The organism is Pseudomonas sp. AOB-7, from assembly GCF_003696305.1.
In the GTDB taxonomy this organism is placed as follows: domain Bacteria; phylum Pseudomonadota; class Gammaproteobacteria; order Pseudomonadales; family Pseudomonadaceae; genus Aquipseudomonas.
This window is the reverse complement of the sequence record NZ_RFFK01000001.1, coordinates 832,994-889,408: the sequence shown is the minus strand read 5'-3', so window position 1 is coordinate 889,408 and position 56,415 is coordinate 832,994. Positions and strand designations below refer to the sequence as shown.

General features: G+C 67.8%; 49 protein-coding genes and 1 other RNA gene (2 of these 50 only partly in view). 14 read left to right on the top strand and 36 right to left on the bottom strand.

The window, feature by feature from the left end; translation table 11 throughout:
• The 5 genes from EA796_RS04290 to ribBA all read right to left on the bottom strand — a co-directional run.
• On the bottom strand, positions 1–556 hold the 5' portion of the coding sequence (locus tag EA796_RS04290) for an ABC transporter ATP-binding protein (protein ID WP_122107639.1). It extends 593 nt beyond the left edge of the window; the window shows 556 of its 1,149 coding nt (coding positions 1–556); the start codon lies at positions 554–556; its stop codon lies off the left edge, out of view.
• Positions 557–573: 17 nt separating this feature from the next.
• A complete protein-coding gene (locus EA796_RS04285) occupies positions 574–1,383 on the bottom strand; it encodes an ABC transporter permease (RefSeq protein ID WP_122107638.1) in 810 nt (269 codons plus the stop codon).
• A gap of 3 nt (positions 1,384–1,386) precedes the next feature.
• Positions 1,387–2,328, bottom strand: a complete 942-nt coding sequence (locus EA796_RS04280) for an ABC transporter permease (protein ID WP_122107637.1) — start codon at positions 2,326–2,328, stop codon at positions 1,387–1,389.
• Positions 2,313–3,338 (bottom strand): polyamine ABC transporter substrate-binding protein, encoded by a 1,026-nt coding sequence (locus tag EA796_RS04275; RefSeq protein ID WP_122107636.1) that lies wholly within the window; start codon positions 3,336–3,338, stop codon positions 2,313–2,315. Before EA796_RS04275 ends, EA796_RS04280 begins: the two co-directional genes overlap by 16 nt.
• A 353-nt stretch (positions 3,339–3,691) precedes the next feature.
• Positions 3,692–4,801 carry a bifunctional 3,4-dihydroxy-2-butanone-4-phosphate synthase/GTP cyclohydrolase II gene (gene ribBA, locus EA796_RS04270; RefSeq protein ID WP_122107635.1) on the bottom strand — a complete coding sequence of 370 codons (1,110 nt, stop codon included), beginning with the start codon at positions 4,799–4,801 and terminating at the stop codon, positions 3,692–3,694.
• Between the two features lie 79 nt (positions 4,802–4,880).
• On the opposite strand from ribBA, the gene EA796_RS04265 reads away from it, so the two are divergent.
• Entirely contained in the window at positions 4,881–5,168 is a 288-nt protein-coding gene (locus EA796_RS04265) for a DUF1330 domain-containing protein (RefSeq protein WP_021445956.1), read from the top strand.
• A gap of 89 nt (positions 5,169–5,257) precedes the next feature.
• Here the strand turns inward: EA796_RS04265 and EA796_RS04260 are convergent, their stop codons facing one another.
• The 8 genes from EA796_RS04260 to EA796_RS04225 all read right to left on the bottom strand — a co-directional run bounded on the left by EA796_RS04260 (position 5,258) and on the right by EA796_RS04225 (position 12,050).
• Positions 5,258–5,821: an NUDIX hydrolase gene (locus tag EA796_RS04260; RefSeq protein WP_021445955.1), complete on the bottom strand. Its 564-nt coding sequence runs from the start codon at positions 5,819–5,821 to the stop codon at positions 5,258–5,260.
• A gap of 4 nt (positions 5,822–5,825) precedes the next feature.
• Entirely contained in the window at positions 5,826–6,578 is a 753-nt protein-coding gene (locus EA796_RS04255) for a GntR family transcriptional regulator (protein ID WP_021445954.1), read from the bottom strand.
• A 95-nt stretch (positions 6,579–6,673) separates the two neighbouring features.
• The gene (locus EA796_RS04250) at positions 6,674–7,063 is read right to left on the bottom strand and encodes a carboxymuconolactone decarboxylase family protein (protein WP_122107634.1); all 390 of its coding nucleotides are present in this window, start codon (positions 7,061–7,063) and stop codon (positions 6,674–6,676) included.
• An 18-nt stretch (positions 7,064–7,081) separates the two neighbouring features.
• Positions 7,082–8,521 carry an NAD-dependent succinate-semialdehyde dehydrogenase gene (locus tag EA796_RS04245; protein WP_122107633.1) on the bottom strand — a complete coding sequence of 480 codons (1,440 nt, stop codon included), beginning with the start codon at positions 8,519–8,521 and terminating at the stop codon, positions 7,082–7,084.
• 101 nt (positions 8,522–8,622) lie between these two features.
• Positions 8,623–9,108 (bottom strand): flavin reductase family protein, encoded by a 486-nt coding sequence (locus tag EA796_RS04240; protein ID WP_021445951.1) that lies wholly within the window; start codon positions 9,106–9,108, stop codon positions 8,623–8,625.
• 12 nt (positions 9,109–9,120) lie between these two features.
• On the bottom strand, positions 9,121–10,602 hold the full coding sequence (locus tag EA796_RS04235) for an aldehyde dehydrogenase (protein ID WP_122107632.1): 1,482 nt from the start codon (positions 10,600–10,602) through the stop codon (positions 9,121–9,123).
• Positions 10,599–11,432, bottom strand: a complete 834-nt coding sequence (locus EA796_RS04230; protein WP_021445949.1) for an alpha/beta fold hydrolase — start codon at positions 11,430–11,432, stop codon at positions 10,599–10,601. The genes EA796_RS04235 and EA796_RS04230 overlap by 4 nt, the downstream gene beginning before the upstream one ends.
• Positions 11,433–11,459: 27 nt before the next feature.
• The gene (locus EA796_RS04225) at positions 11,460–12,050 is read right to left on the bottom strand and encodes an amino acid synthesis family protein (RefSeq protein ID WP_021445948.1); all 591 of its coding nucleotides are present in this window, start codon (positions 12,048–12,050) and stop codon (positions 11,460–11,462) included.
• Positions 12,051–12,353: 303 nt separating this feature from the next.
• Here EA796_RS04225 and EA796_RS04220 point away from each other — a divergent pair, with 303 nt between their 5' ends.
• Positions 12,354–13,934 carry a BCCT family transporter gene (locus EA796_RS04220; protein ID WP_021445947.1) on the top strand — a complete coding sequence of 527 codons (1,581 nt, stop codon included), beginning with the start codon at positions 12,354–12,356 and terminating at the stop codon, positions 13,932–13,934.
• Positions 13,935–14,227: 293 nt separating this feature from the next.
• Here EA796_RS04220 and ssrA read toward each other — a convergent pair.
• Positions 14,228–14,584, bottom strand: a transfer-messenger RNA (tmRNA) gene (gene ssrA / locus EA796_RS04215).
• Positions 14,585–14,715: 131 nt separating this feature from the next.
• Here ssrA and EA796_RS04210 point away from each other — a divergent pair.
• On the top strand, positions 14,716–17,631 hold the full coding sequence (locus EA796_RS04210; protein ID WP_122107631.1) for an ATP-binding protein: 2,916 nt from the start codon (positions 14,716–14,718) through the stop codon (positions 17,629–17,631).
• Positions 17,632–17,689: 58 nt separating this feature from the next.
• On the opposite strand, the gene EA796_RS04205 is transcribed toward EA796_RS04210, so the two are convergent.
• The 3 genes from EA796_RS04205 to EA796_RS04195 all read right to left on the bottom strand — a co-directional run bounded on the left by EA796_RS04205 (position 17,690) and on the right by EA796_RS04195 (position 21,124).
• A complete protein-coding gene (locus EA796_RS04205; RefSeq protein WP_122107630.1) occupies positions 17,690–17,935 on the bottom strand; it encodes a hypothetical protein in 246 nt (81 codons plus the stop codon).
• Positions 17,936–18,009: 74 nt separating this feature from the next.
• The gene (locus tag EA796_RS04200; protein ID WP_021445944.1) at positions 18,010–19,230 is read right to left on the bottom strand and encodes an RtcB family protein; all 1,221 of its coding nucleotides are present in this window, start codon (positions 19,228–19,230) and stop codon (positions 18,010–18,012) included.
• Between the two features lie 49 nt (positions 19,231–19,279).
• Positions 19,280–21,124, bottom strand: a complete 1,845-nt coding sequence (locus tag EA796_RS04195; protein ID WP_122107629.1) for a DUF4105 domain-containing protein — start codon at positions 21,122–21,124, stop codon at positions 19,280–19,282.
• Between the two features lie 138 nt (positions 21,125–21,262).
• Here EA796_RS04195 and EA796_RS04190 point away from each other — a divergent pair, with 138 nt between their 5' ends.
• Positions 21,263–21,583: a TraR/DksA family transcriptional regulator gene (locus EA796_RS04190; protein WP_122107628.1), complete on the top strand. Its 321-nt coding sequence runs from the start codon at positions 21,263–21,265 to the stop codon at positions 21,581–21,583.
• On the opposite strand, the gene EA796_RS04185 is transcribed toward EA796_RS04190, so the two are convergent.
• The gene (locus EA796_RS04185) at positions 21,576–23,216 is read right to left on the bottom strand and encodes a cation:proton antiporter (protein WP_122107627.1); all 1,641 of its coding nucleotides are present in this window, start codon (positions 23,214–23,216) and stop codon (positions 21,576–21,578) included. The two genes, EA796_RS04190 and EA796_RS04185, sit on opposite strands and share 8 nt — an antisense overlap.
• Positions 23,217–23,361: 145 nt before the next feature.
• On the opposite strand from EA796_RS04185, the gene EA796_RS04180 reads away from it, so the two are divergent.
• The 7 genes from EA796_RS04180 to EA796_RS04150 all read left to right on the top strand — a co-directional run bounded on the left by EA796_RS04180 (position 23,362) and on the right by EA796_RS04150 (position 29,871).
• Positions 23,362–25,851 (top strand): Lon protease family protein, encoded by a 2,490-nt coding sequence (locus EA796_RS04180; protein ID WP_122107626.1) that lies wholly within the window; start codon positions 23,362–23,364, stop codon positions 25,849–25,851.
• Positions 25,852–26,016: 165 nt separating this feature from the next.
• Complete coding sequence (locus EA796_RS04175) at positions 26,017–26,358, top strand: hypothetical protein (protein ID WP_021443601.1); 342 nt, start codon at positions 26,017–26,019, stop codon at positions 26,356–26,358.
• Positions 26,359–26,549: 191 nt separating this feature from the next.
• Positions 26,550–27,044: a TIGR00645 family protein gene (locus EA796_RS04170; protein WP_122107625.1), complete on the top strand. Its 495-nt coding sequence runs from the start codon at positions 26,550–26,552 to the stop codon at positions 27,042–27,044.
• A 140-nt stretch (positions 27,045–27,184) separates the two neighbouring features.
• A complete protein-coding gene (locus EA796_RS04165; protein WP_122107624.1) occupies positions 27,185–27,490 on the top strand; it encodes a DUF6482 family protein in 306 nt (101 codons plus the stop codon).
• Positions 27,491–27,494: 4 nt separating this feature from the next.
• The gene (locus EA796_RS04160) at positions 27,495–29,036 is read left to right on the top strand and encodes a cryptochrome/photolyase family protein (RefSeq protein WP_122107623.1); all 1,542 of its coding nucleotides are present in this window, start codon (positions 27,495–27,497) and stop codon (positions 29,034–29,036) included.
• On the top strand, positions 29,033–29,179 hold the full coding sequence (locus EA796_RS04155) for a DUF2256 domain-containing protein (protein WP_021442569.1): 147 nt from the start codon (positions 29,033–29,035) through the stop codon (positions 29,177–29,179). Before EA796_RS04160 ends, EA796_RS04155 begins: the two co-directional genes overlap by 4 nt.
• A gap of 62 nt (positions 29,180–29,241) precedes the next feature.
• Positions 29,242–29,871 (top strand): FKBP-type peptidyl-prolyl cis-trans isomerase, encoded by a 630-nt coding sequence (locus EA796_RS04150; RefSeq protein WP_021442570.1) that lies wholly within the window; start codon positions 29,242–29,244, stop codon positions 29,869–29,871.
• A 106-nt stretch (positions 29,872–29,977) separates the two neighbouring features.
• Here EA796_RS04150 and EA796_RS04145 read toward each other — a convergent pair whose 3' ends face one another.
• The 8 genes from EA796_RS04145 to EA796_RS04110 form a co-directional block, all read right to left on the bottom strand.
• The gene (locus EA796_RS04145; protein ID WP_122107622.1) at positions 29,978–30,205 is read right to left on the bottom strand and encodes a hypothetical protein; all 228 of its coding nucleotides are present in this window, start codon (positions 30,203–30,205) and stop codon (positions 29,978–29,980) included.
• Positions 30,206–30,341: 136 nt separating this feature from the next.
• Positions 30,342–33,401 carry a multidrug efflux RND transporter permease subunit gene (locus EA796_RS04140; protein WP_122107621.1) on the bottom strand — a complete coding sequence of 1,020 codons (3,060 nt, stop codon included), beginning with the start codon at positions 33,399–33,401 and terminating at the stop codon, positions 30,342–30,344.
• A gap of 101 nt (positions 33,402–33,502) precedes the next feature.
• Positions 33,503–34,636 carry an efflux RND transporter periplasmic adaptor subunit gene (locus EA796_RS04135; protein ID WP_021442573.1) on the bottom strand — a complete coding sequence of 378 codons (1,134 nt, stop codon included), beginning with the start codon at positions 34,634–34,636 and terminating at the stop codon, positions 33,503–33,505.
• Between the two features lie 141 nt (positions 34,637–34,777).
• On the bottom strand, positions 34,778–36,400 hold the full coding sequence (locus tag EA796_RS04130) for a methyl-accepting chemotaxis protein (protein WP_122107620.1): 1,623 nt from the start codon (positions 36,398–36,400) through the stop codon (positions 34,778–34,780).
• Positions 36,401–36,725: 325 nt separating this feature from the next.
• Positions 36,726–37,829, bottom strand: coding sequence for a DUF1513 domain-containing protein (locus tag EA796_RS04125; protein WP_122107619.1), 1,104 nt, complete (start codon positions 37,827–37,829; stop codon positions 36,726–36,728).
• A 2-nt stretch (positions 37,830–37,831) separates the two neighbouring features.
• Positions 37,832–38,893, bottom strand: coding sequence for an imelysin family protein (locus EA796_RS04120; RefSeq protein ID WP_122107618.1), 1,062 nt, complete (start codon positions 38,891–38,893; stop codon positions 37,832–37,834).
• 10 nt (positions 38,894–38,903) lie between these two features.
• Positions 38,904–40,316 (bottom strand): di-heme oxidoredictase family protein, encoded by a 1,413-nt coding sequence (locus EA796_RS04115; protein WP_122107617.1) that lies wholly within the window; start codon positions 40,314–40,316, stop codon positions 38,904–38,906.
• 230 nt (positions 40,317–40,546) lie between these two features.
• The gene (locus EA796_RS04110) at positions 40,547–41,884 is read right to left on the bottom strand and encodes an imelysin family protein (protein ID WP_122107616.1); all 1,338 of its coding nucleotides are present in this window, start codon (positions 41,882–41,884) and stop codon (positions 40,547–40,549) included.
• A gap of 189 nt (positions 41,885–42,073) precedes the next feature.
• Here EA796_RS04110 and EA796_RS04105 point away from each other — a divergent pair, with 189 nt between their 5' ends.
• Positions 42,074–42,646 (top strand): LemA family protein, encoded by a 573-nt coding sequence (locus EA796_RS04105; RefSeq protein ID WP_122107615.1) that lies wholly within the window; start codon positions 42,074–42,076, stop codon positions 42,644–42,646.
• 4 nt (positions 42,647–42,650) lie between these two features.
• Positions 42,651–43,553 (top strand): GIDE domain-containing protein, encoded by a 903-nt coding sequence (locus EA796_RS04100; RefSeq protein WP_021443759.1) that lies wholly within the window; start codon positions 42,651–42,653, stop codon positions 43,551–43,553.
• 42 nt (positions 43,554–43,595) lie between these two features.
• On the opposite strand, the gene EA796_RS04095 is transcribed toward EA796_RS04100, so the two are convergent.
• The 9 genes from EA796_RS04095 to EA796_RS04055 form a co-directional block, all read right to left on the bottom strand.
• A complete protein-coding gene (locus EA796_RS04095) occupies positions 43,596–45,662 on the bottom strand; it encodes a bifunctional diguanylate cyclase/phosphodiesterase (RefSeq protein WP_122107614.1) in 2,067 nt (688 codons plus the stop codon).
• Between the two features lie 237 nt (positions 45,663–45,899).
• Positions 45,900–46,481, bottom strand: coding sequence for a superoxide dismutase [Fe] (sodB, locus tag EA796_RS04090; protein ID WP_021443757.1), 582 nt, complete (start codon positions 46,479–46,481; stop codon positions 45,900–45,902).
• Positions 46,482–46,755: 274 nt separating this feature from the next.
• The gene (locus EA796_RS04085; protein ID WP_122107613.1) at positions 46,756–48,087 is read right to left on the bottom strand and encodes a DUF58 domain-containing protein; all 1,332 of its coding nucleotides are present in this window, start codon (positions 48,085–48,087) and stop codon (positions 46,756–46,758) included.
• The gene (locus EA796_RS04080) at positions 48,084–49,124 is read right to left on the bottom strand and encodes a MoxR family ATPase (RefSeq protein ID WP_122107612.1); all 1,041 of its coding nucleotides are present in this window, start codon (positions 49,122–49,124) and stop codon (positions 48,084–48,086) included. Before EA796_RS04080 ends, EA796_RS04085 begins: the two co-directional genes overlap by 4 nt.
• On the bottom strand, positions 49,121–50,302 hold the full coding sequence (locus tag EA796_RS04075; protein WP_122107611.1) for a DUF4350 domain-containing protein: 1,182 nt from the start codon (positions 50,300–50,302) through the stop codon (positions 49,121–49,123). Before EA796_RS04075 ends, EA796_RS04080 begins: the two co-directional genes overlap by 4 nt.
• Positions 50,299–51,876, bottom strand: coding sequence for a DUF4129 domain-containing protein (locus EA796_RS04070; RefSeq protein WP_122107610.1), 1,578 nt, complete (start codon positions 51,874–51,876; stop codon positions 50,299–50,301). Before EA796_RS04070 ends, EA796_RS04075 begins: the two co-directional genes overlap by 4 nt.
• Entirely contained in the window at positions 51,863–52,843 is a 981-nt protein-coding gene (locus EA796_RS04065; RefSeq protein WP_122107682.1) for a stage II sporulation protein M, read from the bottom strand. Before EA796_RS04065 ends, EA796_RS04070 begins: the two co-directional genes overlap by 14 nt.
• On the bottom strand, positions 52,840–53,565 hold the full coding sequence (locus EA796_RS04060; protein WP_122107609.1) for an RDD family protein: 726 nt from the start codon (positions 53,563–53,565) through the stop codon (positions 52,840–52,842). Before EA796_RS04060 ends, EA796_RS04065 begins: the two co-directional genes overlap by 4 nt.
• An 87-nt stretch (positions 53,566–53,652) precedes the next feature.
• Positions 53,653–54,411, bottom strand: coding sequence for a hypothetical protein (locus tag EA796_RS04055; RefSeq protein WP_122107608.1), 759 nt, complete (start codon positions 54,409–54,411; stop codon positions 53,653–53,655).
• A 180-nt stretch (positions 54,412–54,591) separates the two neighbouring features.
• Between EA796_RS04055 and sbcB the strand changes: the two genes are divergently transcribed.
• The gene (gene sbcB / locus EA796_RS04050; protein WP_122107607.1) at positions 54,592–56,025 is read left to right on the top strand and encodes an exodeoxyribonuclease I; all 1,434 of its coding nucleotides are present in this window, start codon (positions 54,592–54,594) and stop codon (positions 56,023–56,025) included.
• A gap of 259 nt (positions 56,026–56,284) precedes the next feature.
• Here the strand turns inward: sbcB and mvaT are convergent, their stop codons facing one another.
• Positions 56,285–56,415, bottom strand: the 3' end of a protein-coding gene (mvaT, locus tag EA796_RS04045) for a histone-like nucleoid-structuring protein MvaT (RefSeq protein WP_021442678.1). Its footprint extends 244 nt past the window's final position; only the last 131 of its 375 coding nucleotides appear in the window; the start codon falls outside the window, past its right edge; the stop codon is at positions 56,285–56,287.

The following is a 56,415-nucleotide window of genomic DNA, read 5'->3' as shown; positions in this document are numbered from 1 at the left end:
CGTCCTGCAGGTCCTCGCGCAGCTTCTTGTCGAGGGCGCCGAGCGGCTCGTCCATCAGCAGGATGCGCGGCTCGTAGACCAGCGCGCGGGCGATCGCCACACGCTGCTGCTGGCCGCCGGAGAGCTGCGCCGGGCGACGGTGGGCGAACTGTTCCAGTTGCACCAGCTTGAGCATGGCCTCGACCTGGCGCTCGCGTTCGCCGCGTGCCTGCTTGCGAATCTCCAGGGGGAAGCCGATGTTGTCGCGCACGTTCAGGTGCGGGAACAGCGAGTAGCGCTGGAACACCATGCCGATGTCGCGCTTGTGCGGCGGCACGTTGACCAGGGATTTGCCGGCGACCAGGATTTCCCCGCTGCTGGGCGTCTCGAAGCCGGCCAGCATCGACAGGGTGGTGCTCTTGCCCGAGCCGCTGGAGCCGAGGAAGGTGAGGAACTCGCCCTCCTGGATATCCAGGCTGATGTTGTCCACGGCGACGAAGTCGCCATAGTGCTTGTTCAGGTTGCGCAGGCTGACCAGGGGCGCCTGGCTCTGGTTGTCTTGGATCACGGCACTCATTGGCTTTTCCTCATGAATCAGGCGCGGGGTTCGTTGCGTCGACGCAGGGCGGCGGCGATCAGCATGATCAGCAGCGACAGGCCGATCAGCAGGGTCGAGGCCACCGCGATCACCGGTGTCAGGTCCTGGCGCAGGGTGGTCCACATCTTCACCGGCAGGGTCTGCAGGCTCGGGCTGGCCATCATCACGCTCAGCACCACCTCGTCCCAGGACACCAGGAAGGCGAATAGCGCGCCGGCCACCAGGCCGGGACGGATGGCCGGGAAGGTCACCTTGAGCACTGCCTGCAGGCGCGAGGCGCCGCAGATCACCGCGGCGTCCTCGATCGACTGGTCGAACAGTTTCAGCGAATTGATGATCGAGATGATGGTGAAGGGCAGCGCCACTATCACGTGGCTGACCACGAAGGCGAACAGCGTGCCGGTGTAGCCCAGCTTGAGGAACAGGGCATAGATGGCCACGGCGATGATCACCAGCGGCACTATCATCGGCAGGGTGAACAGCGCGTAGAGCAGCTCGCGGCCGGGGAACTTGCCGCGCACCAGGGCGAAGGCGCTGGGCAGGCCCAGGGCCACGGCGCAGGCGGTGGTCAGCAGGGCGACCTTGAAGCTGGTGTAGGCCGACTCCATCCACTGCGCGTTGGAGAAGAACTGCTCGTACCATTTCAGCGTCCAGCCCGGCGGCGGGAACACCAGCCACTGCGATGAGCCGAACGACAGCAGCACGATGAACAGGATCGGCAGCAGCAGGAAGGCCGCGATGGCCCCGGTGACGAGGTAGAGGCCGGCGCGCAGGCGCGGCCCCATGGCGTTGGGCGACAGCAGCATGGCTTACCTCGCGGTACTGGAAGCCACCGGCGATTCCGGTTGCAGCTTCAGATAGGCGTAGAACAGCAGCAGGGTGATGGCGATCAGCAGCGCGGCGGCGGCGCTGGCCAGGCCCCAGTTGAGGAAGGACTGCACCTGCTGGACGATGAACTCCGGCAGCATCATGTTCTGTGCGCCACCGAGCAGGGCCGGGGTGACGTAATAACCGAGCGACATGACGAACACCATCAGGCCGCCGGAGAACAGCCCCGGCCGGCACAGCGGCAGGAACACCCGGAAGAAGTTGCGCCAGGGGCTGGCGCCGCAGATCGAGCCGGCCTGCAGCACCATGGGGTCGATGGCGCTCATGGTCGCCTGCAGCGGCAGCACGATGAAGGGGATCATGATGTAGCTCATGCCGATCACCACCCCGGTCAGGTTGTGCACCAGCTCCAGCGGCTGATCGATCAGGCCCAGGGCCATCAGCGCCTTGTTGAGCACCCCGGAGGCCTGCAGCAGCACCAGCCAGGAGTAGGTGCGCGCCAGCAGGCTGGTCCACATCGACAGCAGCACGATGCTCAGCAGCCAGCGGCCCCAGCCGCGCGGCGTCAGGGTGATCGCCCAGGCCAGCGGGAAACCCAGCAGCAGGCTGATCAGGGTGACCAGGCCGGCGACGGCGAAGGTATTGAACAGTACGCGAGCATAGGCCGAGTTGGCGAACAGCTGCTCGTAGTTGCCCAGCCCCGGTTCCGGTTCCAGCACGCCGCGCAGCAGCAAGCCGATCAGCGGGGCGAGGAAGAACAGGCCGAGAAACAGCAGGGCGGGGATCAGCTTGGCGGCTCCGCGCCAGCGCGAAGGGCTGCGATTCATGACGGCGGCTCGGTTGGCGGCGAGGCCGCCGGCGCTGGATGCGCCGGCGCCTGCCTGGGCCGAAGGGACGGCCAGGGGCTTCACTTGACCAGCCATTCGTTCCACCGTGCGGCGATGGCCGGGCCATGCTCGGCCCAGTAGGCGAAGTCGAGGGTGATCTGATCTTCAGCGTAGGCGGTCGGCAGGTTGGGAGCCAGGTCGGCCTTGAGCTGGGCGACGCTGCCGGTGTTGACCGGGGCATAGGCGGTGAGGTTGGCGAAATCGGCCTGGCCCTTGGCGCTGGCCGCGTTGGCCAGGAACTGCATGGCCGCCTCCTTGTTCTTCGAGCCCTTGGGGATGACCAGGAAATCGGCCATCACCAGGTTCTGCTTCCAGCTCACCCCGACCGGCGCGCCGTCCTGCTGCAGGGCGTAGATGCGGCCGTTCCAGAACTGGCCGAGGCTCGCCTCGCCAGAGGCCAGCAGCTGCTGCGACTGGGCGCCGCCGCCCCACCAGACGATGTCCTTCTTGATGCTGTCGAGCTTCTTGAATGCGCGATCCAGATCCAGCGGGTAAAGCTGCTCGATGGCCACGCCGTCGGCCAGCAGCGCCAGTTCCAGCACGCCGGGGCTGGGCCATTTGTACAGGGCGCGCTTGCCCGGGTAGGCGGCGGTATCGAACAGCGCGCTCCAGTCCTGCGGCGCCTTGCCGCCGAGGCGGCCCTGGTTGTAGCCGAGCACGAAGGAGAAGTAGAAGGAGCCGACGCCGTGGTCGGAGACGAAACGCGGGTCGAGCTGCGTGCGGTCGATCACGCTGAAGTCGAGCGGTTCGAGCAGGCCTTCGCGGGCGGCGCGCAGGGCGAAGTCGGCTTCCACGTCGACCACGTCCCACTGCACGTTGCCGCTCTCGACCATGGCCTTGAGCTTGCCGTAGTCGGTCGGCCCGTCCTGCAGCACCTTGATGCCGGTCTTCTCGCTGAAGGGGGTGGCCCAGGCCGTCGTCTGCGCTTCCTGGGTGGTGCCGCCCCAGCTGACGAAGCTGAGGTTGTCGGCGGCGCTGGCCGCGCCTGCGCCGGCGACCATGAGTGCGGTGGCGAACACCGCGGTAGCAGTTTTCTTGAACACCATCTTGCTTGCCCTCGTTGTTGTGTTTGTACGCAAGCGGGCTTTGGCGGTGCCCGCCTTTCAGGGAGCAGTTGTGACTGGCCTGGCCGAGGCTGCTTAGGGCGGTTTCCCGGGGCGGGCAGCGTCGGCAAAATATCTCGGCCTACGGGATGTCATATTATGGTATTCCAAGCTTTGTGCAAGGCCCAATCGCGGCGATTTTCGCGGCGCGCGCGGCCGCATCGCCGGCGGCCTGCAGGGGCGGCGCCAGGCTGAACGGGTAAGTGCTTGAAATAGAAAAACAAGAGCGCGGGGCACGGGCGGCCCGGGGCGGGTCGGAGGACGGCGCCGGGGCGGCGCCATCCGTCAGCTCGTGGTCATCCCTGGAACGGGATGCTTTCCACCACTTCCAGGTCATAGCCCGTCAGACCGGCGTACTTGAGCGGCGGGCCGAGGTGGCGCAGCTTGCCCACGCCCAGATCCTGGAGGATCTGCGCGCCGGTGCCCACCTCGGAGTAGATGCGCGATTGCGAGCGGCTGAACTGTCGGCGCGGCTGGGTCAGTTGCGGCACGCGCTCAAGCAGCGCCTGCGACGACTCGTTATTGGCCAGCACCACCACCACCCCGTGGCCGGCCTCCGCCACTTTCTGCAGGGCCGCCCACAGCGTCCAGTTCTGCGGGCCGGTGTACTCGGCGCCGACCAGGTCGCGCAGCGGGTCGATCACGTGCACGCGCACCAGGGTCGGCTCGTCGCGGCGGATCTCGCCCATCACCATGGCCATGTGCACGCCGCCCTCGATGCGATCCTCGTAGGTCACCAGGCGGAAGGTGCCGTGCACCGTGGGCAGCTCGCGCTCGCCGATGCGACTGACGGTGTGCTCGGTGCTCAGGCGGTAGTGGATGAGATCGGCGATGGTACCGATCTTGATGCCGTGCTGCTCGGCGAACTTTTCCAGGTCGGGGCGGCGGGCCATGCTGCCGTCTTCGTTCATCACTTCGACTATCACCGCCGCCGGGCTCAGCCCGGCCAGACGCGCCAGGTCGCAGCCGGCCTCGGTGTGGCCGGCGCGGGTCAGCACGCCGCCCTCGCGGGCGCGCAGGGGGAAGATATGGCCCGGCTGGACCAGGTCGTCCGCGCAGGCACCGGGCGCCACCGCGGTGAGCACGGTGAGGCAGCGGTCGGCGGCGGAGATGCCGGTGGTCACCCCCTGCGCCGCCTCGATGGAGACGGTGAAGGCGGTGGCGAAGGCGCTGCCGTTGGCCGGCACCATCTGCTCCAAGCCCAGGCGCTGGCAATGTTCGTCGGTCAGGGTCAGGCAGATCAGGCCGCGCGCCTCGCGCGCCATGAAGTTGATCGCCGCGGGCGTGCATTTCTCGGCTGCCAGCAGCAGGTCGCCCTCGTTCTCGCGATCCTCGTCGTCGACCAGCAGCACCATCTTGCCTTGGCGGAAGTCTTCGATGATTTCTTCGATGGGGTTGAATGGCATGTCGGGGTCCCGGTGTGGATGTCGGTGAGGTTTAATGGTATACCATAATACCGTATTAACCGAAGCCTGGACGACCGCCATGAAGGCCTACTGGATTGCTCACGTCGATGTCACCGACCCCGCTCGATACGCCGAATACACCAGCCGCGCGCCGGCGGTGTTCGCCCAGTACGGCGGCCGGCTGCTGGCCCGCGGCGGCCGCAGCGAAGCGCTGGAGGGCAGGGCCACGCCGCAGCGCAGCGTGGTGATCGAGTTCGAGTCCTACGAACAGGCGCTGGCCTGCTACCGTTCCGCGCAGTACCAGGCGGCCTGTGCCCAGCGCGCCGGTGCCGCGCAGGCTGAAGTAATCATAGTCGAGGGAATCTAGGCCGGCCGTGGCCTTGCCGTAGCCCGGATGCAATCCAGGCTCCTGAGGTGCACCGTGCGCACCTATGATCAGGCGTCGAGGAAGGCGCCTTAGCGGATAAAGTGCACCTTGCCGCTGTCGTCGTTGCCCATGTAGATGCCGTAGACGCCGGCCTGGCGCTCGTCGATATAGCGCTCGAGGATCTGCCGGATGGCCGGGTAGTAGATGCTTTCCCAGGGAATCTCCTCGGGGGCGAAGAAGCGGTAGGCGAGGGTTTCCGGGCCGTGCTGGCCGCTGATCTCCAGGGCGATGGCGCGGAAGATGATGTACACCTCGCTGATCTTCGGCACGCTGAAGATGGAGTAGGGCGAGACGATCTCGGCGCGGATGCCGCTTTCCTCCCAGACCTCGCGCAGGGCGGCCTGCTCGGTGGTCTCGCCGTTCTCCATGAAGCCGGCCGGCAGCGTCCAGGTGCCCGGGCGCGGCGGGATGGCGCGCTGGCACAGCAGGTACTTGCCGTCCTGCTCGATGATACAGCCGGCGATGACCTTGGGATTCTCGTAGTGGATATAGCCGCAGGCCGCGCACACCAGCCGCTCGTGGGTATCCCCGTGCGGCTGCCGGCGGCTGAGGCCGGGATCGCCGCATTGCGGACAGAAGCGCGGGCTGGGCATGGCGTCAGCGTCCTATGCGCGGCTCTTGCAGCGCGATGGGAGTAACGAAGTCGCGCACCGCGCCCGGTTCGTCCTGCTTGGACTTGAGATAGTCCAGCGCCACCTTGGCCGCGGCGCGCACGTGGTCCACCGAGGCCTGATGCGCGGCCAGCGGGTCGCCGCTCTTGATCGCCTCGACCATGCGCTCCATCTCCTGGTTGCTGCTGCCGCGGCGGTTGCTTTGCGACACCGAGGTGGCACGCAGGTAGCTGATGCGCGCCTGCAGCTGGCGCAGCTGAGTCGCCGCGATCTGGTTGCCGGAGCCTTCCAGCAGCACGTCGTAGAAGCCCTGCACCGAATCGAGCACCTCCTGCAGATCGCCGCTTTCCAGCACCTTGCGGTTCTCCTCTAGGGCCTTTTCCAGGGCGCGGATGTCCTTGGGCTTGGCGTTGAGGGTGAACAGCTGGACGATCAGGCCTTCGAGCACGCAGCGCAGCTCGTAGATGTCGCGCGCGTCCTCCAGGGTGATGATGGCCACGCGCGGGCCCTTGGCCCCGGCGAACTCCACCAGGCCTTCGGACTCCAGGTGACGCAGCGCCTCGCGCACCGAGGTGCGGCTGACGCCCAGGCGCTCGCACAGGTCGCGTTCCACCAGCCGGTCGCCGGGCAGCAGTTGAAAGTTCATGATGGCGCCACGCAACTTGTCCAGCACGATTTCGCGCAGGGTGACGGGGTTGCGATTGACCTTGAAGCTGTCGTCGAGAGGCAAGCGTTTCATAGGGTCCGCTCTGGTTATGGCTGTCCGTAGGAAATAGCAAAAGAGCACCCGGTCGAGGAACCCGGTGCTCTTGGTCTAGCGCATGACGTCGATCCTCAGCCCTTGGCTTCGGCGTCGGCCTCGGCGAAGGCTTCGCGGGCGATGCGGAAGCTGTCGACCGCCGCCGGCACGCCGCAGTAGATGCCGACCTGCAGCAGAATCTCGCGAATCTGCTCGCGGCTGAGACCGTTACGCAGGGCGCCACGAATATGCAACTTCAGCTCGTGGGGCCGATTCAGCGCCGAAATCATGGCCAAGTTTATCATGCTGCGTTCTTGCAGCGACAAACCCTCGCGGCCCCAGACGTGGCCCCAGCAGTACTCGGTGACCAGTTCCTGCAGCGGCCGGCTGAAGTCGTCGGCGTTCTCGATCGACTTGTTGACATAGGCCTCGCCCAGCACCTGGGTGCGGATGGCCAGGCCCTTGTCGTATTTCGCGTTGCTCATGGGGGTTCTCCTTCGCGGTTACAGGCCGCCCATCAGGGTGTACTTGATCTCCAGATAGTCCTCGATGCCGTACTTCGAGCCTTCGCGGCCGAGGCCCGAGGACTTGATGCCGCCGAACGGCGCGACCTCGGTGGAGATCAGCCCTTCGTTGATGCCGACCATGCCGTATTCCAGCGCCTCGCTCATGCGCCAGGCGCGGCCGAGGTCGCGGGTGTAGCAGTAGGCGGCCAGGCCGTACTCGGTGTCGTTGGCCAGGCGCACGGCCTCGGCCTCGTCGCTGAAGCGGAACACCGCGGCCAGCGGGCCGAAGGTCTCCTCGCGGGCCACCTTCATCTCGTCGTGCACCCCGGCCAGCACGGTGGGCAGGAAGAAGCCGTGGCCCAGCGGATGGCGCTCGCCGCCGAGCACCAGGCGCGCGCCCTTGCCCAGGGCGTCCTGCACATGATCTTCGACCTTCTCCACGGCGCGCTGGTTGATCAGCGGGCCGAGCTTGACGCCCTCGACGAAGCCGTCACCGACGGGCAGTTCGGCGACGCGCTCGGCCAGGCGGGCGACGAACGCATCGTGGATGCCGTCCTGCACCAGGAAGCGGTTGACGCACACGCAGGTCTGCCCGGCGTTGCGGTACTTGGCGATCAGCGCGCCGTCCACCGCACGCTCCAGGTCGGCGTCGTCGAAGACGATAAAGGGCGCGTTGCCGCCCAGCTCCAGCGAGACCTTCTTCAGGGTGGCGGCCGACTGCGCCATCAGCAGCTTGCCGATCGGCGTGGAGCCGGTGAACGACAGCTTGCGCACCGCGGCGCTGGCGGTCAGTTCGCCGCCGATGGCCACGGCGTCGCCGGTGACCACGTTGAGGATGCCGGTGGGAATCCCCGCCTGCTCGGCCAGGGCCGCCAGGGCCAGGGCGGAGAAGGGGGTTTCCGGCGCCGGCTTGACGATGCACGGGCAGCCGGCGGCCAGGGCCGGGCCGACCTTGCGGGTGATCATCGCGGCGGGGAAGTTCCACGGGGTAATGGCGGCGACCACGCCGATCGGCTCCTTGCTCACCACGATGCGCGCATCGCCCTTGTGGCTGGGAATGGTGTCGCCATAGATGCGCTTGGCCTCCTCGGCGAACCACTCGATAAAGCTGGCGGCGTAGAGGATCTCGCCCTTCGCCTCGGCCAGCGGCTTGCCCTGTTCCAGGGTGAGCAGCTCGGCCAGCGCGTCGGCGTTGTCCAGAATCAGCGTGTGCCAGCGCTTGAGCAGGCCGCTGCGCTCCTTGGCGGTCAGCGCCCGCCAGGCCGGCCAGGCACGGTTGGCGGCGGCGATGGCCTGGCGGGTTTCGCTGGCGCCCATGTTCGGCACCGTGCCGATCTGCTGGCCGTTGGCCGGGTTGAAGATGGCCTGGGTCGAGCCGTCCTGGGCATCGAGCCAGTGCCCGTCGATATAGGCCTGTTGGCGCAGCAAAGCATTCATGGCGGCTCCCTTGAAAGGTGCGGGCAACGAGCGCTGCGGCTCGCTGCGACGGATGAAAAGGACCGCGACCGAGGGTGAGTGGGCGCGGTCGTAACTGAGGGTCAGGCGATGGAGGGCAGGGCGCCGAGCTTGCCGCGGTGATAGACCATGGGCGTCACCTCCTGCTCGGGCAGGATCAGGTTCTTCACCGCGCCGACGATGATGGCGTGGTCGCCGCCGTCGTACTCGCGCCACAGCTCGCATTCGATGATGGCGGTGGCCTTGGCCAGCAACGGGTTGCCCAGCGCGCTCAGGTGCCAGTCGATGCCCTTGGCCTTGTCCTTGCCCTTGCCGGCGAAGGCGTAGGCCTCGGCCTGCTGGTCGGCGCACAGCAGGTGGATGGCGAACTGCTTGCTGTCGCGCAGCACCGGGTAGGTGTCGGAGGCGTAGTTGGGGCAGAACAGCACCAGCGCCGGGTCGATGGACAGGGCGCTGAAGGCGCTGGCGGTGATGCCGACTATGTCGCCGCCGGCGTCCAGGGTGGTGACCACGGTGACGCCGGATGGGAAGGAGCCCATCACTTCTTTGTAGATGCCTGGTTCGATCATTTCGCAGGTCTCCTAGCGCATGACGAAGGGGTCGGGCATGGGCGCCTGCGAGAGGTTGATCCACACCGTTTTCAGCTCGGTGTAGGCCAGCACCGAATCGATGCCGCTCTCGCGGCCGTAGCCGCTGTTGTGGAAGCCGCCGATCGGCGCCATGGCCGAGACCGCGCGGTAGGTGTTGACCCAGATGATCCCCGAGCGCACGTCTCTCGCCATGCGGTGCGCGCGGCCGAGGTCGCGGGTCCAGATGCCGGCGGCGAGGCCGAACTGCGAGTCGTTGGCCAGCTCCAGGGCCTCGGCCTCGTCCTTGAAACGGATCACCGAGGCGACCGGGCCGAACACCTCTTCCTGCATGATCTTCATCGAGTGGCGGTCGCACTCGAACAGCGTCGGCTCGTAGTACCAGCCCTTGGCGTCGAGCTGCGGGCGCTTGCCGCCCAGGCGCAGGCGTGCGCCCTCGGCCAGGGCGTCGGCAACCAGGCCCTCGACCACGGCGAGCTGCTGCGCGGTGGCCATGGGGCCCATCTCGCTGGCGTCGTCCTGCGGGTTGCCGATGCGGATGCGCTTGGCCCGCTCGATCAGGCGCTCGACGAACTCGTCGTAGATCGCATCCTGCACCAGCAGGCGCGAGCCGGCCACGCAGCTCTGCCCGGAGGCGGCGTAGATGCCGGCCACGGCGCCGTTGATGGCGCTGTCCAGGTCGGCGTCGGCGAAGATAATGTTGGGCGACTTGCCGCCCAGCTCCAGCGACAGCTTGGCGAAGTTCTCCGCGCTGCTGCGCACCACGTGGCGGGCGGTGGCGGCGCCGCCGGTGAAGGCGATCTTGCGCACCAGCGGGTGGCGGGTCAGCGCCGCGCCGGTGCTCGGGCCGAAGCCGGTGACCACGTTGACCACGCCAGGCGGGAAGCCGGCCTCCAGCGCCAGGCGGGCCAGCTCGAGGATGGTCGCCGAGGCATGCTCGGAGGGTTTCAGGACGATGGTGTTGCCGGCCGCCAGAGCCGGCGCCAGCTTGATCGCGGTCAGGTACAGCGGGCTGTTCCAGGGGATGATCCCGGCCACCACGCCGATCGGCTCGTGCGCCGTGTAGGCGAACATCTCCGGCTTGTCGATCGGCAGGGTGCCGCCTTCGAGCTTGTCGGCCAGGCCTGCGGTGTAGTGGAAGAACTCCGGCAGGTAGCCGACCTGGCCGCGGGTCTCGCGGATCAGCTTGCCGTTGTCGCGGCTTTCCAGCTGGGCCAGGTGCTCCTTGTGTTCGGCGATCAGATCGCCCAGGCGGCGCAGCAGCTTGCCGCGCGCGGTGGCATTCAGCTTGCGCCAGGCCGGATTCTCGAAGGCGCGCTGGGCGGCCTGCACGGCGCGCTCGACGTCCTGCTCGTCGGCATCCGGCAGTTCGGCCCAGGGTTCGGCCAGGGCCGGGTTGAGGCTTTCAAAGGTCTTGCCGGACAGCGCATCGAGCCACTGGCCGTCGATGCACATGTGGAAACGGGCGAGTGTCATGCGACTATCCCCTCTGCTGGATTCCGTAGGGTCTGGGCCTGCTGCAGGAAGTTCAGCAGCACCTGGTTGACCAGGCGTGGCGATTCCACCGGCATCATATGCCGCTGCTCGGCGAGCACCGCCACCTGGGCGCCGGGAATGCGCTCGGCCAGTTGTCGGGCCATCTCCGGGGTCGAGCCCGGGTCCAGCTCTCCGGTGGCGATCAGGGTCGGCGCCTGGATGCTGCCCAGGTCGTCGACGCGGTACATGTCCTGGGTGGCGAACAGCTCGTAGGTGGTCAGGTAGCCCTGCGGGTCGTTGCCGGCCAGGGTCTGGCGGATCGCCGCAATCTGCGCCGGGTTGGCCGCCTGGTATTCGCGGCTGAACCAGCGCGACAGGGCTTCCTCGGCGTTGGCGTCCGGGCCGTGTTCGGCGGCCTGGCGGGTGCGCTCGATGACCCCTGCGCGCTGCGCGCTGCTGCGGTTGAACACGCTGTTGAGGATCACCAGGGCCGCGAGCTGCTGCGGCTGGTGCAGGGCGAAGGCCCGCGCCACCAGGCCGCCCATGGAGAAGCCGATGACGCTGGCGCGCTCGATCTGCAGGTGTTCGAGCAGCTCGCGCAGCTGCTCGGCATAGCCGGGCAGGCCGGTGCCCGGCTGCGGGCGCGGGCTGGCGCCGTGGCCGAGCATGTCGTAGGCGATGACCTGGAAATGCGGGGCCAGACCGACGATCTGGCCGCCCCACATTTCCTTGTTCAGGCCGACGCCGTGGATCAGCACCACGGGGTGACCTTGGCCGGTGGCCAGGTAGCTGGTGCCGGCGGGGGTGGATTTAGCGGTGAGCCGAATCATGGAAAGCTCCTGCGCGGGCCTTGAGGATCACTGCGCCTGTTCGGCGGCCAGCTCTTCCAGGTCGATGTAGCGGTTGCCGATGCGCGGATGCAGGCGGCCACCGTTGGCGGCGCCGAGCACCACCACGATCTCGTCGGCGCGCGGCGCGTCCTCGATCTGCATTTCCAGGGTGATGTAGTGCGAGCGCAGGCCCTCGTCGTCCTTGTGCATCATCGGGATCTGGATCGAGGTGCCGGGGCCGCCGCGCTTGTTGGTGAAGCTCAGGTAGCTCTTGGCGTTAACCGCCTGGCGGTAGTGATTGCCGAAGCGCAGGGTGTGGATCACCGCCGAGGCGTGCTCGATCTCGCCGTCGGCGCCGACCACCGCGGCCTTGCCGTAGGCCTCGATCTTCGCCGCGCCGCCGATAGCGGCAGTCAGGCGCTCGACCATCATGGCGCCGAGTTCGGAGCAGTGGGCCTTGATCTCCGGCTTGAGGTCCTCGACGAAACCGCGGCCGAGCCAGGGGTTCTTGATCACCACGGCCAGGCCGACCATGGTCACCGGCTTGTCACTGGCCTTGCCGCCTTCGATCAGGGTTTCTTCGATGTAGCTGACGATCTTGCGGATCTCGAAACTCATGGATGTGCTCCTGTGCGCTGTGGGTTCGGGTGCTGGCTGGCACCGCTCAGTTGGTATCATGGTATACCATAATACGAGATGCGCAAGTCAAGCCTTGCGCTTTTCCCACAATGCCCGTCGGACGGTGACTGGCGGGGGAAGACCATTGATCGGCGGCGTTTCAACAAGACATTGAAATGACGATTTGGTTGATGGTATACCGTAATACATCGCAAGACGATGCCGCCTGCCCGTCGCGCCTGCATGGCGCGGCCCGGCCCTTGCGACGTCCCATCGGTTCATTACAAAAACAAGGAGACGCCTGTGAGCGAACGTCCCAAGAACCACCTCGAACGCGTGTTCGCAGGTGTCAACCCGACCATGGCGATCGCCTCGATCACCATGGTCTTCGCTTTCGTCTTGTTCACCGTGACCAACGCCGAACTGGCCAACGGCATCTACACCGGCGCCAAGGCTTGGATTGAGGGTTCATTGGGCTGGTACTACGTGGCGGTGGTCAGCGCGGTGCTGTTCTTCACCTTCTGGGTCGGCTTCAGCCGCTTCGGCAATCTGCGCCTGGGCCAGGACGATGAACGCCCCGAGTTCAGCAACTTCTCCTGGTTCGCCATGCTGTTCAGCGCCGCGGTCGGCACCGGCCTGCTGTTCTGGAGCATCGCCGAGCCGCTGATGCACATGCAGGGCAACCCCTACATGGAGATGGCCGGGGTGGCCGCGGGCAGCGCCGAGGCCGCGCAGATCGCCCTGCGCATCACCATGTTCCACTGGGGCCTGCACGGCTGGTGCATCTATATAGTGGTGGGCCTGGTGCTGGCCTACTTCACCTACCGGCATAACCTGCCGCTGACCATCCGCTCGGCGCTGTATCCGCTGCTGGGCGAGCGTATCCACGGCCCGATCGGCCACGCGGTGGACCTGCTGGCGATCTTCAGCACCCTGTTCGGCACCGCCACCACCCTGGGCCTGGGCGTGTCGCAGATGAATGCCGGGCTGGGCTACATGTTCGGCTGGGAAATCTCTACCACCAACCAGCTGCTGCTGATCGCCGGCACCTCGCTGGTGGCGACCTTCTCCGCCGTCTCCGGCGTGCGTCGCGGCATTCTTTGGCTCAGCGAGTGGAACATCCGCCTGAGCAGCATCCTCTTCCTGTTCCTGCTGCTGGCCGGGCCGACCGTGTTCCTGCTGGGCCTTTACGCCACCAGCATCGGCGACTACCTGGCCCACTTCATCCCCATGGGGCTGTGGACCGACGCCAACCCCGAGCGCCAGTGGCAAGGCTGGTGGACCATCTTCTACTGGGGCTGGTGGCTGTCCTGGGGCCCGTTCGTCGGCATGTTCATCGCCCGCATCTCCCGTGGCCGCACCGTGCGCCAGGTAGTGGTGGGCGGGATGCTGGCCTCCACCCTCGGCGCCTTCCTGTGGATCGTGATCATGGGCGGCACCGGCGTGTACCTGCAGCTCAACGGTGTCGACCTGGCCAGCGTGGCCAACAGCGACCTGACCATGGTGCTGTACAAGACCATCGAAGGCCTCGGCGTAGAGTGGGCCATCCTGCCCATGGCCGGCCTGGCGACGCTGATGATCGTCAGCTGGTTCGTCACCTCGGCCGATTCGGCGACGCTGGTGATCTGCACCATCCTCTCGATGGGCGACCACAACCCGCCGCAGCGCTACCGCATCATCTGGGGTCTGGGCCTCGGCGCCCTGGCCGGCGTGCTGCTGCTGGCCGGCGGCCTGCAAGGCCTGCAGGCGGCGACCATCGCCGCCGCTCTGCCGTTCTCCCTGGTGCTGCTGCTGATCTGCTATTGCCTGGTCAAGGCGCTGCATCAGGAGGAGGCCGCGCTGCAGCAGGGCTCCGACCTGCGGGTAAGCGCCCGCACGTCCTGAGTACCCGACTCGGGCCTGTCCACATCCTGCGCGGTTGTGGACAGGCCGTTTTCAGCGCGCTGCCGCGTTCCCGAACGGTTGCGATTCAGGGCTCACGCCTTCAAGGCTGGACAACAAGGCCGCCACCCTGGGCGAGGCGAAGTCCTGTCCGCCTCTCAGGAAGTCAGTCATCGTCAAGCCAGATTATTGGTAGCGCGACCCTGCTGTGACACTTTTCGGGACATTCGCAGTCCCTGAAAACACAAAACCCCTGAAATTCTCTAGGAAAATCAGGGGTTTGTGCTTGCTTCAATTGGTGGAGCCGGGGGGATTTGAACCCCCGTCCGCCAGCTCTCCGCTATCGGTTCTACATGCTTAGCCATCTCTACTGAGTTAACTCCGCGCGGCCCGAGTGGCAGGGCGCTTGGAGCGAGCTGTATGAGTTTTAGCCGTTACGTCTACAGCGAACTTGGCGGCGATCCTGTTCTATATGACTGACCAGATCTTCGGGTTTACAGGCATCCCCTAGGGTCAGCTGGCGCCCTTAGGCGGCCAGAGCGTAGTTGTCGTCGTTGGCAACTATGAAGTTGTGGCAGCGGATTTACGAGAACTGTCACCTACTCGGCATGCCCCTCAAGTTTCGTTACCGGCGTCGAATCCTAATCGGCCCCAAAACCTTCGTGGTTACAGCTAGGACGCGGAGTGTACGGCAAAGGTTCCATAACGTCGACTGCGGATTCCAGCGCGGGAAGCTATGATGGCGCCTGGCGTCCCTCTGCGCGCCCTATGGAAAGGAGTCGTCATGCCGAGTTCTAGCCGCTACCCCCTGCGTCAGTGGATCTGGCGGGCCTTCGTGCAGAGCGCGCTGATCCCCTTGATTCTGGTGGAGTCGGTGCTGATCGCGGTGTACCTGCTGAGCAACCAGGCGATCCGCGATGCGCAGGTCGGCCATCTGCAGGAGGCGGCGGTGAAGGACCTGGCCAGTGCCGCGCTGCGCGAGGGGCAGATCGTCGACGGCCGCCTGCGTTCGATCGAATCCCTGGTCCAGGTGTACCGCGACGCGACTCAGCGCGCGCTGCTCGATACCGGCTATCAGGCCGACGAACTGGAGCGTCAGCGCCATACCAGCACCGACAGCGGGGTGTTCTACACCCGCAGCGACGACGGCCGCGCCGCCTCCTTCTACGCCAACAGCACGCCGCCGGCGCAGCAGGATCACGCCAAGGTCATGCGCCTGTCGCAGGTCGACCCGCTGATGCGCTCGATCCAGCAGGCCAACCCGCTGGTGGCGGCGCTCTACTTCAACAGCTGGGACAGCTACAACCGCATCTATCCCTGGTTCGACACGCCGGCGCAGTATCCCCATGACATGGTGATCCCGGATTACAACTTCTATTACCTGGCCGACGCCAAGCACAACCCCGAGCGCAAGGTGGTGTGGACCGAGGTGTACCTCGATCCGGCCGGCCTCGGCTGGATGATGTCGGCCATCGCCCCGGTCTACCGCGGCGATTTCCTCGAGGGCGTGGTGGGCCTGGACATCACCGTCGGCCAGGTGCTCGGCGAGATCGCCGAGCTCAACGTGCCCTGGCAGGGCTACGCCATGCTGGTCAGCCACGACCACAACATCATGGCGCTGCCGGCCGCCGGCGAGCTGGATTTCGGCCTGCGCGAGCTGACCCATTACTCCTACGAGGAGGCGGTACGGCGCGAGGTGCTCAAGCCCGAGGACTTCAACCTGGCCAAGCGCGAGGGCATGGAGCCGCTGCTGCAGGCGATGAACGAGGGCCGCGGCAACGTCCAGGAGGTGCTGCTTGGCGGGCGCAAGCAGCTGGTGGCCTGGAGCGAGATTCCGCAGACCGGCTGGCGCCTGTTGCTGGTGGTGGACGAGGAGCAGATCTTCCACGACACCAACCAGCTGGCCGAGCGCTACCTGCAGATCGGCTACCTGTTGATCGCCGGCCTGCTGGCCTTCTACCTGATGTTTTTCGCCTGGATGTGGCTGCGTTCGCGGCACCTGAGCAACCAGCTGGCGCACCCCATCGCCGATATCGTCGAGATGGCCGGCAGCCTGGGCCAGGGCAACTACCTGCCGGCGGCGCCGGACAGCCGGATCGCCGAAGTCAGTCGCCTGGCGGACGCGATGCAGCAGGCCGGGCGCCAGCTGCAGGCCAGCGAGCAGGAGCGCCAGGAGGCGCAGAACATCCTCCAGCTGGTGCTGGAGAGCACCACCGAGAGCCTCTGGCAGATCAACGCTCGCGACCTGACCATCGAGCTCAGCGACCGCTTCGTGCGGCGCTTCGGCCTGGGTGCGCGTCACTTGAGCCTGAGCGAGTTCAACCAGCGCGTGCACCCGGACGACCTGGAGCGCCTGCGCCACCTGCGCAAGCACTTCGCCGAGAGCGGTGACGAGCATTTCGACGCCGAGTACCGCTACCTCGACTGCCAGGGCCAGTACCTCTGGCTGCTCAGTCGCGGCAAGGTGCTGGAGCGCGACGCCAAGGGCTGGCCGCTGCGCGTGGCCGGCACCCATGTCGACATCACCCGTCTCAAGCAGGTGCAGGAGGAGTTGCGCCACGCCAGCCTCGAGGCCCTGGCCGCCAGCCAGGCCAAGAGCCGTTTCCTGTCGAGCATGAGCCACGAGCTGCGCACGCCGCTCAACGCCATCCACGGCTTCGCCCAGCTGATCGAGATGGAGGCGCAGGACAAGGCCGATGCCAAGCTGGAGTGCGACTACGCCCACGAGATCGTCAATGCCAGTCGCCATCTGACCGCCTTGGTCGACGACATCCTCGACCTGTCGAGCATCGAGAGCCGCCGTCAGCAGCTGCAGTTGCAGCCCCTGGAGATTGGCAGCCTGCTGGCCGGCTGCGCCGAGCTGGTGCAGCCCGAGGTGCAGCAGCGCCAGCTGCAGCTGCAGGTGATGGCCGCGGCCGAGCCGCCGCTGTTCGTCCAGGGCGACCCGCGCCGGGTGCGGCAGATCCTGCTCAACCTGCTGTCCAACGCGATCAAGTACAACAGCCCGCAGGGCCTCATCCGCATGGGCTACGAGGTGCGCGCCGATTGCGTGCGGCTGTGGGTCGACGACACCGGCCCGGGGCTGTCCGGCGAGCAGCAGGCGCAGCTGTTCCAGCCGTTCCAGCGCCTCGGTCGGGAGAGTTCGAACATTCCCGGCACCGGCATCGGCTTGGTGCTCTGCCGCGAGCTGGCCAGCCTGATGGACGGCGAGATCGGCGTGCGCAGCGAGCCGGGTGTGGGCAGCCGCTTCTGGCTCGACCTGCCCAGCGCCGCGCGGCCGGACGAGACCGACGCCACCGCGCCGGCGCAGTCGGCGCAAAGCGAGCGGCGCCTCGTGCAGGTGCTGTGCGTGGAGGATCACCCGGCCTGCCTGAAGATTCTCCAGGAGGCGCTGCGCGAGTTCGCCGAGGTGCGTGGCGCGGGTACCCGTCAGCGCGCGCTGGCCGAGCTGCAGGACAACGAGCCGGCGCTGTTGCTGCTGGATATCGACCTGCCGGACGGCAACGGCCTGGAGATACTCGACGCCATGCGCGCCGAGCCACGGCTGCGCGAGGTGCCGGTGCTGGTGATCAGTGCGGTGGCCGACCAGGCGCTATTCGAGGAAGCCAGGGCGCGCGGGGCCTCTGCCTGCCTGAGCAAGCCGGTGGACTTGCAGGAGGTGCGGCATCTGGCGCTGGAGCTGCTCTACACCGGCTACTAGGCAGCAGTGCTGCAGGCGCCGCCAGGCCGGCGCCTACGACCAGCAACTGAGCCGGCGACTACTCGCTGGCTTCCAGCAGATTGATGGCTTCGCCCAGCACCTTGACCGATTCGCTGTGGTTGCCGGCCTTGTGCAGGGCTTCGCCTTCGGCGCGCAGTTCCTTCACCTTGGCCAGCACGGTGGGGTCGGCCGGTGGGTCGCTTTGCAGCATGGCGTCGATCTTGGCCATGTCCGCCGGACAGTGCATCGCCCAGAGGGGTGCGCTGAGCAGGGCGGCGGCGAAGAAGGCGGTTAGGCGGCGCATGATGGCTCTCCAGAACGGGACGGTGGGACCTTCAGTATAGAAAGCCGTGTCGCGGCGTCATCTCCGCCGGTCACTCAGCCCTTCACGCACACCAGCTGGCGCAGGCTGTGCACCACTTCGACCAGGTCGCGCTGGGCCGCCATCACCGCCTCGATGTCCTTGTAGGCCATGGGGATTTCGTCGATCACGTCCTTGTCCTTGCGGCATTCGACGTGGGCGGTGGCGCGCAGCTGGTCGGCCAGGTCGAAGCGCTTCTTCGCCTGGCTGCGGCTCATCACCCGGCCGGCGCCGTGGCTGCAGGAGCAGAACGCCTCGGCATTGCCCAGGCCGCGCACTATGTAGCTGCGCGTGCCCATGGAGCCGGGGATGATGCCCAGCTGGCCTGGCTGCGCCGACACCGCGCCCTTGCGCGTGACCAGCACCTCGCGGCCGAAGTGGCGTTCCTGCTGCACGTAGTTGTGGTGGCAGTCCACCGCCTCCAGCTGCGCCTCGAACGGCCGGCCGAGCACCTGGCGGGTGGCCGCGATCACCGCCTGCAGCATCAGTGCGCGGTTCTGCCGGGCGTAGTCCTGGGCCCAGCCGACCGCCTCGAGGTAGTCGGCGAAGTGGCGGCTGCCTTCCTCGAAGTAGGCCAGGTCCTTGTCCGGCAGGTTGGCCAGGTGCTGGCGCATGTCGGCCTGGGCCAGCTCGATGAACAGGTTGCCGATGGCGTTGCCGACGCCGCGCGAGCCGCTGTGCAGCATCAGCCAGACGCGGTCGGCCTCGTCCAGGCAGAGTTCGATGAAGTGATTGCCGCCGCCCAGGGTGCCGAGGTGCACACGGTGGTTGCTCTTCTCCAGGCGCGGGTGCTTGGCGCAGATTGCCCGGAAGCGCCCGGCCAGGGCGCGCCAGGCCGCGTCGGTGGCGGCCGGCACCTCGTCCCAGGCGCCGACGTCGCGCTTGCCGAAGCTCTTGCCGTGCGGCACCGCGCGTTCGATGGCGCTGCGCAGGCGGTGCAGGTTGTCCGGCAGATCCGTGGCGCGCAGCGAGGTGCGCGCGGCGACCATGCCGCAGCCGATATCCACGCCGACCGCGGCGGGGATGATGGCGCCGAGGGTGGGGATCACGCTGCCGATGGTCGAGCCCTTGCCCAGGTGCACGTCCGGCATCACCGCCAGGTGCTTGAAGATAAAGGGCATCCGCGCGGTATTGAGCAGTTGCCGGCGGGCTTCGTCCTCCACCGGCACGCCGCGGGTCCAGAGCTTGATCGGTTTGCCGCCGGCGACGTGCAGCAGCTGCGGGCCGTGGTCGTTCATGCAGGGGTTCCAGGCTGGTGCGACAAGGCTATTGTGCGCCTGCCGGCGCTCAATAGTGATACCAGCGCAGCTCCAGCTTCACCTCGTTGACCGGCGCGGCGAGCTGGCTGAACTCGCGCTGGGCGCTCAGGCGCAGGCCGAGGTCGGTGCGCACTTCCCATTGCTGGTTCAGCGACAGGCGACGGCGTACCTCGCCGTTGTGGAAGTAGTCGCCGGCCGCCTCAAGGGTCAGGTTGCCCAGCGCGTTGCGCCACAGCAGGCCGGTGTTGAAGCCCAGCGCCGGGGCGACGAAGGCGGCGAAGTCGCGGTTGTGCTCCAGGCGCGCGGTGGCCAGGGCGAAGCCCAGGGTGCCAGCGCCGAGCTGCCAGGTGGCGCCGCCGCCGCCGCCGACATGCGCCACCAGCGGGCTGTCGCCGTCTGCGCCGAGCACCCGTTCCAGGCCGCCGCCGACCTGCCAGGACCAGGGTTGGAGCAGGGCGTCGCGCGGCGTCAGCGAGCGGATGTTGGCCAGGTCCAGGCGCTGCACTTGCCAGTGGTTGCCCTCGTACTGGCGCAGCTTGAGCTGGGCGATCTCGATCTGCGCGCCGAGGGGGAAGCCGTCGAGGTTGTCGTTGAGGTCGTGGTAGGCCATGCGCAGGCCGTACTCGGCGAAGGCGCGATCCTCGCGGCTGCCGCCGGCCAGCTGCCAGGTGCGTGACTGGTGGCCTTCCTCGGGCAGCAACGGGCGTTGCAGCGCCAGCGGCGGCGGCGGGTTGCGGTTGACCGCGCCGAGCAGCTGGAAACTGCGCTCGGCGGTCTCGCCCGTGCGCGCCTCGCCGCTGGCGCGGTAGCGCACCAGGCGGAAGGCGGCGTCCTGGATCAGCGCGCGGCGCTCGCTCTGCAGGCTCTGGAAGGGCGCGGCGCCGAGCTGCGCGGAGTCGCTGGCCAGGCTCAGCACCCAGGCCTTTTCCGCCGCACCCAGCGGCGCGGCGCGGCCCAGCAGTTCGCGCTCGCGCGAGGGGCGGTAGTCGATGCGTTCGATCAGCCCGGCGTCCTTGACCGCGCGCACGGTGTCGGTGGGGATGGCGGTGATCGGGAAGTGCTCGGTCAGCTCGATGCCGGGGCGGGCGATCTCCAGCAGTTCGAGCAGGCGGTAGGAGCAGTTCTCGTCGAAGAAGAAGTAGTCGAAGCGCACCTGCTTGAGTTCCCACACGTGCTCGACCATGCGCCCGGTTTCCTCGGGGCTCAGGTTGAGGCGGTATTCCCACAGGTCGCGGTTTTCCAGGCGGCTGTACTCGCTGAGTTTCTCGCGGTAGGGCACCAGGGCGAACAACCCGGGATAGCCGCCCATCAGTCCGCGCCAGGCGTAGAGGATGCTGTTGTCGTCGCCCTCGATAAAGGCGCCGAAGTTCAGCGCGTAGCTGAGCAGGGCGGTGTTGTGGCTGTCGACGTCGGCCTGGTCGATGCGCAGCAGGGTGTGGCCGAACATCGACGAGGGGCTGTTGAGGTAGGCGGCGGGGAACACCAGCACGGTGCTGTGCGGATTGACGTCGGCGAACCAGGCGCGGTACTCGGCGCAGTCCGGGCTGGGCAGGTCAGTCAGCGCCAGGCGCTCCTTCAGCCAGCGGGTGCGCGCCGGGTAGACGCATTGCGGGTGGCGGTCGCCCAGCTCGGCCGGCTGGTACAGGGCCTCGAGCGTGGCGGCCAGCTCCGCGGCCGGATCGCTGGCGCCAGCCTCGGCGAGGAAGAAGGCCTGGTCGTCGACGTAGCTGCGCCAGCCGCCGAGCTTGCCGGTCTCGTAGTGGCCGAGGGCAATCCAGTAGGGATCGGCGGCCAATGTGGCCAGCGGCGTGGGCGAGGCGGCCTGCAGCGGCAGGCTGAGGCTCAGGGCGAGGGCGGCGAATGTCCGTTTCAAGGTCGCTGTTCTTCTAATAGTGGCGATGGCCGAGCTTTGGCCAGGCGCGTGGCGGGTGTCAAGGCGGCGCTTGCGCGGTTGCCGTGCAACTTGGCCGGCAGCGGCCACACTTAAGTCATAGCCTCGAGGAGTTGCATCATGACCGCCCACGACACCGCCGCCGTGCTCGACGCCCTGCTGGCCGAGTACGGCGCCCGCGCCAACGCCATCCGCCGCGACCTGGGGCGCAGCCATTCGGCGGATTTCGCCGAGCAGGCGCAGCAACGGCAGAACGACGAGGTGCTCGAGGCGCTGCTGGCCGAGGCCGAGGCCGCCTTGCGCCAGGTCGGCTTGGCCAAGCAGCGCCTGGCCGAGGGCCGCTACGGCGAATGCCAGCGCTGTGGCGAGCCGATCGAAGCCGGCCGGCTCAGGGCGCTGCCGGCGGCGGAATTCTGCCTGCGCTGCGCCGCGCTCAACTGAGCGGCTGGCCGACCTCTTCCAGTAGCCGCCGCGCGGCCGAGTCGGCGGCGTCGATATAGGGCTGCAGCACGCTGGCCGCGCCGGCGCGGGTGAAGGCCTCCAGGTCGCCCTCGCGGAAGGCGCTCAAGGTCACCTGGCCGCGGAAGCCGGCGCTGCGCGCGGCGCGCAGTAGGATGGCGTTGACCTCGCGCTGGGGGATGGTGCTGACCAGCGCGCGCGCCTGCTGCAGCGGCAGATGGGCGATGAAGTCGTGATCCTCGGCATCGCCGTAGCACACCGTCAGGCCGGTGCGCCGGGCACTGGCCAGGGCTTCCGGGTTGAAATCGACGCCGAGCACGCGCAGCCCGGCGTCTTCCAGGCGGTGCGCCAGCTGGCGGCCGTAGCGGCCCAGGCCATAGACGATCACCTCCGGCTGCTGGCTGTCGCTGGCGCTGTCGGCGGCGTTCTCGCGGTGCGCCACGCGCCGCTCGAACGGCCCCAGCCAGGGCGACAGGCGCTCGAACAGCGGCTGGGCGTAGAGAATCATGTAGGTGGACAGGGTGATGGTGATCACCCCCACCAGGGTGGTCAGGCCCAGGGCTTCGCCGCCGACGTGGCCGAGGCCGATGCCCATGGCGACGAAGATGATCGAGAACTCGCTGATCTGCGCCACGGTCAGCCCGGCCATGAAGCCGGTGCGCTTGCGGTAGCCCATCGCGCCCATGATCGCCATGACGATCAGCGGGTTGCCGATCAGCACGAACAGCGACAGCAGCAGGGCGCTGCCGAGCTGACCCTGGAAATGGGTGAAATCCAGCTGGATGCCCAGGTGCAGGAAGAAGAACAGCAACAGGAAGTCGCGCAGGCTGGTCAGGCGGCTGGCGATGGCCTCGCGCAGCGGCGTCGAGGCCAGGCAGAAACCGGCGATAAAGGCGCCGATCTCCTTGGACAGGCCCAGCGCCTCGGCGCCGCCGGCCAGCAGCGTGCCCCAGGCGATGGCCACCAGCATCAGCAGCTCCGGCGAGCGCGCCATGGGGGCGAGCAGGTGCGGCAGGGCGTAGCGCATCAGGATGTAGAGCAGGATCAGGCTGCACAGCAGTACCGTGATCAGCGCCAGCGGCGACAGGCCCTGGCGTTCGCCCGCCGCCGGCTGGTAGAGGTTGATCGCCAGCATGGCCAGCACCACGGCGATGTCCTGCACGATCAGAAAACCCATGGCGATGCGCCCGTGCAGCGAATCGATCTCGCCTTTGTCCGACAGCAGCTTGACGATGATGATGGTGCTGGAGAAGGTCAGCGCCACCGCCACGTAGGTGGCGGTCAGCCAGTCCAGGCCGAGCAGGCGGCACAGCAGCAGGCCGAACAGGATGGTGAAGGTGAGCTGGCCCAGCCCGGTGGCCAGCGCCACCGGGCCGAGGGTGCGCACCAGGCGCATGTCCAGTTTCAGGCCGACCACGAACAGCAGCACGGTGATGCCGATCTCGGCCAGCAGTCCGAGCGAGGCGTGGTCGCCGGACAGGTTCATCGCCGCCGGACCGGCGAGGATGCCGACCAGGATGTAGGCGATGATCAGCGGCTGGCGCAGGCGCACCGCCAGCATCCCGAACAGCGCGGAGAGGGTGAGCAGGGCGGCGATTTCCTGGAATAGGCTCATGCGGGGCGTCCGGTGAGAGGAGCGCGACACTTTAAGCGGCACTGGGCGCAGGAGGCTGCCCTGGATCAAGCTTAGCGCTTGTCCGGGGCCGCGGATGGGGCCATGATTTCCCCCAGGCCCCTGCCTTCCCGCCTAAGGATTTACGATGCCCGACTCCGTTGCTGCCAGCCTGCGGCTGCCGCCCGACTCCCTGACCCGCCCCTTCGCCCCCGAGCAGTTCAACTTCACCAGCACCGACGACCTCGAACCCTTCCGCGGCGTGCTCGGTCAGGCTCGCGCGGTGGAGGCCCTGCAGTTCGGCGTGGCCATGCCGCGCCCCGGCTACAACGTGTTCGTCATGGGCGAGCCGGGTACCGGACGCTTCTCCTTCGTCCAGCGCTACCTCAAGGCCGAGGCCAAGCGCATGGAGACCCCGGCCGACCGGGTCTACGTCAACCACTTCGACGAGCCGCGCGAGCCGCGCGCGCTGGAACTGCCGGCCGGCACCGCGAGCGATTTCATCGCCGACATCAACCAGTTGATCGACAACCTGCTGGCCACCTTCCCGGCGGTGTTCGAGACGCCCACCTACCAGCAGAAGAAGAGCGCCATCGACCGCTCCTTCAACAAGCGCTACGACCAGGCGCTGGACGTGATCGAGAAGCTGTCGCTGGAGAAGGGCGTGGCCCTGTACCGCGACAGCAGCAATATCGCCTTCACCCCGATGGCCGACGGCAAGGCGCTGGACGAGGCCGAGTTCGCCCAGCTGCCGGAGGCCGAGCGCGAGCGCTTCCACGCCGACATCGCCCTGCTCGAGGAGCGCCTCAACGAGGAGCTGGCCAGCCTGCCGCAGTGGAAGCGCGAGTCGAGCAACCTGCTGCGCCAGCTCAACGAGGAGACCATCACCGTCGCCCTGCAGCCGCTGCTGGCGCCGCTGTCGGAGAAATACGCGGAGAACGCCGGCGTCTGCGCTTATCTGCAGGCGATGCAGGTCAATCTGCTGAAGACCGCGGTCGAGCAGCTGGTCGACGTCGACAAGGCCGACCCGCAGCTGCGTAAGCTGCTCGAGGAGCAGTACTGCCCGAGCCTGGTGGTCGGTCACCACGCCAACGGCGGCGCGCCGGTGGTGTTCGAGTCGCACCCGACCTACGACAACCTGTTCGGCCGCATCGAATACAGCTCCGACCAGGGCGCGCTGTACACCAGCTACCGCCAGCTGCGCCCCGGCGCGCTGCACCGCGCCAACGGCGGCTACCTGGTGGTGGAGGCGGAGAAGCTGCTCAACGAGCCCTTCGTCTGGGAGGCGCTCAAGCGCGCCCTGCATTCGCGCCAGCTGAAGATGGAATCGCCGCTGGGCGACCTCGGCCGCATCGCCACCGTGACCCTCAATCCGCAGGTCATCGCGCTGCAGCTGAAAGTCATCATCATCGGCTCGCGCCAGCTCTACTACGCGCTGCAGGACCACGACCCGGACTTCCAGGAGATGTTCCGCGTGCTGGTCGACTTCGACGAGGACATTCCCCTGGCCGAGGACAGCCTGGAGCAGTTCGCCCAGTTGATGAAGACGCGCACCTCGGAGGAGGGCATGGCGCCTTTGACCGGCGCGGCGGTGGCGCGCCTGGCCACCTACAGCGCGCGCCTGGCCGAGCATCAGGGCCGTCTGTCGGCACGCATCGGCGACCTGTTCCAGCTGGTCAGCGAGGCAGACTTCATCCGCCACCTGGCCGGCGAGACGCTCACCGACGTCGGCCATATCGAGCGCGCCCTCAAGGCCAAGGCCACCCGCACCGGGCGGGTGTCGGCACGGATCATCGACGACATGCTGGCCGGCATCATCCTGATCGACACCTGCGGCGCCGCGGTCGGCAAGTGCAACGGCTTGACCGTGCTGGAAGTGGGCGACTCGGCCTTCGGTGTGCCGGCGCGCATCTCCGCTACCGTCTATCCCGGCGGCAGCGGCATCGTCGACATCGAGCGCGAAGTCAGCCTGGGCCAGCCGATCCACTCCAAGGGGGTGATGATCCTCACCGGTTTTCTTGGCAGCCGCTACGCCCAGGAATTCCCCCTGGAGATTTCCGCCAGCATCGCCCTGGAGCAGTCCTACGGCTACGTCGACGGCGACAGCGCTTCGCTCGGCGAGGTCTGCACGCTGATCTCGGCCCTGTCGCGCACGCCGCTTAAGCAGTGCTTCGCCATCACCGGCTCGATCAACCAGTTCGGCGAAGTGCAGGCGGTCGGCGGGGTCAACGAGAAGATCGAGGGCTTCTTCCGCCTGTGCGAGGCACGCGGCCTGACCGGCGAGCAGGGGGTGATCATCCCCCATTCCAACGTCAGCAACCTGATGCTCGACGACCGCGTGCTGCAGGCGGTGCGCGCCGGCCAGTTCAACGTCTACGCCGTGCGCCACGTCGACGAGGCGCTGAGCCTGCTGGTCGGCGAGGCGGCCGGCCATCCGGACGAGCAGGGCCGCTTCCCCAAGGGCAGCGTCAATGCGCGGGTGGTCGAGCGCCTGCGCGAAATCGCCGAGATCGACCTGGAGGAAGACGGCAAGCACGCCGAGGCGGCCAAGGCCAAGGCCGAAGCCGAGCCCGTCGCCGCCAAGCCGGCCAAGGCGCCGCGGCGCAAGAAGGGCGAAGGCGAGGGCGCCGCGGGCTGAGCAAATCTTGCACGATTGTCCCGGATCGCCCGGGGCAACCGTGCCGGTATCGTTGTTCAGCCGTCATGCACAGAGTTATCCACAGATTGCGGGGATAACTTTGGCCTTCACAGTGCGGCCGCTCGGGGTGTAGGCTGGAGCCTGGAATCCGCGAGGGTCGCCGCCATGCCGCGTAGCCTCTGCCTTACCCGCCAATGCCTGGGCCTGGTCACTCGTATCGAATGCGTGATCCGGCCGCTGGCCGGGGAAAACGGACTTTGGACGCTGCTCTGCGCGGCCGGCATGTCCGGCGCGCAACCCTCGGCGATCAAGGCACAGGGCCCGTTCTACGGGCCTTTTGTCGCCGAAGGGGTGCTAGCGTCCATCGCCGAGAGCCTGGCCCAGCAGGGCTATGCCGAATGCTTCGAACCACCCATCTGGCGCCTGCACCTGCAGGCCGAGCTACGTCGCCTCAACGGCGAGCGCCGTCGACCCACCGGGTGCTACCAGTTCCAGCCGGAGACCTGAGGGTCACATCTGCGCGGCTTTTGTACAGCGCCGCCCAGGCCGCAGGCCATGCCCCGTCGCGCCGCGCAAGGCGCCATTGCCCACAGCTTTATCCACAGAAAGCGTGGATAACCGCCGAGGCCGTCGCGCGCTTTGTCTGGCGCGGGCGGCTGGGTATACTCGCGCCAGTTTTGACCCTGCAGTGAGTCCCTATGGAACGCCTCATCGAAAACGCCATGTACGCCTCGCGCTGGCTGCTGGCCCCGATCTACTTCGGCCTGTCGCTGGCGGTGCTGGCGCTGTCGATCAAGTTCTTCCAGGAGCTGTACCACATCCTGCCGCAGATCTTCACCCTCGCCGAAGCCGACGTGATCCTCAAGCTGCTGTCGCTGATCGACATGGCTCTGGTCGGTGGCCTGCTGGTGATGGTGATGCTGTCCGGCTACGAGAACTTCGTCTCGCGCCTGGACATTCGCGAAGGCACCGAGAAGCTCAACTGGCTGGGCAAGATGGACTCCGGCTCGCTGAAGATGAAGGTGGCCGCCTCCATCGTGGCGATCTCCTCGATCCACCTGCTCAAGGTGTTCATGGACGCCAAGAACTACGACCTCGAATACCTCAAGTGGTACGTGATCATCCACCTGACCTTCGTCGGCTCGGCCTTTGCCATGGGCTATCTGGACAAGCTGACCAAGTACGACGGCTGAGTCGTCCCGGGGCTCCACCGCCGCCCGGCCGTTGCAAAACGGACGGGCGGTTTGCTTTCTGCCTTGTGCTTTTATCTACTTGTACAAAAATTGTATATGAAGTGATTTTTGTATAGCTTTGCCTGCGTAAGGAGAGCCCCATGAATCTGCAAGACCTGTCCAGCCATGCCCTCGCCGGGCACATCGACGAGCTCAACCTGATCTCCATGGAGGGCGGCATCTACCTGCTCGAAGCGCAGATGGACGGCCGCGCCCACCCGCTCAGCGACAGCCAGGGCGCCACCCTGCACCTGCGCTCGGTGGAACATGCGCGCGACCTGCTGCACGAGTTGCCGAAGGTGCCGTTCAACCTGGTGCACGCGGTGGTGCACGACGAGATGTGCGGCATGCCGGCCGGCAGCCAGGACTGCCTGAAGGTGCCGATTTCCCTGCGTTCCAGCTGGTGATCGGGTGAGGCGGAGCGCGCGCCGTCTGGCCCTGGTGCTCGGCGACCAGCTCAGTTTCGATCTGGCCAGCCTGCAGGGGCTCGACCCGACGCAGGATGTCGTGCTGCTCGCCGAGGTGGCGGAGGAGGCCGGCCATGTACCGCACCATCCGCAGAAGATCGCCCTGATCTTCAGCGCCATGCGCCACTTCGCCGCGGCGCTGCGTGAGCGCGGCCTGCGCGTGCAGTACGTGCGCCTGGACGATGCCGACAACAGCGGCTCGCTGCCCGGCGAACTGCTGCGCTGGGCCGATCATTTCGGCGCCCAGGAAATCCACCTTACCGAATGCGGCGACTGGCGCCTGGAGCAGGCCCTGCGCCACTGCGGCCTGCCGATTCACTGGCATGTCGACCAGCGTTTTCTCTGCAGCCGCGAGGCGTTCGCCGCCTGGGCCGGCGGGCGCAAGCAGCTGCGCATGGAGTACTTCTACCGCGAGATGCGCCGCCGCAGCGGCCTGCTGATGAACGGCGACGGCACGCCGGTGGGCGGCGCCTGGAACTTCGACGCCGACAACCGCAAGGCCCTGCCGCGCGGCGTGCGCCCGCCGCAGCCGCTGCGCAGCGCGCCCGACGCGATCACCGGCGAGGTGCTGGCGCTGGTGGCCGCGCGCTTTTCCCACCATTACGGCAGCCTGGCGGCCTTCGACTACCCGGTGACCCACGCCGAGGCCGAGCGGCTCTGGGCGCATTTCCTCGCCCACGGCCTGGCGGATTTCGGCGACTACCAGGACGCCATGGCCAGCGGCGAGCCCTACCTGTTTCACGCGCGCATCAGCGCCGCGCTGAACATCGGCCTGCTCGACCTGCGCCGCCTGTGCGCCGACGTCGAGGCCGCCTATTGGGCCGGGCGCGTGCCGCTGAATGCGGCGGAGGGCTTTATCCGCCAACTGATCGGCTGGCGCGAGTACGTGCGCGGCATCTATTGGCTGCAGATGCCCGAGTACGCCGAGGGCAACGCCTTCGGCAACACGCGCGCGCTGCCTGCGTTCTACTGGACCGGCAACACTCGCATGAACTGCCTGCACCAGGCCATCGGCCAGACCCTGGAGCACGCCTACGCCCATCATATCCAGCGGCTGATGGTCACCGGCAACTTCGCCCTGCTCGCCGGCATCGCGCCCAAGCAGATCTGCGATTGGTACCTGGCGGTGTACATGGATGCCTTCGACTGGGTCGAGCTGCCCAACACCCTGGGCATGGTGATGCACGCCGACGGCGGCTACCTGGGTTCCAAGCCCTACTGCGCCAGCGGCCAGTACATCAAGCGCATGTCCGACTACTGCAGCGGTTGCGCCTACAAGGTGAGCGAGAGCAGCGGCGAGTCGGCCTGTCCGTTCAACGCGCTGTACTGGCACTTCCTTATGCGCCACCGCGAGCGGCTCGAGCACAACCCGCGCCTGGGCATGGTCTATCGCAACCTGGCGCGCATGGACGAGGCCAGGCAGCAGGCGCTGTGGGACTGGGGCGAACGCCTGCTGGCCCGCCTGGATGCCGGGGAGATGCTGTGAACAAGCGCCAGTTGCCGGTGAAAAGCTGCGCGGTCTGCGGCCTGCCGTTCACCTGGCGCAAGAAATGGGCGCGCTGTTGGGACGAAGTGCGTTACTGCTCCGAGCGCTGCCGACGCCGCCGTTCCGCCAGCATGGGCGCGTGACGACGGGCCGCGCTTCTGTGCTAGTCTGGCCGGCCTTTTTGCAGCCCCAAGCGGAGCCTTTCATGTCCGAATTCACCTTCAGCCCCGATCTGTCCTCCGACGAGGGCCGCGTCAGCTACGGCATCGGCCGTCAACTCGGCGGTCAACTGCGCGACAACCCGCCGCCCGGCGTCGACCTGACGGCCATCCTCGCCGGCCTGACCGACGCGTTCGGCGGCCAGGCCAGCCGCGTCTCCGAGGCCGAGCTGGGTGCCAGCTTCAAGGTCATCCGCGAAATCATGCAGGCCGAAGCCGCCGCCAAGGCCGAAGCCGCTGCCGGCGAAGGCCGCGCCTACCTGGCCGAGAATGCCAAGCGCGAAGGCGTGACCGTGTTGCCGTCGGGCCTGCAGTACGAAGTGCTGGTGGCGGGCGAGGGCGCCAAGCCGTCGGCCGACGACCAGGTCCGTACCCATTACCACGGCACCCTGATCGACGGCACCGTGTTCGACAGCTCCTACGAGCGCGGCCAGCCGGCGGAATTCCCGGTCGGCGGGGTGATCCCGGGTTGGGTCGAGGCGCTGCAACTGATGGGCACCGGCAGCAAGTGGCGCCTGCACGTGCCGAGCGAGCTGGCCTATGGCGCCCAGGGCGTCGGCAGCATCCCGCCGCACAGCGTGCTGGTGTTCGATGTCGAGCTGCTCGATATCCTGTAAGCCTTGGACACAGGCTGTCGCTGCGGGGCGCATGGCGCACCCTACCTGACAGCGAGAAAGTCCAACGAAACGGGGCGCCCTGGAAACAGGGCGCCCCGTTTGCATTTCAGGGCCGCAAGGCCCGCGCGTAGCAGAACAGGAACAAGCTGCGCACCAGCTCCTTGAGCACTATGGGTTCGCTGGAGTTGAGTTCGTGCAGGTCCAGATCGCCCTGGTCACGCAATTCGTCCAGGGCTTCTTCTTCGAGCATGGCGCAGACCTCGCCGGTTTCGCGGTTGAGGATGCGCAGGTAGGGATGCGGGCGGTCCAGCCAGGCATCGATCAGGTAGGTCATGGCAGGTCTCCTTGGCCGTCTTTACGTAAATGAGAATAATTACTATTACATAAATAGCAAGGACTTATTACGCCTTTCTGTCGTACGCCGGCTGTAGGGTGTCGCGGTCCCGCGACACCCTACGGGCAGGCACTGCTCAATGGGCGGGCGAAGCCTGTGCCTGTTCCTGCCGCTCGGCATCCGGCTTGGCCAGCAGGCTGTAGACGCAGGGCAGGACGAACAGGGTGAACAGCGTGCCGACGCTCATGCCGGTGGCGATCACCAGGCCGATGTCGAAGCGGCTCACCGCGCCGGCGCCGCTGGCGAGGATCAGCGGCACCATGCCGAACACCATCGCCGCGGTGGTCATCAGCACCGGGCGCAGGCGAATCGCCGCCGCTTCCTCGATGGCCTCGCGCAGCGGCAGGCCCTTTTCGTGGCGCAGCTGGTTGGCGAATTCGACGATGAGGATACCGTGCTTGCTGATCAGGCCGATCAGCGTCACCAGGCCGACCTGGGTGTAGATGTTCATGGTGGAAAAACCGAGGAAGATCGGCACCAGCGCGCCGCAGATCGACAGCGGCACGGTGACCAGGATCACCAGCGGGTCGCGGAAGCTCTCGAACTGCGCGGCCAGCACCAGGAAGATGATCGCCAGGGCCAGGGCGAAGGTGACGAACAGCGCGCTGCCTTCCTGGATGTACTGCCGCGAGGCGCCGGCATGGTCGAAGCTGTAGCCGCGCGGCGCTTCCTCGCGGGCGATGGCGGTGATGGTGTCGATCGCCTCGCCCTGGCTGACGATCGGCACGCCCTCGATGATCGCCGAGTTGAGCTGCTGGAACTGCTTGAGCTTGGTCGGCCGGGCGCGGTCGCTGAGGCTGATCAGGGTGCCCAGCGGCACCATGACGCCGCTTTCGCTGCGCACGTGGTAGCTGTCCAGCCAGCCCGGATTGTCGCGATAGGCGCGCTCGACCTGGGCGATCACCTTGTAGCTGCGCCCGTCGATGGTGAAGCGGTTGATCTCGCCCTCGCCGAGCAGGCTGGCCAGGGTGACGCCCAGGTCCTCCATGGACACGCCCATCTGCGCGGCCTTGGCGCGGTCGATGTCGACCACGATTTCCGGCTTGTCGAAGGCCAGGTCGATATTGAGGAAGGCGAACTTGCCCGACTCCAGCGCGCGCGCCTTGATGCGCTCGGTCACCTGCAGCAGCGACTCGTAGTCGTTCGGCGTGTTGATCACGAACTGGAACGGCAGGCCCTCGCCGGTGCCCGGCAGCGACGGCAGGTTGAAGCCGAAGATCTGCAGGCCGGGGATGTGGTTGAGCCGCGCCTGCACCTCCGGAAGGATCTCCATCTGGGTGCGCTCGCGCTCGTTCCACGGCGTCAGCAGAAAGCCGCCGATGCCCGACTGCACGCCGTCGAAGCCGTTGATCTGGAACGAGGAGTAGTACTCGGGGAAGGTCTTGAAGATCTCCACGAACTGGTCGGTGTAGGCGTTGACGTAGTCGAGGTTGGTCGGCTGCGGTGCGTTGGCGAAGAGGAACACGATGCCCTGGTCTTCCTCGGGCGCCAGTTCGCTTTGGGTGAAGCTGAGCAGCACCGGGATCAGCGCCATGACGATCAGGGCGAACACCACCACCACCGGGCGGGTGTTGAGGGTGCCGTGCAGCATTTTCTGGTAACGCTGCTTGAGCCGGTCGAAGATCAGGTCCAGGCGATGGGCCAGCCCCGAGGGGTTCTCGTCGTGACGCAGCAGCTTGGCGCACATCATCGGCGACAGAGTCAGGGCGACTATGCCGGAGATGATCACCGCGCCGGCCAGGGTCAGGGCGAACTCCTTGAACAGCGCGCCGGTCAGGCCTTCGAGGAAGCCGATGGGGGCGTACACCGCGGCCAGGGTGATGGTCATCGACACCACGGGCACGGCGATCTCGCGCGCGCCCTCGATGGCGGCGTCGAACGGTGTCTTGCCCTCCTCGATATGGCGGTGGATGTTCTCCACCACGACTATGGCGTCGTCCACCACCAGGCCGATGGCCAGCACCATGGCCAGGAGGGTCAGCAGGTTGATCGAGTAGCCCATCAGCTGCATGAAGAACAGCACGCCGATCATCGACAGCGGGATGGTGATCACCGGGATCAGCACCGAGCGCAGCGCGCCGAGGAACAGGAACACCACGACTATGACGATCAGCACCGCCTCGATCAGGGTCTTGACCACCTCGTCGATGGACGCCTGGATAAACAGGGTGGCGTCGTAGGCGATGGCCACCTTGAGGTTCGGCGGCAACTGCGCCTCCAGTTCGGGGAGGATGCCGCGCACCTCCTTGATCACTTCCAGCGGGTTGGCGCTCGGCGTGCCCTTGATGGCGATGTACACCGAGGGGATGCCGTCGAAGGAGCTGATCGAGTCGTAGTTTTCCGCGCCCATTTCCACCCGGGCGATATCGCGCACCAGCACGCGGGTATCGCCGAGGGTCTTCACCGGAATGGCGCCGAAGGCCTCGGCCGACTTCAGGTCGGTGCTGGCATTGATGCTGGTGACCACGTACTGGCCCTTCACCTCGCCGGCGGCGGAGAGGAAGTTGTACTTGCGCACCGCCTCGTTGAGGTCGCCGGCGGTGACGCCGTAGGCGGCCATCTTCACCGGGTCCAGCCACAGGCGCATGGCGAACACCTGGTTGCCGAGGATCTGCGCCTCGGCCATGCCGGGCAGGGTGGCCAGCTTGGGCTGGATCACCCTGGAGAGGTAGTCGGTGATCTGCGGGTTGGACAGCTCGTCGCTGTAGAAGCTGACGTACATCAGCGCCGAGGCGTCGGCCGCCTCCTTGGACAGCACCGGGTCCTCGGCGTCCTGCGGCAGCTGGTTCTTCACCTCGTTGGCCTTGGCCAGCAGCTCGGTGAACAGGCGGTCGGTGTCGGCGCCGATGCGCGCGTAGATGGAGATGGTCGACAGGTTCTGCTGGCTCGACGAGGTCATGTAGTCGATGCCTTCGGCGCTGGCCAGGCTCTGCTGCAGCGGCTGGGTGATATAGCCCTGGATGGTCTCGGCGTTGGCCCCGGGGTAGGCGGTGGTCACCGTGATCAGGGCGTTCTCCATCTGCGGGTACTGACGGATGCTCAGCTTGCCGAAGGCCTGGAAGCCGAGCAGGACGATCAGCAGGCTGACCACTGTGGCCAGCACCGGACGGCGGATAAAAGGATCGGTAAAAGCCATAAGGATTTCCTTGGCTGTTGTCATCCGTAGGAGCCGGCATGCCGACGAGATCTGGCTTGGGGCAGATCACCAGCGGGCTGGCTCCTACGCGCGTTGACGGGTCAGTTCGCGTCTAGTTGCAGTGCCGGATCTTCGACCAGCTCGACATGGGCGCCGTTGTCCAGCTTGAGCTGGCCGGAGGTGACCACCTGTTCGCCGGCTTGCAGCCCCTTGACTATTACCACGCGGCCGGCACGGCGCTCGCCGGTCTCGACGAAGCGCCGCTCGACCGTCAGCTGCGTCTTGCCCTCGGCATCCTTGACCGGCTGGCCGTCCTCGTCCTGCTTTTCCTGCACCACGTACACCGAGTTGCCATAGAGGGTGTAGGTGATGGCGGTTTCCGGCACCACGATCTTCGCCTCGTCGCCCGCCAGCAGCACCTCGAGGTTGGCGAACATGCCCGGCAGCAGCTTCTCGTCCGGGTTGCTCAGGGTGGCGCGCACCTGCAGGTTGCGGGTTTCGTTCTCCACCTTGGGGTTGAGCGCGGCGATCCGGCCCTCGAAGGTCTCGCCCGGGTAGGCGGCCACGCCGACCAGCACGCGCTGGCCGACCTGCAGCAGCGGCGCGCGCTGTTCGGGCAGGAAGAAGTCGACGTGCAGGCGCGACAGATCCTGCAGGGTGGCGATGGCGGCGCCGGGCGAGAGGTAGTCGCCGGTGTCCACCTGGCGGATGCCGATGGTGCCGGCGAAGGGGGCGAGCACGCGCTTCTTGTCCAGTTGCGCCTTGAGTTGGGCGACCGTCGCCTCGGCCTTGAGCAGCTCGGCGTTGAGGCGGTCGAACTCGCTCTTGGAGATGCTCTGCCGGTTCACCAGGCTGCGGCCGCGCTCGAATTCGACCCGCGCCAGGCTGCGCACCGCCTCGGCGGTGGCCAGGTTGGCGCGTTCCACCTCGCTGTCGAGCTGGATCAGCGGCTGGCCGAGCGTGACCTTCTGCCCGGACTCGAACAGCACTGCGCTGACGATGCCTTCCACCTCGGCGGACAGGTCGACGCCCTGGAACGCCTTGAGCGTGCCGATGGCCGGCAGGCGACCCTGCCAGGGCTGCTGCTCGGCCTGTGCGGCGGAGACGCTGATGGCCGGCTGCGGCGCCGAGAACATCTGGATCTGCTGGTAGATGGAGAGGCCTTTGTAGGCGGCGAAGGCGAGTACCACGACGAGTACCACGCCGAGCATGATGAGCATGCGGCGGAGCAACATATTCCGTTTCCTTGGCGAGCAGGGTAGGGCCTGGGAATAGGCAAGAGAGGCACCTTAGTGCCAGAGCCGGGCTCTGTCAAAACCCCGTGGGGCGGGTGATTGCAGGGTGCTGGCACTTCCCTGTGCCAGCTGCTGAGTGATCTATGAACCGAGGCGGCGGGTCACCTCGCCCAGCTGCCCGGACAGGTTGCGCAGGTTGTGGCTGGCGGCCTGGGTGCGCTCGACGTTCTCCTGGTTGGCGCTGGCGATGGCGGTCAGCTCGGTGAGGTTGCGCGAGATGTCCTCGGCCACCGAGGTCTGCTCCTCGGCGGCGGTGGCGATCTGCCGGTTCATGTCGCGGATCGCCTCCACCGCGCCGGTGATGCGCTGCAGCATGGCGCCGGCCTCGGTGACCTGGGTCACCCCCTGCTCGCTGCGCTGCTGGCCGCTCTCGATGGCGCGCACGGCATTCAGCGCGCCGGTCTGCACGGTATCGATGATCTGGTTGATCTCGGCGGTGGATTCGGCGGTGCGCTGGGCCAGGGTGCGCACCTCGTCGGCGACCACGGCGAAGCCGCGGCCCTGTTCGCCGGCGCGCGCCGCTTCGATGGCGGCGTTGCGCGCCAGCAGGTTGGTCTGCTCGGCGATGCCGCGGATCACCTCCAGCACCTTGCCGATGCGCCCGCTGTCGGCCTCCAGGCGGCGGATCACCTCGGCGGTGTTGGCGATCTCGCCGCGCATGTCGGTGATGGTGGCGATGGTCGACTGCATGACCTTGCCACCCTGGCGCGCCGAGTCGTCGGCATCGTCCGCCGCGTGCGCCGCCTCGGCGGCATGCCGCGCCACCTCCTGGGCGGTGGCGGACATCTGGTGCATGGCGGTGGCGACCTGGTCGGTGCGCTGGAACTGCTCGTTGACCCCCTCGGTCATGCGCGAGGCGATGGCGTTCAGCTCGCCGCTGGCGTTGTCGAGGTTGCCACTGCTCTGGTGCAGGCTCTCGGTGGTGCTGGCGAGAAAGTCGCGCAGGGTGTTGGCGGCTATCGCCAGCATGCCCAGTTCATCGGCGCGCGAGGTCTCCACGCGCTGGCCGAACTGGCCGTGGCTGAGCTGATCGACGTGGGTGATCAGGTGGCGGATGGGGATGATCAGGTGGCGATTGACCAGCCACAGGCTGAACACCCCGATCACCAGGGCGGCGGCCAGCATCAGCAGGGTACCGCTGAGGATGGTGCGCTCGGCGCTGGCGTTGATCTGCTCGGCCTGGCTCAGGCTGTGCTGGCGCAGCTGGTCGACCAGCGCGCTCATCTGCTCGCTGGCGGCGCGGTCGATACCCTTGACCGCGGCATCGCCGGCCTGGGCGTCGGCGCCGGCGGCGACGAAGGCGTCGCGGCCCTTGCGGTAGTTGGCGCCGAGGCTCTGGTGTTCGCTGCGCAGGCGTTCGACCTGGGCCTTCAGCGCCGGATCGGCGGCGGCGACCCGGATCAGCTGGCCGAGGCGCTCCTGCACCTTGCGCTCCTGCGCCTCGAACTGGCTCCAGTAGCGCTCGAGGTTGGCGCTGTCCTGGCCGCGCAGCAGCACGTTCTTCCATTCCTGCACCTGGGTCTTGAACTCGACGTTGGCCGCGTCGATCAGCCGCGAGGCCTCCAGCGGGCCGTCGAGCAGGCCGCGGTAGGACTGGATGCCGCCGGAGAGGAAACTGAAGCAGGCCAGCGCGGTGACCAGGATCAGCGCCAGGCTGCCGCCGAGCAGAGCGAGAATCTGCGCACGCAGGGATTTTTGCAGCATGGGAGTCATGCCTCGGAGGTCGAACGTTGGGAAGCCAGCCGGTAAGCAGCGCGTGGCGGTGGTGTCGATTTCCCTATCGCTCAGCCGCTCCGTCGCCGGGAGCAGGTGCTGAAGTATAGGTTGGCCACGCCGCGGCGGGCTTTTGCAGGTTATGACCAGTTGATGACGTTTGGATGACAGTTGCGCGTCTGTTTGCCGTTGCTCTCGCGGAGGCGGGGGAGGCGTTTCGCCTTGCGAGGCTCGCGGCGCCCCCAACCGCTGGCGCGGATGGCCCGGATGCAATCCGGGACGCGGCAGGCTCGCGTCCCGGGTCGCCCCCAGAGCGTCAGGCCAGGCGCAGGTGGTTGTCCCACAGCCCGGCCGGCAACTCCAGCGCCTTGGCGACTATGCGCTCGCCGCGGCAGTCGTACAGGCGGCAGCGGCCCTGGCCGGAGCTGACCACGAAGCCCTCGGCCAGCGCGCCGACCCCGGCGCAGTCGGCCAGCGGCACGTCCAGGCGCACCGCGGCGCTGTCCAGGTCCCAGATGAAGAAGCGGTTGCCGCGCGGGGCGGTCAGCGCCAGCAGGCGCAGCTCGCTGTGGATCGCCACGCTGGCGGTGTACTGGTTCATCGCCAGGCGCTGCGCCTCGCCCAGGGGGAAGGGCTGGAAGGCCTGGCCGGGACGCTTGATCGCCAGCAGCGGGGCCGCATCCTGGATGTCGCCCATATATTGCTGGCCGCTGACCACCGTGCCGTCGCTGGCCACGGCCAGGTGGCGCACGCTGTTCTGCTGCTCGGCCAGGCGTTCGCGGCTGACCAGGCTGCCGTCGCGGCGCATCAGCACCAGGCTGGCGTCCATGGCGTCGAGGTTCATCTCCACCCGGCTCTCGGCTTCGGTGCGGATGCCGCCATTGGCCACCACCAGGGTTTCGCCGTCGGGCATCCACAGCAGCTGGTGCGGGCCGACGCCGTGGCTGGCATGCTCGCCGGCGCGCACCAGGCGCTCGCCCTGCAGGCGGTAGACGCCGAGCACGCCGCGACCGGGCTCGTTGGTGTCGTTCTCGGTGGTGTACAGCCAGTCGCCGCCCTTGTGGAACACCGCGTGGCCGTTGAAGTGGCGGCCGGCCGGCGTGACCAGGCGCTGCAGCAGGCGGCCGTCGCGGGTGTCGATCAGGTAGCTCTCGGTGCTCGGCCGGCGGCCGACGAACAGCGCCAGCGGCAGGCTGGGGTGCGGCACCACGTCGTGGCAGCGCTCGGCTACCTGCGTGGCGAAGGCGCGCGAGCCGTCCAGTCGGAAACCCACGGCGTAGTGGCGGCCGTCGCCGTCGTCGCGGGCGGACAGCAGCAGCGGCTGGCCCTTTGGGCCGAGCAGGGTCCAGCCGGCAAAGGCGCCGGTCGCGGCGCCGACGCCGAGCAGCGCGCCCAGGCCGAGCAAGGTTCTGCGCTGCATCGTCAGTCCCCGTCGTGGGCGTTGAAGCCGATCTGCACGCCGAGGGCCTTGGCCAGCTCGCCTTCCTGCAGGCGGTGCAGGCGATTGAGGCTGTCGTACAACTCGTCGAGGTTGGCGCGCCCGGCGTCTTCGCCGAGCAGTTCGCCCAGCGGCCGCTCCAGCGCGGCCAGGCGCTGGCGGGTGTCCTGGTAGGCGGCGTCGATACGCCCGACCAGCTCGGCCTGATCCTTGCCCAGCAGGGCCTGAATACCGTCCTTGTTGCTGCCGTGCCACAGCTGTTCGGCGCTGGCCAGGGCGGCACCGAGGTTGGCCAGGCTGGCGGCGCTGCGCCAGGCTTCGGCCTGGTAGGGCTGGGGGATGCCCTTGCTCTGCCGGCCCATGGGCGCGCCGAGCTTCTTCTTCAGGCCGTCGAGGGCGCCGACCTGCACGCGCAGCAGTTCGGCGATGGCCTCGTCGGCGTCGGCGTAGCGCTCGTTGGGAAAGCGCTTCAACTGCGCGGCCATGCCCTGTTCGCCCTGCCACTCGCCGAGAATCTCGCCGGCCAGCGCCTGCTGATGCTCGCCGATGGCCGTCAGCAGCGGGCAGTAGCGCGCCTTCTGCTCGGCCTGGGCCAGATCCAGGCTGGGGTCGAACAGCAGGTACTCGTAGGCGCTCAGGCCCTGCACCACCACGCTGGCGCTTTCCACGTCGGCCTGGCTCAGCTGCGGCTTGTTCTTGACCAGGGCTTCGACCTGGCGCTGCACCAGGTTCTTCTTGTCCGGCCAGAACTGGATCTGCCAGGCGCGATTGCCTTCGGCCAGCGGCCCGAGCAGCAGCGGCTGCAGCCCGGCCCAGGCGCTCTGCGCGCCGAGGAAGGCCTGGCGCGCGGCCGGCAGGTCGGCGTCGCCGGCGCAGAAGGCGGCGGCGCTGGCGGCGAGTTGGCGGTCGGCTTCCTGCCAGCTGCTGTAGGCCGGCAGCAGCACGCCGTCGGCCAGCGCCGCGCTGACCTTGGCATTGGGCTCCTGCTGGCCGCAGCCGACCAGGGCCAGGCCGAGCAGAGAGGCGATCAGGCTCTTGTGCAGCATGTCGGGCTCCTTATAGGGAATTGAGAAAGGCCAGCAGCGCGGCGCGCTGCTCGGCGTCGAAGGTGAGGACCTGCTGCTTGGCCGCCTCGGCCTCGCCGCCGTGCCAGAGGATGGCTTCCAGCAGGTTGCGCGCGCGGCCGTCGTGGAGGAACTGGCTGTGACCATTGACCGTCTGCGTCAGGCCGATGCCCCACAGCGGCGCGGTGCGCCACTCGCGGCCAGTGGCGAGAAACTCCTCGCGGCCGTCGGCCAGGCCCTCGCCCATGTCGTGCAGCAGCAGGTCGCTATAGGGACGGATCGACTGGCCTGCCAGTTCCGGCTCGGCGGCATCAGGCGCAGTGGTGAAGCTGGGGGTGTGGCACTTCTGGCAGCCGGCCTGGTGGAACAGATTCTTGCCCTTGAGTACTTCGGGCGAGTCGACGTCACGACGCGCCGGCACGCCGAGGTTGCGGCTGTAGAACAGCACGCTGGCGAGAATATTGTCGCTGACCTCCGGTTCGCCGCCATGGGGCGCGGCCAGGCAATCGGTTTGCGCTGGACTGCAGTTGTCGTGGGGGATCAGCGAGCTGGTCAGGCCCATGTCATTGGCGAAGGCCTCGGCGTTCTGCTGATTGAGGTTCGGTTGGCCGGCCTTCCAGCCGAAGCGGCCGAGCACGCTGCGTTGCTGGACGCGATCCCAGACCCGGTTGGGGCGCCCGGAGATGCCGTCGCCGTTGGCGTCGCCCGGGTCGGCGTTGGCCAGGATATCCGCCTCGGCAATGGCCTCGAGCAGGCCCAGGCCGATCATCGGCGGCGCCACGCGCACCGAGAAACGGGTGTCCGGGTGCATGTCGCCGTAGCCGAGCTGGCTGATCTGCAGCTCGGGCTGGCGCAGCTCCACCAGCGTGCCGTCGGCGAAGCGCACCGGCACGCTGCGGTAGCTCAGGCGCACCTTGCCTTCCGCCGCCACGCCGGGGTTGGCCATGTCCTGCAGCTGGCTGCCATAGGTCGGCTCGGGAATCACCCCCAGGCGTTCGATCAGCGCGGCCTGGGCCGCATCGTGGGGCAGCGACAGACGCACCAGCAGCGAGGCGGCGCTGGTCGCATCGGGCGCCGGCGGGTGGCCGCGGCCGTCCTTGATATGGCAGTTCTGGCAGGCGTTGGTGTTGAACAGCGGGCCGAGGCCGTCGCGTGCGGTGGTGGTGGCCGGGGCGACGACCCAGGGATTGCGGAAGAAGCTGTTGCCCACGGCGAAGTCCAGACGCCGGCTCGGTGCCAGGTTGGCCGCGGGCATGGAGAAGGCGTTGTGATCGTACTGGCGCACGCTGGCGGCGCCGGCCGAGAGCGCTTCGCTGGGTTCGGCGGCGGTAAAGCGCGGTTGCTGATCGCAGGCGGCCAGGGCGAGAGCCAGCAGGGGCAGCAAACGGCGCGGGAACGACAGCATCGAAGAGTCCGGAGCGTGAAACAGGAGGGGGCTAAGCTTAGCAGGCTAACGGAGCTTAAATAAGATGGATTAGCGTTTCATTGGCGGGGCAAAAGGTCGCGCAAAGCTGTCTTGTAGCCTGGATGCAATCCGGGAATCGGGTGCCAGACTGCTCCTACAGGGCGTGTAATCGCCCATAAAAAACCGGCGCTCCCTTGCGAAAGCGCCGGTCCGTGCGGTTACCGGTTCGATCAGAACTGGTGATCGGCGGTATCCGGGTTGAGGTCGCCGATGCCCAGCTTGGCCGCGGCCTGTTCGATGGCGCCGGTCTGCTTGACCAGGGCGGCGATGGCGTCGCGCACCAGTTGCTGGCCTTCGGTGTTGCCTTCGGCGATAAGCTGGTCGAAGTGCTGGTTGTTCTTCTCGGCGCTGTCGACCAGGGCCTGCAGCTTGGCCTCGCTGGCCTCCAGGTCGGCCTTGAGGGTGGCGTCGGCCTGGGCGTCCACCTTGGCCACCAGCTCGGCCAGGCTCGGGCCGCTCAGGGTGCTGCCGTCGACCTTCTTGTACTCGCCGAGGTAGACGTTGCGGATGCCCTTGCCGTTGTAGAAGTGCGAGTTGTGGGTGTTGTCGCTGAAGCAGTCGTGTTCGTCTTCGGTGGAACCCGCTTCCAGGGCGACCTTCATGCGCTCGCCGGCCAGCTCGCCGAGGGACAGGCTGCCCATGCCGAACAGCATCTTGCGCAGGCCGTTCTCGGCCGAGTCGGCCAGCAGCTCGCTGCGGTAGTTGCCTTCGACGCCGTCTTTCCACTGCTCGACCATGCTGTCCAGGTCGCTGACCAGCAGCTCGGTGGCAGCCTTCAGGTAGGCGCGACGGCGCTCGCCGTTGCCGCCGGTGGCGCCTTCGCCGACCAGGTAGTCGGTGTAGGGGCGCTCGCCGGCGCCGGGGTTGGTGCCGTTGAGGTCCTGGCCCCAGAGCAGGAACTCGATGGCGTGGTAGCCGGTGGCGACGTTGGCCTCGGAGCCGCCCAGCTCGTTCAGGCTGGCCAGCAGCTCGGCGTTGATCTCGCTCACGTCGATCTTGTCTTCGCCGATCTGGAGCTCGCTGTTGGCGACGATATTGGCCTGCGCGCCGGGGTTGCCCAGGGCGTGCTGGTAGTCGGCGGCGACGTAGTCGATCAGGCCTTCGTCCAGCGGCCAGGCATTGAGCTGACCTTCCCAGTCGTCGACCACGGCGTTGCCGAAGCGGAACACTTCGGTCTGCATGTAGGGTACGCGCGCGGCCAGCCAGGCCTGCCTGGCGGCGTTCAGCGTGGCTTCGCTGGGGTTGGCCAGCAGGGCGTCGATGGCGCTCTGCAGGGCCTTGCCGGTGCTGGCGGCGTCGCTGAACACGGCCAGGGCCAGATCCGCGTAGTGCTTGACCACGGCCTTGGCTGCCGCCTCGTCGACCTTGGCTGCGGCGACCGGAGCGGCGCTCTCGCTGCTGGCAGCCGGGGCCGCCGCTTGGCTGGCTGGCGCTTGGTCTTCGCCGCAACCGGCGAGGGAAATGGCGATGGCCAGCAGGCTGGCGGAGGCCAGGGGCATACGAATCATGACGGGGTCCTTTGCATGTGCGGAATGTGGATGTTACGCAGGGGTACCTGTAAAACTGCAACATAATGCAAATGTTTCGCATTATGTGTAAAGGCCATTATGCGTCGCTGTGCGGGATATCGCTGCCGCCGGGCGCCGCTGCCGCTAGAATGCCGGCACCGATTCGCAGTTCTGCATGGAGAAAACTGCATGAGCCTGACCGCCGTGATCCTGATCGTCGTCCTCGTCCTGCTCGGCGCCTACGCGGTGTCGCTGTACAACGGCCTGGTGCGCCTCAAGCATGGGGTGAGCAAGGCCTGGTCGAATATCGACGTGCTGCTCAAGCAGCGCCACGACGAGCTGCCCAAGCTGGTGGAGACCTGCAAGCAGTACATGCAGTACGAGGGCGCCACCCTGGAGCGGGTGATCGCCGCGCGCAGCGCCGTGGCCAGCGCCCGCGAGCAGCACGACGTCGGCGCCCTGGGCAAGGCGGAAAGCGGCCTGCGCGCCGGCCTCGGCCAGCTCTTCGCGCTGGCCGAGAACTACCCGGAGCTCAAGGCCAACGACAGCTTCCAGCACCTGCAGCAGCGCATCAGCGGCCTGGAGAACGGCATCGCCGACCGCCGCGAGCTGTACAACGAGGCGGTCAACCTCAACAACGTGCGCATCGAGCAGTTCCCCGACGTGATCCTGGCCCGCCTGTTCGCCTTCCAGGCCGCCGAGCTGCTGGTGTTCAGCGACGCCGAGAAGGCCGACGTCGACCTCAAATCGCTGTTCAGCTGAGGCGATGGAAGGCGACATCGGCGGCCTGCTGGTCGCCCTGGGATTCAGCCTGGGCGCTTGTCTGGGCGGTGGCTGGTGGTGTCTGCGACGCTGGTCGCAGGCGCGCCATCTGTTGGACACGCCGACCTCGAAGATCCGCTCGGCGGCGCAGGGCTATGTCGAACTCTACGGCGTGCTGGAGGAGCTGCCCGAGGCGGCGGTGCGCGGCCCGCTGACCGGTAAACCCTGCCTGTGGTGGCGCTTTCGCATCGAGGAGTACAAATCCAGCGGCAAGAAGCGCAGCTGGCGGGTGATCGAGAGTGGCAGCAGCGATGCCTGGCTGCGCCTGGTCGACGGTACCGGCGAATGCCTGATCGACCCGCGCGGCGCCGAGGTGCGCCCGCTGGTGCGCGAGGTCTGGCAGGGCAACCTGCGTCACCCGCTGGGGCCGGCCAAGACCGGGCTGCTGGGCTTTCTCAGCAGCGGCAAGCGTTACCGCTACTGCGAGGAGCGTTTTCACGTCGGCCAGCCGCTCTATGCCATCGGCGATTTCCGCACCACCGGCGGCGGCCAGCAGGGCCTCGACCTGCACGGCGCGCAGGGCCAGGTGATCCGCGAGTGGAAGGGCGACTATGCCGGGCTGCTGCAGCGTTTCGACAGCGACGGCAACGGCGAGCTGGACGAGCGCGAGTGGGGCCGCGTGCGCTTGGCCGCGCAGCTGGAGGCGGAGCACAGGCACCGGCGCAGCAGCGCCGAGCCGGCGCGGCACAAGATGGCCAAGCCGGGCGAGGCGCGTCCCTTCATTCTTGCCAATGCCGGCGAAGACGAGTTGGCCCGCGGCTTCTACTGGCAGGCCGCGGCCGGCGCGGCGCTGTGTCTGGTCGGCGCTTTAGCCACTGCCTGGCTGCTGGGCGTGCGGCATTTCTGAGGCCTAGGGCGGCGAGCCCGCCATCGAGGTGGGCTTGCCCCTTTAAAGCGTGGCGGGGTTACCGGCGGCGGCGCTGAGGCGGCGGGCCTGCTTGAGGAACAGGGTCAGTTCGCGCGCTGGCAGCGGCTTGCTGTACAGGTAGCCCTGACCCTCGTGGCAGCCCTGGGCGATGATGTAGGCCTCCTGCTCAGCGGTCTCCACGCCCTCGGCGATCACCTGCATGCCCAGGCTCTTGCCGAGCTGGATGATGGCGCGAACGATGGTGGCGTCGTCCTCGTCTTCCAGCAGGTCCTGGACGAAGCTCTTGTCGATCTTGATCTTGTCCAGCGGCAGGCTCTTGAGGTAGCTCAGCGAGGAGTAGCCGGTACCGAAGTCGTCAATGGCGATCAAGGCGCCGGAGCGGCGCAGGCTGAGCAGGTGCTGGGCGGCGGTGCTGATGTCTTCCATCAGGCCGGTCTCGGTGACTTCCAACTCCAGGCTCTTGGCCGGCAGGCGGTAGACCTGCATCAGGTTGTTGACCACTCGCGGCAGCTCGGCGTGGTGCAGTTGCACGGTGGACAGGTTGATGGCCATGCGCAGGTCGCTGAAACCCTGGTCGTGCCACTCGCGCAGCTGGCGACAGGTCTGGTCGAGCACCCATTCGCCGATGGGGATGATGGTGCCGTTCTGTTCGGCCAGCGGGATGAACAGGTCCGGCGCGACGAAGCCGTGTTGCGGGTGCTGCCAGCGCAGCAGCGCCTCGACGCCGACCACGCGGTGGTCGCGGTAGTCCACCTGCGGCTGGTAGACCAGGTGCAGCTGGTTCTGCGCCAGCGCCTCGCGCAGGTCCTTTTCCAGTTCGCGGCGGCGGCGCATCTCGCTGTCGACGCTGGCGATATAGAACTGGTAGCGGTTGCGCGAGCGGCTCTTGGCCAGGGTCATGGTCTGTTCGGCCTTCTGCAGCAGCTTCTCGGTGCTGTCGCCGTCCTCGGGGAACAGGGTGATGCCGATGGTGGCGCGCAGCTGCACTTCCTGCTGGTCGAGGAGGAACGGCTGCTCCAGGTCGTCGAGCACGCTCTGCGCCAGCTCGGCGGCCTCGTAGGGTTGTTCGATATCGGCCTGGACCAGGGCGAACTGGTCGCCGCCGAGGCGGGCCAGCGCGCCGAGGCGGCCGCTGTGGCTGCGCAGGCGATCGGACAGCGCCAGCAGCAGCTGGTCGCCGCTCTGGTAGCTGAACTGCTCGTTGATGCCCTTGAAGTCGTCCAGGCCGACGCACAGCACGGCGACGCGGCGTTGCAGACGGCCGGCGTCCTCGAGGATCTGGTCGAGCTGCTGCTGCAGCTGCTGGCGATTGGGCAGACCGGTGAGGAAGTCGTACTGGGCCATGCGCAGCAGGCTGTTCTCCGCCTCGCGGCGCAGGTGGGTGTTGCGCTCGATGGAGGCCAGCAGCTGGTTGGCGGTGTTGATCCACAGGCCCAGCTCGTTCTTCTCGTTGCCCCTGAGCATGGGCAGCTTGTGTTCGCTGGGGCGGTCGGGGTTGATGTGGGTCAGGTGCTCGATGATCTTCGACAGTGGCTTGGTCAGCAGCCAGTGGTAGACCAGGTACAGCACCAGGCCCATGGCCAGGGCGCGCAGCACGCCGGAGATGAAGATGATCACCGAGTTGGTGACGAAGCTCTGGCCGTAGGGCGCGGTATCCAGGGTGATGTTGAGGTCGCCGTAGTATTCGCTGTAGGGCCCGCGACCGACCAGCTTGGTGGAGAAGTGCTGCTCCTGGCCGAGGATCGGGTCGGTCATCCAGCGCGTCGGCAGCTGGGTCAGCTCGCGGGATTTCTCCGCCAGCATGGGTTCGTTGGGGTGGCCGATGCTGGCGTAGCGCACCGATTCGTGCTGGAACAGACCCTCGATGACCTGCATGCCCATCTCGCGATCCAGGCTGTACACCGCCTGGGTCGAGGGGTCGCGGAACATGCCGAGGATGCGCTGGGCGTCGTTGGCCACTGCCTGGCGGGTCTTGTAAGCGTCGAAGACGATCTGCGCGCAGCTTAAAACCACCCCGACTGCCAGCGCCGAGAGCAGCACCACGCGGAGCAACTTGAGTGACAGGCTGTTCTTCAGTTCCAGCTTCAAAGGCGATTCCTTGTTCTGTGCGCCCAGCGTCAGTCGGATCAGAGTATTGGCAATCTCGCCCTGGCCGTCAAAGGGCCATCATGCGGGCCAGCAGTTTTTTCTCGACGGCGCGCAGCCTGCCGGTGCAGCAGGCGTCTAGCACTGTGTCGGTGCGCCGGCTGCGGACTTGAGCGCCGTTCGCCGCGGCGAAAACGAAAAACCCGGCCGAGGCCGGGTTTTTCGTTACGGGGCTTGAACTCAGGCCGCGTAGTTCTGGGCGACGAAGTCCCAGTTGACCAGGTTCCAGAACGCCTCGACGTACTTCGGACGCAGGTTGCGGTAGTCGATGTAGTAGGCGTGTTCCCAGACGTCGCAGGTCAGCAGCGGGGTGTCGCCGCTGGTCAGCGGGCAGCCGGCGCCGATGGTGCTGGCCAGGGCCAGGGAGCCGTCGGCCTTCTTCACCAGCCAGCCCCAGCCGGAACCGAAGGTACCGATGGAAACCTTGCTGAACTCTTCCTTGAACTTGTCGAAGGAACCGAAGGCGGCGTTGATGGCGTCGGCCAGGGCGCCGGTCGGCTGACCGCCGCCGTTGGGCGACAGGCAGTTCCAGTAGAAGGTGTGGTTCCAGATCTGCGCGGCGTTATTGAAGATGCCGCCCGAGGAGGTCTTGACGATCTCTTCCAGGGTCTTGCCTTCGAACTCGGTGCCCGGCACCAGGTTGTTCAGGTTCACCACGTAGGTGTTGTGGTGCTTGCCGTGGTGGTATTCCAGGGTCTCGGCGGAAATGTGCGGCTCGAGGGCGTTCTTTTCGTAAGGCAGCGGCGGCAATTCGAAAGCCATGGTCTATCTCCTACTCAGGTCGTGTGCGGTATGCGCATGGGCCGATCACGGGCGGCCGGAACAGCAGGCACGGGTGGCCTGCAAGCGGCGGGAATTTCCACTCCTTGCGCCGCAGACCGGGGATCATAGCACCGCCCCCCGGGCATAACCACGCAGCAACTGTGTGGAAAAGCCGGTGCCAGGGCCCTGTGCCGCGCTTCTGCCAGCGCTTGGCCTGGGTCGAGCGTAGTGGTACCCGGGGTTCGCCTGGAGGACAAGGCTTCGCCATGCCCCCCTATAGCGCGCCGGCTTTCTTCCAGGCCAGGTAGTTGCTGACCAACTCGGGGCCCAGCTCGCCGGGGCGGGCGTCGAGCACCGGCACGTCGTGGGCGGCCAGGCGTTCGTGCAGGTCGGCGCGGGCGTTGAGGTAATCCAGGGTGCCGCAGTAGGCCAGGGCCTGCTCGAACTGCTGCACCGGCTCCTGGCGCAGGCGATCGAGCACTTCCTCGCGCAGGCTGGCGATCAGCACGCGGTGCTGGCGCGACAGGCGCTTGACCGCGGCGAGCAACTCCTGGTCGTCCTCGTCGCGCAGGTTGGTCACCAGCACCACCAGGGCGCGGCGGCGCTGGCGGGCGAGCAGGGCGTCGGCGGCAGCGGCGAAATCGGCCGGCTGCTGGCTGGCGTGCAGGTCGTAGACGGCATTGAGCAGCACGTTGAGCTGGGCCGGGCCCTTGACCGGCGCCAGGTAGCGCGGCTGGTCGCCGGCGAAGGTGGCCAGGCCCACCGCGTCGCCCTGGCGCAGCGCCACGTAGCTGAGCAGCAGGCAGGCGTTGAGGGCGTGGTCGAAGTGTGACAGCTCGTCGTCCTGGCTGCGCATGCGCCGTCCGCAGTCGAGCAGGAAGACGATCTGCTGGTCGCGCTCGTCCTGGTATTCGCGGGCGATGGGGGTGCGCTTGCGCGCGGTGGCCTTCCAGTCGATCTGGCGCAGGCTGTCGCCGTCGCGGAATTCGCGCAGCTGGTGGAACTCCAGGCCGAGGCCGCGACGCGGGCGCTGGCGCACGCCGAGCTGACTGAGCCAGTCGTCCACCGCCTTCAGCTGAGCGCCGTAAAGGCGGGCGAAGTCGGGGTAGACGCGGCTCTCGCCGGGCAACGCCAGCAGGCGCCTGGCCTGCCACAGGCGTAGTGGGCTGGGCAGCGTCAGCTCGCAGTGCCGGAAGTGGAAGTGTCCGCGTACCAGCGGCTTGAGGCGGTAGGCGAAACGCGTCTGCTGGCCGGGGCGCAGGGCGATGCGCTGCGGTAGGTGTTCGAAGGCCATGCCCGCCGGCACATGGTCGAACGCCTCGATCTCCAGGCCCTGGGCGTAATCGTGGTGGGCGGTCAGTTGCACCTCGCTCCAGCGCCCCAGCGGCAGGTTGCCCGGCAGCGCGCGTTCGAGGCGCGGCGAGGGCAGGCGACGCAGCCACAGCGCATCGACCGCGGCGACCAGCAGCAGGGCCAGCAGCAGGCCCCAGGCCAGCGGCATCAGGCTGGCGGCCAGGCGCACGCCGAGCAGGGGCAGGGTGCCGAGCAGTACGGCGACGGCGAACAGGCCGCCGAGCAGCCCGAGGAGCAGGCGCGAGGGTTTCATAGGCGCGGCGCCGGCACCTGGTCGAGCAGCTGTTGCAGCACCTGGTCCACCGACAGGCCCTCGATGTCCAGCTCCGGTGCCAGGCGCACGCGGTGGCGCAGCACGGCCAGGGCGCAGCCCTTGATGTCGTCGGGCAGGACGAAATCGCCACCGCGCAGCAGGGCGCGGGCGCGGGCGCCGCGCACCAGGGCGATCGAGGCGCGCGGCCCGGCGCCCATGGCCAGCCCCGGCCAGCTGCGGGTGGCGCGGGCCAGGCGCACGGCGTAGTCGAGCACCTGGTCGTCCAGCGCCAGGTCGCTGGCGATCTTCTGCAGCGCCAGCACGTCCTTGGCCTGCAGCAGGGTGCGCAGCGGGCTGACCTCGAGCATGTCGGCCTTGGCCGAGCGGGTCACCTGGCGCACCATGCTCAGCTCTTCGTCCGGCGCCGGGTAGTCCATGCGCAGCTTGAGCATGAAACGGTCCAGCTCGGCTTCCGGCAGCGGGTAGGTGCCTTCCTGTTCGATGGGGTTCTGCGTCGCCAGCACCATAAAGGGCAGCGGCACGGCCAACGCGCGGCCTTCCAGGGTCACCTGGCGCTCCTGCATCACTTCCAGCAGCGCGGCCTGGGTCTTGGCCGGGGCGCGGTTGATCTCGTCGGCCAGCAGCAGGTTGGTGAACACCGGGCCCTTGCGCAGCTTGAACTGCTCGCTGGCGAGGTCGTACACGGCGTGACCGGTGACGTCGCTGGGCATCAGGTCGGGGGTGAACTGGATGCGCGCGAACTCGCCGCCGAAGCAGCGCGCCAGGGCGCGCACCAGCAGGGTCTTGCCGAGGCCGGGGACGCCTTCGACCAGCACGTGGCCGCCGGCGATCAGCGCGGTGAGCACGTCGTCGATCACCGCGCCCTGGCCGATCACCGCCTTGCGCAGCTCGGCGCGCAGGGCCTGGGCCAGGGCGCTGGCGCGCTGGCGCTGCTGCGCCTGCGGGTTGCTCGAGGCGGCGGCCGGGGCTTCACTGGCCGACAGGTTTTCGGTATCTGGCGTCTGTTCGCTCGTCATAGGGCATTCCTGAGGCTTTGCAGGTGGGCGACCTGGCGGGTGAAGTCGCTGGCGGAGAGGCGTTGCGGCGGCAGCGGGCGCATGGCCTGGCTGATGTCCCTGGCCGGCAGACGGGTCAGGCGACCGAGCACCTGCCACTGTTCGGCCACGCCGAGTTTGTCGAAGCCGGGATGACGGCGCCGCGCGCGGCGCTTGATGTCCTGTTGCAGGCCCTGCAGCAGGGCCTGCTGGCCGCTGCGGCGGAGGAGAAAGTCGGCGCTGGCGCGCAGGTGCTCCTCCAGCTGGCGGCGGGCGCGGCTGGCGGGGGCGAGCAGCGGGCCGTGGCGCATGCCGAGGTGCCACAGCGCGGCACCGAGCAGCAGCGCCAGCAGCACCAGCGCCAGCGGGAAGTGGCGCAGCAGTAGGCGGGCCAGGTCGTCGCGCTCGGCGCGGTAGAGCAGGGTCACCGCGCTGTCCTGGCCGAGGTACCAGAGCAGCCAGGCGTGGTCGTACTGGTCGATGTTGCGGTTCTGCCAGATCCACGGATCGCTGAGCACGGTGATCAGGCCGTCGCCGTGATACAGCTGCAGCAGGTGGGTGGCGGCATCGCTGTTGGCCCAGGCGTGGGCGCGATTCTGCGCGTCATAGAGGTGGAAGGCGGTGTCGAAGGCGATATAGGCCGGCGCCTGCTCGTTTTCCAGGTAGAGCTTGGTCAGCTGCGGATAGGGCTCGCCGTCGCCAGTCTCCTCGTCGTCCGCGGCCGCTTCCTCTTCGTCCAGCTCCTCGCTCATGTACTGCTGGATGCCGAGCAGGTCGAGCAGCAGGTCGCCGCTCTTGCCTTCCTCCTCGTCCCACAGGCGTTCGGCGACGAACAGCAGATGGCCACCGCCCGCCGTCCACTGCAGCAGGCGCTCGACTTGGCGCGGGGTCATGTTGCCGCGATCGGCCAGCAGCATCAGGGTCTGGCCCTGGCTGGGCAGGCCGGCGAGCACTTCCAGGCCGTCGGCGCGGCGCGCGGCGATGCCCTGCCGGCGCAGGAAGTGTTCGGCGGCGAGATAGGGGCTGCTGGCGACCTCGGGGGCCGGGCCGTGCTCGACTTCGTCTTCGTAGGCTTCGAGCTTGCCCAGCAGGTAGCTGGCGAGCAGGCCCAGACACAGCAGCAGGGCCATGCTCAGGATGAAGCCGGCGCGCCGCGTCATGCCGGGCGCTCCTGGCCGAACAGCTCGCGCCAGCCCTGGCACAGGCCCTGGCGCAGCGCCTCGGGCGGCAGGCGGTGACCGTAGGCCAGGGCCTGCCAGTGGCCGGTGAGCTGGCGGCTGTAGGCGGACAGCTCCTGCTGGTGCAGGGTCTCGACCAGTTGCAGCACCTCGCCCTCGGTGTGCGCCTGTTTCAGCGGCAGCCGGTGTTCGTGCAGCAGGCGGCTGAGCAGGGCACGATAGAGCAGGCCGAGGGCGGCGCGCGGCTGCTCGGCCCAGAGCCGTTCGGCCGCGCTGGCGACGTCCTCGGGCAGGCTCTCCGGCGCCAGCTCCAGGCCGAACAGCTGATCCGGCGGCTGCAGCCGGCGCCGACTCGGCAGGCCGAGGTGCTCGCCGAAGGTCTGCAGCCACTCGCGGTAGCGCCACAGGACGAATACCAGCAGGGCGACCAGGGCGGCCCACAGCAGCGCCTCGAAGACCTGCGCGACTATATCCAGGCTCTTCCACCATTCGCCGAGCTTGAGCAGGTTCTTGAGCATCTCCAGCAGGGCTTCCAGGTCCTCGGGATCGGCCTCCTGCGCCGGTTTTTCCTCGCCGAAGCGCCAGCGGGTGACGGTTTCGCGGTGCTCGAACGGCGGCTCGTCGAGCAGCGCCTCGATGCCGGCGCGCGCCGCCTGGCTGGTCAGCGGCTGCTGCAGCAGGCGCGGCGCATCCGGGCCCTGCGGGTCGAACGGCGCGCTGGCCGTCGGCGCCGAGTCGGCCCAGGCGGCGCCGGGCAGCTGGCTCAGCAGCAGGGCGCAGCCGAGCAGCAGGGCGTAGGCGCTGCCGGTCAGGCGCTGGCGCAGGCGCCGGAAGCTCAGCTCGATGTCCCAGGCCTCCAGGGCGGTGCGCCGGTTGAGGTAGAGGCTGAAGCCGCAGGCGACATAGACCGGCTCCCAGACAATCAGCAGCAGCACGTAGAGCAGGTTGGACAGGTGCTCCAGCCACAGCCACTGGCCGCTGCTGGCGGCGATCAGGGTTTCCCAGCTCCAGTTCAGTTCGATCTGCTGCGGCAGCATCAGGTAGAACAGCGCGGCCAGGCCCATCCACAGGGCGATTTCCAGGTGCATGCCGACCAGGGTCAGCCAGGTGGCGGCGGCGCCGTCGCGCTGGCCGAGGACGATCAGGCGCTGGCTGCGCGCCTGGCCGGCCAGACCTTCGAGCTGCAGCACCGGCAGGTCGAAGCTGCGCGTCGGGCTCAGCCGGCGCCAGGTCAGGCTGGCTAGCAACTGCGGCCCGAGCAGCCGCGGCAGGGCGCGCAGGGCCTGCTTCAGCGTCGGCACGTTGCCGAACAGCGCCTGCGACAGGATGTACAACGGCAGCCGCTCGTACGCCGGCTTGAGCCACCAAAACAGGAAGATCGCCCAGCCCGGGTACTGCCAGAGCAGCGCGCAGAGCAGGGCGAACAGCGGCAGGGTGAGCAGCGCCCAGCTGGCCATCAGCAGGCCGGCGTGGCGGCGGGCGAGTAGCACGCCGAGGTCGATGGCTTCCCAGGCGGTGCGCGGGCGGATGGCGACGCTGGCTTCAGTCAGGCGCATGCTGCCTCCGTCCGGCCAGCAGCAGGTAGCCCAGCACCAGCGCCCACAGCCCGGCGCCGACCGCGTACTTGATGGTCGGGCTGGCGAAGGTGGTGGACGACCAGAAGGCCTCGATAAAGGCCGCCAGCAGGAGGAACAGGATCACCCCGGCGACCAGCTGCACCGCGGTGCCCGCGGCCAGGCGCAGCGCCTCGCCGCGCGGCAGGCGGCCGGGGGCGAGCAGCGCCCAGCCGAGCTTGAAGCCGGCGGCGCCGGCCAGGGCGATGGCGGTCAGCTCGAAGGCACCGTGGCCGACGACGAAGGACCAGAAGGTCTCGCTGTAGCCGATGCGGGTCAGGTGGCCGGCCACCGCGCCGATCATCAGACCGTTGAACAACAGGAAGAACAGGCTGCCCAGGCCCAGCAGCAGGCCGCTGGCGAAGGTCTGAAAGGCGATGCCGATGTTGTTCATGATGTAGAAGCCGAACATCACCCAGTCGTCGCCGGCGTCGCGCTCGCCGAAGCGGCCGAGGCGCCGCGCGTCGGGGTCGTACATTTTCTCCATCTCGCCGACCTGCTCGGGGCTGACCAGGCTGTAGATCAGCTCCGGGTAGAGGTAGGTCAGGCCGCCCATCAACGCCAGGCTGCCGAAGAACAGCAAGCTGGCGACGCACACGCTGCGCCATTCGGCGCGCACCAGGCGGGGGAAGCCGCCGAACAGGAAGCGCACCAGCTGGGCGCCGAGGTGGCTGCGGTGGCGGTAGAACTGCTGGTGGCCGCGCATCGCCAGCTGCTGCAGCTGCTCGATCAGGTGGCTGCTGTAGCCGCGCGCCTCGGCCAGGGCCAGGTGCTGGCAGAGCCGGCGATAGTCGGCGGCGAAGCGGCTGCCGGCCTGCGCCTCGGCCTTGCCTCGCTCGAGGGCGTCGAGCTGCGCGGCGAAGGCGTCCCAGTCGGCCTGGTGGCGGCTTTCGAACAGGCTCTGCTTCATGGCGCGCTCCCCAGCAGGCCGCGGGCGATGCCGTTCAGGCGCGCCTCGGCGTGCTCCGCCGGCACCTGCAGCGGTTCGGCGAGCAGGGCGGCCAGCTCGGCGCGGCGCGCGGCCGACAGCTGGGCGCCGCGTTCGGCGAAGCCGAGCAGCGCGCGTTGCTCGGCCAGGCTGAGCGGGAAGGGCGTCGGCAGGGGGTCGGCCTCCGGCAGCTGCGGGCGCGCCGGCGCGGCGTCGCGGTAGACCACCAGGGTGCCGGCGGCGATATCGCCGAGGCGCTTGAACGCCGGATGGTTGAGGCAGCTGAGAATGCCCAGGCTGTAGCCGAACGGCAGGATGTCGACGAAGCGCAGCAGGTTGCGCGTCAGCGAGGCGGCCCAGCCGATGGGCGTGCCGTCGTCGTGCACCACGCGCAGGCCGAGCAGCTGCTTGCCGGGCGAACGGCCCTGGTTGAGCACCTCGAACAGCACCATGTACCACCAGGTGACGAGAAACAGCAGGATGGTGCCCAGGCCCATGCCGACCTGACCGAGCAGGCCGAGGACGATGAACATCACCGCCAGGATCAGCCCGCGGATCGCCAGGTCGATGGCGAACGCCAGGGCGCGCGGCACCAGGCCGGCGGGGCGCAATTGCAAGTCGATGCCCTCCGGCGTCTCCACCTGGTAGCGGGTGTCCAGGGGCGGCTGTTGCTGCGGGAGGCTGGCGCTTGAGCGTGAGGGCATCGGCGGACTGCATCAGGGAAAGCCCGATGCTAGCGAGCAGCGGGACACGAACGCAACCGGGCCGATGGCTCGGCCCGGCATAACGGCTTACTGGGCGGCGGGCAGCACGCCGAAGATGGTGCGGTAGAGCACGCCCATGGCCACGACCATCAGCGGGATGCTCCAGACCAGGCCGATACCCAGCGGGATGGCGCTGAGGATCACGATCACGCCGAGCAGCAGGAACAGGCCGAAGACCTTGAACCAGTGCTGGCTGATGGCCTTGCGCGAGGCCTCCAGCGCCTGCCAGGGCGACAGGCCGCGCTCGACCACCAGCGGAATCGCCAGCAGATAGGCCACCGCCAGGTAGATGCCGGGGAGCAGCAGCAGGAGCATGCCGAGGTAGATCAGCAGCATCATCACCATGGCGGTGATGATCAGCGGCACGGTGCGGCCGAAGTGGCTGAAGATTTCGTTGAAGCTGATCGGCTGGTCGGCGGCGCGGCGGATGCCGACCATGTTGATCCCGGCCATGAAGGGATAGGCCAGGGCGGAGGCCAGCAGCGACACCAGCACCTCGCCGACCACCACCGCGACCAGGTTGTCGCTGAGGGCGCCGAACACGCCGACTATGCCGCCGAGGATGAAGGTGGCGGCCAGCAGCACCAGGTAGAACACCAGGAAACCGCCGATGATGATGCCCTTGGTGCCTTTGACCTTGGCCCAGGCCTCGCCGATCAGTGCGCCGATGCTGAAGTCGTAGCCGCGGGCCAGCGCTTCTTCGATGCTCGGCGCCTGGTCGCCGAGCGGCTGCTGCAGGTCGCTGACGGGGGCGGCATAGGGATTGGGGGTGGTAGCGTCACTCATGGCGGCGTCCTTGTACGTAGAGTGGGAGAGGTGGCACATGCTAGGGGTACTGGCATTTGGCCTACAAGCGGCGCCTGGGCGGGCATGCAGCGGCTGTGCGCTGGTTCATGCTTTGCCGGCGGCGGCGCGCCTGAGCATGAATGATAGACTGCCTGGCCACTGTGCACTGGGGATACGCGCGTGACTTCCAGCATCTTCTGGTACGACTACGAGACCACCGGCATCAATCCGCGCTGCGACCGTCCGCTGCAGGTGGCCGGTATCCGCACCGACGAGGCGCTCAACGAGATCGACGAGCCGTTGAACCTCTACTGTCGGCCCAGCGACGACATCCTGCCGCACCCGGCCGCCTGCCTGGTCACCGGCATCGACCCGCAGCGCCTGCAGCAACTGGGGCTGGACGAGGGCGAGTTCGTCACCCGGGTGCATGCCGCGCTGTCCGCGCCGGGCACCTGCGGCGCCGGCTACAACAGCCTGCGCTTCGACGACGAGGTCACCCGTTACAGCCTCTATCGCAACTTCTTCGATCCCTACGCCCGCGAATGGCAGGGCGGCAACAGCCGCTGGGACCTGATCGACCTGGTGCGCACCGCCTACGCCCTACGCCCGGAGGGCATCGAGTGGCCGGAGGAAGACGGCCGCGTGACCCTCAAGCTGGAACGCCTGACCCAGGCCAACGGCATCGACCATGGCCAGGCCCACGACGCGCTGTCCGACGTGCGCGCCACCATCGGCCTGGCGCGCCTGCTGCGCGAGCGGCAGCCGCGGCTGTACGACTTCCTCTATCAATTGCGCAGCAAGCAGCGGGTGCTGGATCAGATCCGCCTGCTGCAGCCGCTGCTGCATGTGTCCGGGCGTTTCTCCGCGGCGCGTCATTACCTGGCGCCGGTGCTGCCGCTGGCCTGGCACCCGCGTAACCGCAACGCGCTGATCGTCTGCGACCTGCAGGCCGACCCGGCGCCGTTGCTGGAGCTGGATGCCGAGACCCTGCGCAGCCGCCTGTACACCCGGCGTGAGGAGCTGGCCGAGGGCGAGGCGCCGGTGCCGCTGAAGCTGCTGCATATCAACCGCTGCCCGGTGGTGGCGCCGCTGTCGGTGCTGCGCGAGCAGGATCGTCAGCGCCTGCAGCTGGACTGGGCGCAGTGCCAGCGCCACGCCGAGGCGCTGCAGGCGGCGCAGGCGCTGTGGCAGGACAAGCTGGCGACCATCTATCGCGAGGAGGCCTTCGCCGCCAGCGGCGACCCCGAGCAGCAGCTGTACGAGGGTTTTATCGGCGACCGCGACCGCCGCCTGTGCGAGCAGGTGCGCCGTGCCGAGCCCGAGGCGCTGGCCAACCAGGACTGGCCGTTCGACGACGCGCGTCTGCCGGAGTTGCTGTTCCGCTATCGCGCACGCAACTTTCCGGACAGCCTGTCGCCGGCCGAGCGGCAACGCTGGCAGGAGTTCTGCCGCCAGCGTCTGAATGCCGCCGAGTTCGGCGCACCCAATACCCTGGGGCAGTTTCGTCAGGCGCTGGATGAATTGCGCGGTAACTGCACGCCGAGCCAAGTGCAACTTCTGCAGCAATGGCAGGCGTATGCGGAGGATGTGCAGGCGCGCTACGGGATAAATTAGCCGCGGCGCCGGCAACGGGGCATAGCCCAATTGTGCACGGGCATATCGAGCGGGGTGGCGGCGGCCGGCGCTTGTTTGTCCGGGCGCGCTGGCGAGTTGCCCTGTGGCAATTGCCGGCTGGGCGTTGGCCGTGGCCCGCACGGCAAACTTGCGGGGCGCCAGACGAGTTGCCGGCAACAATTGCGCCGGTCATCCCGCGGCAAAATAACGGCAATAAAAAACGCCAGCAGGGCTGGCGTTTTCGGGTATTGCGCGAGGCTTAGCCGAGCAGGGTGGCCCAACCTTCGACGACGTCGGCGCCCCACTTGGCTTTCCACTCTTTCAGGGTCTTGTGGTTGCCGCCTTTGGTTTCGATCACTTCGCCGCTGTGCGGGTTCTTGTACTGCTTGA

Excerpts from the sequence above, each read along its gene's own strand:
- EA796_RS04285 (WP_122107638.1), bottom strand. The coding sequence starts at position 1,383 with ATGCTGCTGTCGCCCAACGCCATGGGGCCGCGCCTGCGCGCCGGCCTC.
- EA796_RS04280 (WP_122107637.1), bottom strand. The coding sequence starts at position 2,328 with ATGGCTGGTCAAGTGAAGCCCCTGGCCGTCCCTTCGGCCCAGGCAGGC.
- EA796_RS04275 (WP_122107636.1), bottom strand. The coding sequence starts at position 3,338 with ATGGTGTTCAAGAAAACTGCTACCGCGGTGTTCGCCACCGCACTCATG.
- ribBA (WP_122107635.1), bottom strand. The coding sequence starts at position 4,801 with ATGCCATTCAACCCCATCGAAGAAATCATCGAAGACTTCCGCCAAGGC.
- EA796_RS04265 (WP_021445956.1), top strand. The coding sequence starts at position 4,881 with ATGAAGGCCTACTGGATTGCTCACGTCGATGTCACCGACCCCGCTCGA.
- EA796_RS04260 (WP_021445955.1), bottom strand. The coding sequence starts at position 5,821 with ATGCCCAGCCCGCGCTTCTGTCCGCAATGCGGCGATCCCGGCCTCAGC.
- EA796_RS04255 (WP_021445954.1), bottom strand. The coding sequence starts at position 6,578 with ATGAAACGCTTGCCTCTCGACGACAGCTTCAAGGTCAATCGCAACCCC.
- EA796_RS04250 (WP_122107634.1), bottom strand. The coding sequence starts at position 7,063 with ATGAGCAACGCGAAATACGACAAGGGCCTGGCCATCCGCACCCAGGTG.
- EA796_RS04245 (WP_122107633.1), bottom strand. The coding sequence starts at position 8,521 with ATGAATGCTTTGCTGCGCCAACAGGCCTATATCGACGGGCACTGGCTC.
- EA796_RS04240 (WP_021445951.1), bottom strand. The coding sequence starts at position 9,108 with ATGATCGAACCAGGCATCTACAAAGAAGTGATGGGCTCCTTCCCATCC.
- EA796_RS04235 (WP_122107632.1), bottom strand. The coding sequence starts at position 10,602 with ATGACACTCGCCCGTTTCCACATGTGCATCGACGGCCAGTGGCTCGAT.
- EA796_RS04230 (WP_021445949.1), bottom strand. The coding sequence starts at position 11,432 with ATGATTCGGCTCACCGCTAAATCCACCCCCGCCGGCACCAGCTACCTG.
- EA796_RS04225 (WP_021445948.1), bottom strand. The coding sequence starts at position 12,050 with ATGAGTTTCGAGATCCGCAAGATCGTCAGCTACATCGAAGAAACCCTG.
- EA796_RS04210 (WP_122107631.1), top strand. The coding sequence starts at position 14,716 with ATGCCGAGTTCTAGCCGCTACCCCCTGCGTCAGTGGATCTGGCGGGCC.
- EA796_RS04205 (WP_122107630.1), bottom strand. The coding sequence starts at position 17,935 with ATGCGCCGCCTAACCGCCTTCTTCGCCGCCGCCCTGCTCAGCGCACCC.
- EA796_RS04200 (WP_021445944.1), bottom strand. The coding sequence starts at position 19,230 with ATGAACGACCACGGCCCGCAGCTGCTGCACGTCGCCGGCGGCAAACCG.
- EA796_RS04190 (WP_122107628.1), top strand. The coding sequence starts at position 21,263 with ATGACCGCCCACGACACCGCCGCCGTGCTCGACGCCCTGCTGGCCGAG.
- EA796_RS04185 (WP_122107627.1), bottom strand. The coding sequence starts at position 23,216 with ATGAGCCTATTCCAGGAAATCGCCGCCCTGCTCACCCTCTCCGCGCTG.
- EA796_RS04180 (WP_122107626.1), top strand. The coding sequence starts at position 23,362 with ATGCCCGACTCCGTTGCTGCCAGCCTGCGGCTGCCGCCCGACTCCCTG.
- EA796_RS04175 (WP_021443601.1), top strand. The coding sequence starts at position 26,017 with ATGCCGCGTAGCCTCTGCCTTACCCGCCAATGCCTGGGCCTGGTCACT.
- EA796_RS04170 (WP_122107625.1), top strand. The coding sequence starts at position 26,550 with ATGGAACGCCTCATCGAAAACGCCATGTACGCCTCGCGCTGGCTGCTG.
- EA796_RS04165 (WP_122107624.1), top strand. The coding sequence starts at position 27,185 with ATGAATCTGCAAGACCTGTCCAGCCATGCCCTCGCCGGGCACATCGAC.
- EA796_RS04150 (WP_021442570.1), top strand. The coding sequence starts at position 29,242 with ATGTCCGAATTCACCTTCAGCCCCGATCTGTCCTCCGACGAGGGCCGC.
- EA796_RS04145 (WP_122107622.1), bottom strand. The coding sequence starts at position 30,205 with ATGACCTACCTGATCGATGCCTGGCTGGACCGCCCGCATCCCTACCTG.
- EA796_RS04140 (WP_122107621.1), bottom strand. The coding sequence starts at position 33,401 with ATGGCTTTTACCGATCCTTTTATCCGCCGTCCGGTGCTGGCCACAGTG.
- EA796_RS04135 (WP_021442573.1), bottom strand. The coding sequence starts at position 34,636 with ATGTTGCTCCGCCGCATGCTCATCATGCTCGGCGTGGTACTCGTCGTG.
- EA796_RS04130 (WP_122107620.1), bottom strand. The coding sequence starts at position 36,400 with ATGCTGCAAAAATCCCTGCGTGCGCAGATTCTCGCTCTGCTCGGCGGC.
- EA796_RS04125 (WP_122107619.1), bottom strand. The coding sequence starts at position 37,829 with ATGCAGCGCAGAACCTTGCTCGGCCTGGGCGCGCTGCTCGGCGTCGGC.
- EA796_RS04120 (WP_122107618.1), bottom strand. The coding sequence starts at position 38,893 with ATGCTGCACAAGAGCCTGATCGCCTCTCTGCTCGGCCTGGCCCTGGTC.
- EA796_RS04115 (WP_122107617.1), bottom strand. The coding sequence starts at position 40,316 with ATGCTGTCGTTCCCGCGCCGTTTGCTGCCCCTGCTGGCTCTCGCCCTG.
- EA796_RS04110 (WP_122107616.1), bottom strand. The coding sequence starts at position 41,884 with ATGATTCGTATGCCCCTGGCCTCCGCCAGCCTGCTGGCCATCGCCATT.
- EA796_RS04105 (WP_122107615.1), top strand. The coding sequence starts at position 42,074 with ATGAGCCTGACCGCCGTGATCCTGATCGTCGTCCTCGTCCTGCTCGGC.
- EA796_RS04100 (WP_021443759.1), top strand. The coding sequence starts at position 42,651 with ATGGAAGGCGACATCGGCGGCCTGCTGGTCGCCCTGGGATTCAGCCTG.
- sodB (WP_021443757.1), bottom strand. The coding sequence starts at position 46,481 with ATGGCTTTCGAATTGCCGCCGCTGCCTTACGAAAAGAACGCCCTCGAG.
- EA796_RS04085 (WP_122107613.1), bottom strand. The coding sequence starts at position 48,087 with ATGAAACCCTCGCGCCTGCTCCTCGGGCTGCTCGGCGGCCTGTTCGCC.
- EA796_RS04080 (WP_122107612.1), bottom strand. The coding sequence starts at position 49,124 with ATGACGAGCGAACAGACGCCAGATACCGAAAACCTGTCGGCCAGTGAA.
- EA796_RS04075 (WP_122107611.1), bottom strand. The coding sequence starts at position 50,302 with ATGACGCGGCGCGCCGGCTTCATCCTGAGCATGGCCCTGCTGCTGTGT.
- EA796_RS04070 (WP_122107610.1), bottom strand. The coding sequence starts at position 51,876 with ATGCGCCTGACTGAAGCCAGCGTCGCCATCCGCCCGCGCACCGCCTGG.
- EA796_RS04065 (WP_122107682.1), bottom strand. The coding sequence starts at position 52,843 with ATGAAGCAGAGCCTGTTCGAAAGCCGCCACCAGGCCGACTGGGACGCC.
- EA796_RS04060 (WP_122107609.1), bottom strand. The coding sequence starts at position 53,565 with ATGCCCTCACGCTCAAGCGCCAGCCTCCCGCAGCAACAGCCGCCCCTG.
- EA796_RS04055 (WP_122107608.1), bottom strand. The coding sequence starts at position 54,411 with ATGAGTGACGCTACCACCCCCAATCCCTATGCCGCCCCCGTCAGCGAC.